Annotated in this window: 57 protein-coding genes (2 of these 57 running past the window's edge); 28 read left to right on the forward strand and 29 right to left on the reverse strand. The window is 47.7% G+C overall.

The genetic code is table 11. The annotated features are described in order from the left end of the window. Positions 1-288, reverse strand: the beginning of a protein-coding gene (gene smrA / locus OS145_RS02820; RefSeq protein ID WP_006954555.1) for a DNA endonuclease SmrA. The gene continues 300 nt to the left of window position 1, outside the view; 288 of the gene's 588 nt are visible here — the first part of the coding sequence; the start codon lies at positions 286-288; its stop codon lies beyond the left edge, outside the window. Between the two features lie 154 nt (positions 289-442). Here smrA and rph point away from each other — a divergent pair, with 154 nt between their 5' ends. Continuing rightward, positions 443-1,156 carry a ribonuclease PH gene (gene rph / locus OS145_RS02825; RefSeq protein ID WP_006954556.1) on the forward strand — a complete coding sequence of 238 codons (714 nt, stop codon included), beginning with the start codon at positions 443-445 and terminating at the stop codon, positions 1,154-1,156. 9 nt (positions 1,157-1,165) lie between these two features. Next, positions 1,166-1,810, forward strand: a complete 645-nt coding sequence (gene pyrE / locus OS145_RS02830; protein ID WP_006954557.1) for an orotate phosphoribosyltransferase — start codon at positions 1,166-1,168, stop codon at positions 1,808-1,810. A gap of 82 nt (positions 1,811-1,892) precedes the next feature. On the opposite strand, the gene OS145_RS02835 is transcribed toward pyrE, so the two are convergent. Continuing rightward, positions 1,893-3,590: a cyanophycinase gene (locus OS145_RS02835; RefSeq protein ID WP_006954558.1), complete on the reverse strand. Its 1,698-nt coding sequence runs from the start codon at positions 3,588-3,590 to the stop codon at positions 1,893-1,895. A 229-nt stretch (positions 3,591-3,819) separates the two neighbouring features. On the opposite strand from OS145_RS02835, the gene OS145_RS02840 reads away from it, so the two are divergent. Next, complete coding sequence (locus tag OS145_RS02840; RefSeq protein WP_006954559.1) at positions 3,820-5,199, forward strand: substrate-binding periplasmic protein; 1,380 nt, start codon at positions 3,820-3,822, stop codon at positions 5,197-5,199. Here the strand turns inward: OS145_RS02840 and trmL are convergent. Next, a complete protein-coding gene (gene trmL, locus OS145_RS02845) occupies positions 5,183-5,647 on the reverse strand; it encodes a tRNA (uridine(34)/cytosine(34)/5-carboxymethylaminomethyluridine(34)-2'-O)-methyltransferase TrmL (protein ID WP_006954560.1) in 465 nt (154 codons plus the stop codon). The genes OS145_RS02840 and trmL overlap by 17 nt on opposite strands. 66 nt (positions 5,648-5,713) lie before the next feature. Here trmL and fieF point away from each other — a divergent pair, with 66 nt between their 5' ends. After that, positions 5,714-6,640, forward strand: coding sequence for a cation efflux pump FieF (gene fieF, locus OS145_RS02850; RefSeq protein ID WP_006954561.1), 927 nt, complete (start codon positions 5,714-5,716; stop codon positions 6,638-6,640). Here the strand turns inward: fieF and OS145_RS02855 are convergent. The 6 genes from OS145_RS02855 to glnA all read right to left on the reverse strand — a co-directional run bounded on the left by OS145_RS02855 (position 6,618) and on the right by glnA (position 13,704). Further along, on the reverse strand, positions 6,618-7,604 hold the full coding sequence (locus OS145_RS02855) for an alpha/beta fold hydrolase (protein WP_006954562.1): 987 nt from the start codon (positions 7,602-7,604) through the stop codon (positions 6,618-6,620). The genes fieF and OS145_RS02855 overlap by 23 nt on opposite strands. A 31-nt stretch (positions 7,605-7,635) precedes the next feature. Further along, positions 7,636-8,991, reverse strand: coding sequence for a sensor histidine kinase (locus tag OS145_RS02860; protein WP_006954563.1), 1,356 nt, complete (start codon positions 8,989-8,991; stop codon positions 7,636-7,638). Continuing rightward, a complete protein-coding gene (locus OS145_RS02865; protein ID WP_006954564.1) occupies positions 8,991-9,668 on the reverse strand; it encodes a response regulator transcription factor in 678 nt (225 codons plus the stop codon). The genes OS145_RS02860 and OS145_RS02865 overlap by 1 nt, the downstream gene beginning before the upstream one ends. Before the next feature lie 78 nt (positions 9,669-9,746). Then, positions 9,747-11,141 (reverse strand): nitrogen regulation protein NR(I), encoded by a 1,395-nt coding sequence (gene ntrC / locus OS145_RS02870; protein WP_006954565.1) that lies wholly within the window; start codon positions 11,139-11,141, stop codon positions 9,747-9,749. After that, positions 11,138-12,202: a nitrogen regulation protein NR(II) gene (glnL, locus tag OS145_RS02875; RefSeq protein ID WP_006954566.1), complete on the reverse strand. Its 1,065-nt coding sequence runs from the start codon at positions 12,200-12,202 to the stop codon at positions 11,138-11,140. The genes ntrC and glnL overlap by 4 nt, the downstream gene beginning before the upstream one ends. A gap of 92 nt (positions 12,203-12,294) precedes the next feature. After that, positions 12,295-13,704, reverse strand: a complete 1,410-nt coding sequence (gene glnA, locus OS145_RS02880; RefSeq protein ID WP_006954567.1) for a glutamate--ammonia ligase — start codon at positions 13,702-13,704, stop codon at positions 12,295-12,297. 402 nt (positions 13,705-14,106) lie between these two features. Between glnA and typA the strand changes: the two genes are divergently transcribed. Continuing rightward, positions 14,107-15,945, forward strand: coding sequence for a translational GTPase TypA (gene typA / locus OS145_RS02885; RefSeq protein ID WP_006954568.1), 1,839 nt, complete (start codon positions 14,107-14,109; stop codon positions 15,943-15,945). 65 nt (positions 15,946-16,010) lie between these two features. Here typA and trhA read toward each other — a convergent pair whose 3' ends face one another. Continuing rightward, complete coding sequence (trhA, locus tag OS145_RS02890; RefSeq protein ID WP_006954569.1) at positions 16,011-16,673, reverse strand: PAQR family membrane homeostasis protein TrhA; 663 nt, start codon at positions 16,671-16,673, stop codon at positions 16,011-16,013. After that, complete coding sequence (locus OS145_RS02895) at positions 16,670-16,951, reverse strand: DUF3081 domain-containing protein (protein WP_006954570.1); 282 nt, start codon at positions 16,949-16,951, stop codon at positions 16,670-16,672. The genes trhA and OS145_RS02895 overlap by 4 nt, the downstream gene beginning before the upstream one ends. A 213-nt stretch (positions 16,952-17,164) precedes the next feature. Between OS145_RS02895 and OS145_RS02900 the strand changes: the two genes are divergently transcribed. Further along, positions 17,165-17,779 (forward strand): TetR family transcriptional regulator, encoded by a 615-nt coding sequence (locus OS145_RS02900; protein WP_006954571.1) that lies wholly within the window; start codon positions 17,165-17,167, stop codon positions 17,777-17,779. On the opposite strand, the gene OS145_RS02905 is transcribed toward OS145_RS02900, so the two are convergent. The 5 genes from OS145_RS02905 to OS145_RS02925 form a co-directional block, all read right to left on the reverse strand. Continuing rightward, on the reverse strand, positions 17,776-18,282 hold the full coding sequence (locus OS145_RS02905; protein WP_006954572.1) for an MgtC/SapB family protein: 507 nt from the start codon (positions 18,280-18,282) through the stop codon (positions 17,776-17,778). The genes OS145_RS02900 and OS145_RS02905 overlap by 4 nt on opposite strands. Then, positions 18,282-18,794 carry an NADPH-dependent FMN reductase gene (locus tag OS145_RS02910; protein ID WP_006954573.1) on the reverse strand — a complete coding sequence of 171 codons (513 nt, stop codon included), beginning with the start codon at positions 18,792-18,794 and terminating at the stop codon, positions 18,282-18,284. The genes OS145_RS02905 and OS145_RS02910 overlap by 1 nt, the downstream gene beginning before the upstream one ends. A gap of 21 nt (positions 18,795-18,815) precedes the next feature. Next, a complete protein-coding gene (locus OS145_RS02915; RefSeq protein WP_006954574.1) occupies positions 18,816-19,460 on the reverse strand; it encodes a DUF2959 domain-containing protein in 645 nt (214 codons plus the stop codon). After that, positions 19,460-19,696 (reverse strand): YqaE/Pmp3 family membrane protein, encoded by a 237-nt coding sequence (locus tag OS145_RS02920; protein WP_006954575.1) that lies wholly within the window; start codon positions 19,694-19,696, stop codon positions 19,460-19,462. Before OS145_RS02920 ends, OS145_RS02915 begins: the two co-directional genes overlap by 1 nt. A gap of 78 nt (positions 19,697-19,774) precedes the next feature. Further along, positions 19,775-20,491, reverse strand: a complete 717-nt coding sequence (locus OS145_RS02925) for an SDR family NAD(P)-dependent oxidoreductase (protein ID WP_006954576.1) — start codon at positions 20,489-20,491, stop codon at positions 19,775-19,777. A gap of 65 nt (positions 20,492-20,556) precedes the next feature. Here OS145_RS02925 and OS145_RS02930 point away from each other — a divergent pair, with 65 nt between their 5' ends. The 3 genes from OS145_RS02930 to OS145_RS02940 are packed head-to-tail and all read left to right on the forward strand — an operon-like array spanning position 20,557 to position 22,804. Continuing rightward, a complete protein-coding gene (locus OS145_RS02930) occupies positions 20,557-21,405 on the forward strand; it encodes a virulence factor BrkB family protein (RefSeq protein WP_006954577.1) in 849 nt (282 codons plus the stop codon). A gap of 54 nt (positions 21,406-21,459) precedes the next feature. Next, positions 21,460-21,900 carry a D-aminoacyl-tRNA deacylase gene (gene dtd / locus OS145_RS02935; protein ID WP_006954578.1) on the forward strand — a complete coding sequence of 147 codons (441 nt, stop codon included), beginning with the start codon at positions 21,460-21,462 and terminating at the stop codon, positions 21,898-21,900. Position 21,901: 1 nt separating this feature from the next. Next, entirely contained in the window at positions 21,902-22,804 is a 903-nt protein-coding gene (locus OS145_RS02940) for a bifunctional GNAT family N-acetyltransferase/hotdog fold thioesterase (RefSeq protein WP_006954579.1), read from the forward strand. Here OS145_RS02940 and hutH read toward each other — a convergent pair. From hutH to hutC, 3 genes are read right to left on the reverse strand one after another with little or no spacing between them, the layout of a single operon-like run. Then, positions 22,801-24,327: a histidine ammonia-lyase gene (gene hutH / locus OS145_RS02945; protein ID WP_006954580.1), complete on the reverse strand. Its 1,527-nt coding sequence runs from the start codon at positions 24,325-24,327 to the stop codon at positions 22,801-22,803. The genes OS145_RS02940 and hutH overlap by 4 nt on opposite strands. Before the next feature lie 9 nt (positions 24,328-24,336). Continuing rightward, a complete protein-coding gene (gene hutU / locus OS145_RS02950; protein WP_006954581.1) occupies positions 24,337-26,010 on the reverse strand; it encodes a urocanate hydratase in 1,674 nt (557 codons plus the stop codon). Between the two features lie 14 nt (positions 26,011-26,024). Continuing rightward, entirely contained in the window at positions 26,025-26,738 is a 714-nt protein-coding gene (gene hutC / locus OS145_RS02955) for a histidine utilization transcriptional repressor HutC (protein ID WP_006954582.1), read from the reverse strand. A 127-nt stretch (positions 26,739-26,865) separates the two neighbouring features. Between hutC and hutI the strand changes: the two genes are divergently transcribed. Beyond that, positions 26,866-28,086 (forward strand): imidazolonepropionase, encoded by a 1,221-nt coding sequence (gene hutI / locus OS145_RS02960; RefSeq protein WP_006954583.1) that lies wholly within the window; start codon positions 26,866-26,868, stop codon positions 28,084-28,086. Here hutI and OS145_RS02965 read toward each other — a convergent pair. Together OS145_RS02965 and rraA are read right to left on the reverse strand one after the other, a co-directional pair. Continuing rightward, on the reverse strand, positions 28,037-29,092 hold the full coding sequence (locus OS145_RS02965; RefSeq protein ID WP_006954584.1) for a formimidoylglutamase: 1,056 nt from the start codon (positions 29,090-29,092) through the stop codon (positions 28,037-28,039). The two genes, hutI and OS145_RS02965, sit on opposite strands and share 50 nt — an antisense overlap. Further along, a complete protein-coding gene (gene rraA, locus OS145_RS02970; RefSeq protein ID WP_006954585.1) occupies positions 29,092-29,577 on the reverse strand; it encodes a ribonuclease E activity regulator RraA in 486 nt (161 codons plus the stop codon). The genes OS145_RS02965 and rraA overlap by 1 nt, the downstream gene beginning before the upstream one ends. Positions 29,578-29,748: 171 nt before the next feature. Here rraA and OS145_RS02975 point away from each other — a divergent pair, with 171 nt between their 5' ends. Further along, positions 29,749-31,815, forward strand: a complete 2,067-nt coding sequence (locus OS145_RS02975) for a putative bifunctional diguanylate cyclase/phosphodiesterase (RefSeq protein WP_006954586.1) — start codon at positions 29,749-29,751, stop codon at positions 31,813-31,815. A gap of 9 nt (positions 31,816-31,824) precedes the next feature. Here the strand turns inward: OS145_RS02975 and hslU are convergent, their stop codons facing one another. The 5 genes from hslU to priA all read right to left on the reverse strand — a co-directional run bounded on the left by hslU (position 31,825) and on the right by priA (position 38,437). Beyond that, complete coding sequence (gene hslU / locus OS145_RS02980) at positions 31,825-33,168, reverse strand: ATP-dependent protease ATPase subunit HslU (RefSeq protein ID WP_006954587.1); 1,344 nt, start codon at positions 33,166-33,168, stop codon at positions 31,825-31,827. Positions 33,169-33,178: 10 nt separating this feature from the next. Continuing rightward, the gene (gene hslV / locus OS145_RS02985; RefSeq protein WP_040487670.1) at positions 33,179-33,724 is read right to left on the reverse strand and encodes an ATP-dependent protease subunit HslV; all 546 of its coding nucleotides are present in this window, start codon (positions 33,722-33,724) and stop codon (positions 33,179-33,181) included. A 124-nt stretch (positions 33,725-33,848) separates the two neighbouring features. Beyond that, on the reverse strand, positions 33,849-34,412 hold the full coding sequence (locus OS145_RS02990) for an SPOR domain-containing protein (RefSeq protein WP_006954589.1): 564 nt from the start codon (positions 34,410-34,412) through the stop codon (positions 33,849-33,851). 3 nt (positions 34,413-34,415) lie between these two features. Further along, positions 34,416-36,158: an arginine--tRNA ligase gene (argS, locus tag OS145_RS02995; protein WP_006954590.1), complete on the reverse strand. Its 1,743-nt coding sequence runs from the start codon at positions 36,156-36,158 to the stop codon at positions 34,416-34,418. Positions 36,159-36,241: 83 nt separating this feature from the next. Beyond that, on the reverse strand, positions 36,242-38,437 hold the full coding sequence (gene priA / locus OS145_RS03000) for a primosomal protein N' (protein ID WP_006954591.1): 2,196 nt from the start codon (positions 38,435-38,437) through the stop codon (positions 36,242-36,244). A 171-nt stretch (positions 38,438-38,608) separates the two neighbouring features. Here priA and rpmE point away from each other — a divergent pair, with 171 nt between their 5' ends. Next, on the forward strand, positions 38,609-38,821 hold the full coding sequence (gene rpmE, locus OS145_RS03005) for a 50S ribosomal protein L31 (protein ID WP_006954592.1): 213 nt from the start codon (positions 38,609-38,611) through the stop codon (positions 38,819-38,821). A gap of 253 nt (positions 38,822-39,074) precedes the next feature. Continuing rightward, positions 39,075-40,319, forward strand: coding sequence for a malic enzyme-like NAD(P)-binding protein (locus OS145_RS03010; RefSeq protein ID WP_006954593.1), 1,245 nt, complete (start codon positions 39,075-39,077; stop codon positions 40,317-40,319). On the opposite strand, the gene metJ is transcribed toward OS145_RS03010, so the two are convergent. Continuing rightward, positions 40,316-40,642 carry a met regulon transcriptional regulator MetJ gene (metJ, locus tag OS145_RS03015; protein WP_006954594.1) on the reverse strand — a complete coding sequence of 109 codons (327 nt, stop codon included), beginning with the start codon at positions 40,640-40,642 and terminating at the stop codon, positions 40,316-40,318. The two genes, OS145_RS03010 and metJ, sit on opposite strands and share 4 nt — an antisense overlap. A 174-nt stretch (positions 40,643-40,816) precedes the next feature. On the opposite strand from metJ, the gene OS145_RS03020 reads away from it, so the two are divergent. Beyond that, entirely contained in the window at positions 40,817-43,255 is a 2,439-nt protein-coding gene (locus OS145_RS03020; RefSeq protein ID WP_006954595.1) for a bifunctional aspartate kinase/homoserine dehydrogenase II, read from the forward strand. Here OS145_RS03020 and OS145_RS03025 read toward each other — a convergent pair. Further along, entirely contained in the window at positions 43,252-45,711 is a 2,460-nt protein-coding gene (locus OS145_RS03025) for a penicillin-binding protein 1A (protein ID WP_040487609.1), read from the reverse strand. The genes OS145_RS03020 and OS145_RS03025 overlap by 4 nt on opposite strands. Before the next feature lie 141 nt (positions 45,712-45,852). Here OS145_RS03025 and OS145_RS03030 point away from each other — a divergent pair, with 141 nt between their 5' ends. From OS145_RS03030 to OS145_RS03095, 14 genes are all read left to right on the forward strand, one after another. After that, complete coding sequence (locus tag OS145_RS03030) at positions 45,853-46,554, forward strand: hypothetical protein (RefSeq protein WP_006954597.1); 702 nt, start codon at positions 45,853-45,855, stop codon at positions 46,552-46,554. Continuing rightward, positions 46,542-47,024 carry a hypothetical protein gene (locus OS145_RS03035; RefSeq protein WP_006954598.1) on the forward strand — a complete coding sequence of 161 codons (483 nt, stop codon included), beginning with the start codon at positions 46,542-46,544 and terminating at the stop codon, positions 47,022-47,024. Before OS145_RS03030 ends, OS145_RS03035 begins: the two co-directional genes overlap by 13 nt. Before the next feature lie 11 nt (positions 47,025-47,035). Beyond that, positions 47,036-47,800 carry a hypothetical protein gene (locus tag OS145_RS03040; RefSeq protein WP_006954599.1) on the forward strand — a complete coding sequence of 255 codons (765 nt, stop codon included), beginning with the start codon at positions 47,036-47,038 and terminating at the stop codon, positions 47,798-47,800. A 56-nt stretch (positions 47,801-47,856) separates the two neighbouring features. Further along, positions 47,857-49,041 (forward strand): type IV pilus secretin PilQ, encoded by a 1,185-nt coding sequence (gene pilQ, locus OS145_RS03045; protein WP_242603644.1) that lies wholly within the window; start codon positions 47,857-47,859, stop codon positions 49,039-49,041. 118 nt (positions 49,042-49,159) lie between these two features. Continuing rightward, complete coding sequence (gene aroK, locus OS145_RS03050) at positions 49,160-49,684, forward strand: shikimate kinase AroK (protein ID WP_006954601.1); 525 nt, start codon at positions 49,160-49,162, stop codon at positions 49,682-49,684. Positions 49,685-49,704: 20 nt separating this feature from the next. After that, positions 49,705-50,775 carry a 3-dehydroquinate synthase gene (aroB, locus tag OS145_RS03055; protein ID WP_006954602.1) on the forward strand — a complete coding sequence of 357 codons (1,071 nt, stop codon included), beginning with the start codon at positions 49,705-49,707 and terminating at the stop codon, positions 50,773-50,775. 24 nt (positions 50,776-50,799) lie between these two features. Then, positions 50,800-52,287, forward strand: a complete 1,488-nt coding sequence (locus OS145_RS03060; RefSeq protein ID WP_006954603.1) for an AAA family ATPase — start codon at positions 50,800-50,802, stop codon at positions 52,285-52,287. A 57-nt stretch (positions 52,288-52,344) separates the two neighbouring features. Beyond that, positions 52,345-53,214: a Dam family site-specific DNA-(adenine-N6)-methyltransferase gene (locus OS145_RS03065; protein WP_006954604.1), complete on the forward strand. Its 870-nt coding sequence runs from the start codon at positions 52,345-52,347 to the stop codon at positions 53,212-53,214. Further along, on the forward strand, positions 53,211-53,666 hold the full coding sequence (locus OS145_RS03070; protein WP_006954605.1) for a GNAT family N-acetyltransferase: 456 nt from the start codon (positions 53,211-53,213) through the stop codon (positions 53,664-53,666). The genes OS145_RS03065 and OS145_RS03070 overlap by 4 nt, the downstream gene beginning before the upstream one ends. Next, entirely contained in the window at positions 53,663-54,340 is a 678-nt protein-coding gene (locus OS145_RS03075; RefSeq protein WP_006954606.1) for a class I SAM-dependent methyltransferase, read from the forward strand. The genes OS145_RS03070 and OS145_RS03075 overlap by 4 nt, the downstream gene beginning before the upstream one ends. Beyond that, positions 54,337-54,825, forward strand: coding sequence for a peroxiredoxin (locus tag OS145_RS03080; RefSeq protein WP_006954607.1), 489 nt, complete (start codon positions 54,337-54,339; stop codon positions 54,823-54,825). The genes OS145_RS03075 and OS145_RS03080 overlap by 4 nt, the downstream gene beginning before the upstream one ends. Next, on the forward strand, positions 54,825-56,021 hold the full coding sequence (locus tag OS145_RS03085; protein ID WP_006954608.1) for a BaiN/RdsA family NAD(P)/FAD-dependent oxidoreductase: 1,197 nt from the start codon (positions 54,825-54,827) through the stop codon (positions 56,019-56,021). Before OS145_RS03080 ends, OS145_RS03085 begins: the two co-directional genes overlap by 1 nt. A 72-nt stretch (positions 56,022-56,093) precedes the next feature. Continuing rightward, on the forward strand, positions 56,094-56,558 hold the full coding sequence (locus tag OS145_RS03090; RefSeq protein WP_006954609.1) for a hypothetical protein: 465 nt from the start codon (positions 56,094-56,096) through the stop codon (positions 56,556-56,558). A gap of 102 nt (positions 56,559-56,660) precedes the next feature. After that, positions 56,661-57,125, forward strand: a complete 465-nt coding sequence (locus tag OS145_RS03095; protein ID WP_050749969.1) for a hypothetical protein — start codon at positions 56,661-56,663, stop codon at positions 57,123-57,125. A gap of 39 nt (positions 57,126-57,164) precedes the next feature. Here OS145_RS03095 and OS145_RS03100 read toward each other — a convergent pair whose 3' ends face one another. Further along, positions 57,165-57,671: the 3' portion of an SDR family oxidoreductase gene (locus OS145_RS03100; RefSeq protein WP_006954611.1), read on the reverse strand. The gene runs 138 nt beyond the window's last position; 507 of the gene's 645 nt are visible here — the last part of the coding sequence; its start codon lies beyond the right edge, outside the window; its stop codon occupies positions 57,165-57,167.

Genomic DNA, 57,671 nt, shown 5'->3' on the forward strand with positions numbered 1-57,671 from the left:
CGCTTCCATGGTGTAACGGCCTTGTTTAAGCCGTTTGTACACGCCTTCTTGCACGCCATCGCGCCGAAATTCGATGCATTCCTCTGGCTCCACCAACTCAACATACTCGGTCGATAAAAAGTTAACGTTTTCTTGTTCTTCGGCTTCAGCCGCACGGCGCCGCTCCTTTTGTGCCAATGTTGGCTCAAAAGCAGTGCGAATGTCTGCAACTTCCTCACCCACCAAGGGTGTTACGTCGTTCATTTCTTGGCGGAACAATTCAAATTCTTCGTCTTTTGAACGCGACATACGGCCTCCCGTTCAGTGATTACCACGTGTTTTCAGCTTGCGTTAGTTTAATACGTTACAGAACGATTCGCGATCCATTCAACGGTCAAATTTGCTACACTAACGGCTAATTCGTTTTACTTATCCCCGTTTACTATCAAATAAAGGAGATGCCATGCGTCCAAGTGGTCGTACTGCCCAACAAATTCGCCCGGTCACCATCACGCGTAACTTCACCAAACATGCCGAGGGTTCAGTTCTGATTGAATTCGGCGATACTAAGGTGTTGTGTAATGCCACGGTTGAAGCCGGTGTGCCACGCTTTTTAAAAGGTCAGGGACAAGGTTGGGTGACCGCTGAATACAGCATGCTCCCACGCTCTACCCACACTCGCTCGCAGCGCGAAGCTGCGCGTGGCAAGCAAGGTGGTCGCACGATGGAAATCCAGCGGTTAATCGCGCGTTCTTTGCGTGCTTGCATCGACCTTAAGGCGCTCGGCGAAAACACCATTACGCTCGACTGCGACGTATTGCAGGCTGACGGTGGTACACGTACCGCCTCAATTACCGGTGCTTGCGTGGCGTTGGTTGATGCGCTGAACTACATGCGCGCTAGCAAAATGGTTAAGGTCAATCCGTTAAAAGAAATGGTTGCGGCGATTTCTGTCGGCATTGTTGATGGCGATGCCGTGAGCGACTTAGAGTACATTGAAGATTCTCAAGCCGAGACTGACATGAACGTTGTGATGACGGAAGCCGGTAAGTTCATTGAAATCCAAGGCACCGCTGAGGGTGAGGCATTTAGTTACGACGAGATGCAAAGCCTAGTCGACATTGCGCGTGTCAGCATTAAAGAATTGATCGATATCCAAAAAGCAGCATTGGCATAAGGGATCAGCATGAAAACCTATCAAAAAGAGTTTATCGAGTTTGCGATTGAGCGCGGTGTACTAAAATTTGGTGAGTTTACGCTGAAATCCGGTCGCACCAGTCCTTACTTTTTTAATGCAGGCTTGTTTAACAAAGGTTCTGACTTGGCGAAGTTAGGGCGCTTTTACGCAGCGGCGTTAAAAGACTCAGGCATCGACTTTGATGTGTTGTTTGGTCCAGCCTACAAGGGTATTCCTATCGCCAGCGCGACGGCCGTAGCCTTGTTTGATCATTTTCAGACCGATACCCCTTACTGCTTTAATCGTAAAGAGAAAAAGGACCACGGCGAAGGGGGTAACTTAGTCGGTTCACCCCTTGAGGGTCGCGTGATGTTGGTCGATGATGTGATCACCGCGGGCACGGCAATTCGTGAATCCATGGATATTGTTGAGCAAAACGGTGCGCAGCTCGCGGGTGTGTTGATTGCCTTAGATCGTCAAGAAAAAGGCAAAGGCGAGCTATCCGCGATTCAGGAAGTTGAACGTGACTTTAATGCGCAAGTGATTGCGATTGTCTCACTGAACGATGTGATTGAGTATCTTAAGGACGACGAGCAGTTTAAAGCGCACTTACCTGCGGTTGAAGCGTATCGCGCTCAATACGGTGTAGCATAACGCGCTACGCCACTAAAAGGCAGCGCATAAAAAAGCTCGCCTCCGTGCCAACGGGGCGAGCTTTTTAGTAACTAGGTGCTACTTACAGTTTTTCTTCAGGCTGATAAGCAATACCGATTTTACCGTTAATCACTTGGCATTCACCACCGGCTTCAGCGGTACGGCTTGCGTCGTTGATACGCGCGATCAAGCGATAGTCTTTATTCAGAAGCGTTACTTCGTTGCGTTCTTCACCACACAACACGCGAATCGAATCAACTAAACCGCGATCGGTTAAGAAATTGGTGGTTGGGTTCTCTTTTACAATACCTGACTGGTCCGAGAATTCCGCAGTTTGTAAGCCATACGGATTCATCATACCGGACGCACCAGCGACTAAATAATGGAAGGTGCTTGCGACCGCCGTAGGCACCGATTGTGCGTTTTCTACAAAGAACACGCCTCGCTCGCCGACAATATCAAATAGACCTTTCTCAAGGTTCACTTTCATGGCGGTATTCTCATCAATCCCTAGCGAGAGCGGTGTACCACTATCGCCCGCGAGACGGATCAAGCGACCATAACGACCTTTATCAGAGAAGTCGCTATCCAAAATACCAAAGTGAAACAGCCCTAAACCGCCCAATGGATGAAACGTCAGCGTGTCTGGGTTGGTATTGGTTGGACAGGTTGCATCCAAATCACAACCGAACGGTGGTGGCTCAGAAGCAAAGGCGCCGTCTTTTATCGCTGATTCGGTGGTGCCGTTAGAAATCATCGGTTTAGATGTCAGCGCAACAGCACCCGCGCCGTTACCACCTACCACTAGACGCTTCGATTGCACGAAGCTAACGATGTCGCGTAACAAATCAGACGGCTGGTTATCTTCATTAATAAAGGTTGAGCGGGTAAGGTTCGCATCACCATCATTGATAAAAATCGCATTGGCTTGGCGCACCATCTTTAAGGCTTCTTTGGGCGCTTTACAAAACTCAACCTGTTGCTGATAGCGGTCGCGATACACACGGTCTCGCGCATATGCACCGAGCACTTCCTCTTGCACGTCAGCCAATTCGTCACAACGACCCTCTTGTTGCGCTTTAATTAAAGCCGCATCAACCGGGAACCAATGCGGCTCAGCTCCCAACTGACTGAACAAGTCCATGTAGTAATCGACTTCGTTGTAAGGATCGCGCGATGACGACGTCGTGAAGAAGACCACGGGCTTCTTGCTGTCATCAAAGCGAGTGGTCTTCGCCATATCAACGAACTGACGATAGATATCGATCGCAGGTTTATTCTGCGACTCATTTAAATTAATCTTTTCATCGAGCTCAGCAGGGACTGGCATTTCGAGTAAGTCGACCAGCTTGTTCCACTCAGCTTCAGATAATGAATTGTACGTTTTTAATGTGGCACGACGAGTAAATTCACGCATGAACACGCGTTCTGTGATGATTTCCTCGTTCATACGGTCATAAATGAGCTTTAACGCTTCGTCGACCTTCTTTCGAGCCTCTTCACGAAAGCCGGTCCAGTATTCATCTGAAACAGCCGTCTTGATTGACTTCTCCGACAAGTCGATATACCGATTAGTACGCATTGTCTTGCTATCAATCCAGTCGGTTTCGTTACAGCTATCGGACGCCATGCTCGTGCAGAGCGTTAAACCGCCCCCGGCCAACATTAAGTGGCGGTAACCATCATCTTTGATGGTTGGCTGTTCTTGTGCGGATACCGCACTGGTCATCAGTCCTGCAAGCACGATGCTGAGGCTTGATGCGATCCATCCTTTATTCATGAGACACCCTTCTGATTACTGCAAAGTTGCGGGTTAATGAATCCTAGTATAACGGGTCAATGGATAAAAATCGCTCTCAGTTTTATCAACATCGACCCCATCTGCTCTGACCTCAATAAGAAGAATAAATTCAATCACCCTGCGGGTGTTGGATTTTTGTAAATGCTGTGCATAATACCCTGCAATTGATATACTTCTGAGGTCAAATTGACCAAGGTTCTGTGTTCTGGTGATTAACTTATTTCGCGCTATCGTTTTTTCTACGCTTTTTTTTGTAAGTGGGCAGCCTCATGCGCAGCAATCATCAAGCAACCTATCGACTGACTTAAAATTAGACGATGAGCAAACAACCCAAACGCTCGTCTTTCGAGCGCCGCAAGACGGTCCATTGCCGGAGCTCGTTCAGTCGATATTAGAAGAAGCCTATGCTGAACTTAATATTAAACTACGCTATGAGTCTTTGCCGCGCCTACGCGGCGAACAGCTGGCTTCCGAGGGGATCATTGCTGGTGAGTTAGGGCGCATTCCTGGCCTATCTGAGCAACTCACCAATCTCATTCGTGTCGATTTTCCGATCTATGAGTTTTCCTTGCTTCTTATCGCCGACCCTTCACAGTGTGGTGTCTGTACGCCCGATAAGTTAAGTAATTTGGCTTACTTAAGTGGTTTACGCGCCGGTGATGAAGTGGTTGATTCTTACCAACTGGATATTCCGATTGCAAAGCCCATCAAATTAGAGCAGGTAATCAAGCTAATGGATGCGGGCCGCGTTGAAGCAGCGCTGATGGCTGACTTTCAGTATCGTGGTTCCGCGCTACATGACCGCGATGATTTGATTGTTTACGAAATTAAGCGCTATCAAGGCTATCACTATTTACATAAGAAGCACGCAGATCTCATTCCTGATTTATTAAGCACTCTAAAACTAATGCAAGCGACCGGTAGGATCACGGCATTGCGAGAAACGTATCAATCAAAAATCGCGCGTCCCATCACGCCCGTTCGTATTCCAAATCCATTAATTGGTGCCAGTGCGTTAATGCCCCGGCAAACCGAGATGGACGGTGAAGGAAGCTTGTGGCAACGGTTCATTGAACTAACTGCCGATTGGGCTGAACAGGTTGAAACCGAAACTTCGAACTGGCCGCGTGCTAAACAACTCGTTGACTCCGGGAAAGCACAAGTTCTCGTTGGAATCCGAGAAGAACAGATTGATCAACGCTTTATCAAAACAGAACATGCCTTCGCTCGCAGTGCGCCTGTATATCTATTTAGCAAAACTCAAGCAGCGATAGACGATACGCTTGACCACAAGAATGTAAGTTTGTGCGTTGCGGGTGGCGACTATCAACACTCATTGCTACCCTCAAATGCCAATATTTACACCGCGAATACGTCATTAGACTGCTTTGCACTATTGGATATGGGTCGAGTTGCAGGTGTTGTCGATTACGCGGCCAACTTACCAGACTGGATGGAGACGCCGTATGAACGTTACGCGTTGAGTGACGAAGTGCCACTCTATTTAGCATTCAAAGACAACGCACAAGGTCAGCTACTGCGCAGTCTGTTTGATAAAGCAATTAAAAACGCTATACCGCGCCCTTAAAACCCAACTGACGCCAGGCTTCATACGTAAAAATCGCGACTGAATTTGATAAGTTTAAGCTCCGGCTATCTGGCACCATTGGTAGACGTAACCAATTTTCCTGCGGAAATGTCTGTAAAACGTCCATCGGCAACCCGCGCGTTTCGGGACCAAACAACAGTACATCATTTTCCTCGTACGCGACCTCGGTGTAACGTGTTGAGCCTTTCGTCGTGCACGCAAAAATGCGGTTATAATCCACGTTTTCTAGAAAGTCCGACCAATTTTTATGGATTTTCACTTGGGTAAGGGCGTGGTAGTCCAAGCCAGCACGGCGCACCTTCTTCTCATCTAAGTCGAAACCCAGAGGTTCGATAAGATGCAATTGCATGCCCGTATTCGCCGCCAAGCGAATAACATTACCCGTGTTCGGTGGTATTTCCGGTTCAAATAAGACCAAATGCAACATAGTGATTTTATCAGCTACTTAAAAAACGCTAGAATACCATTATCTTAATACGAGGTGTGTATCGAATTGAATTCTCCAACGAGTTATAAGCATCAATACGCTTTTTGGGTAAAGCTCGCCAGTGCTTCATCGGTCACTACGGCCGCTTTGCTGATAGCCATGAAACTCTACGCTTGGTTTGATACTGAGTCGGCGAGTATGCTCGCCTCGTTAACTGATTCGTTGCTCGATAGTGGTGCCTCGATTTTTAGTTTTTTCGCCATCCGTTACTCTTTGCAACCCGCAGATGATGAGCACCGATTCGGCCACGGTAAAGCCGAATCCCTTGCCGCGTTAGCGCAAAGTGCTTTTGTCGCTGGCTCAGGCATGCTACTTATTTTTCACAGTGCGCAACAATGGATGGACGATTCACAACTACCTAACTTAGAAACGGGTATTTGGGTCAGTGTGGCAGCCATCGTCATCACCATGGTATTACTGGTGATTCAACGGATAGCCATCCGCGTCACCGACTCGCAAGCAGTTAAAGCCGATCATTTGCATTATCAGTCTGATATCTTACTCAACGCGGCGGTTTTAGTTGCGCTGGTACTGAGCCAGTTTGGCATGCACTGGGCGGATGGCGTGTTTGCCATTTTAATTGCGTTGTATCTAATCTGGGGGGCGATTCGCATCGGCACTGAGGCATTTAACTCGTTGATGGATCGCGAACTACCCGAACACTTACAAAAGAAAGTGGTGGATACGGCGCTAGCCATTGACGGTGTTTTAGGGATCCACGGCCTGCGTACTCGTGAGGCAGGCTCCACACGCTTTATTCAGTTACACATCGAACTCGACAATCATTTGTCTCTGCTCAAAGCCCACGCGATTTCTGATGAAGTCGAAAGTGCATTGATGAAGGTGTTCCCAAGCGCCGATATCATTGTCCACATGGATCCCGAAATAATCGCCTATGTTGAGGGTTCAATTACTGAGCGTCACTCGACTTGAGCCTGGCATAGATCGAGTCCATGATGGGCTGTCGATAAACGTCGCTCTCCATCATTAATTCGTGTTTCGCTCCTTTGATCGAGCGAAACTCAACGTTGGCACCCGCATTGTTAGCAAAACGCTGTTGCGCTTTTTTACTCACCACCACATCGGCTCCCGCATTGAACAATGTCGCCGTTACTTTGAGTTGGCTCCCCATGCCCTGCAATTGTTTACAAGTCGTCAGTGCTTCATGTAACCAAGCAAACGTCGGTCCGCCGAGTTTAACCCGGGGCTCGCTTTCATAGGCTTCGCGAAATACTTGGTAACGTTGCTCACTGTGGGTCAACACATTCTCAGCAAAAGGAATCGCAATATAGTCCTTCATACCTAAGAAGTACCACGGGTTATCCGGTGCAACAGTCTCGTTTAACCAGCGTCCTGCGCCAGCAATCGCACGCGCAATCGCTGCTGGAATACCGGCTGTTCTGATGCCGAACATCGGTGCCGTCAAAAACAAATGCTTAAATTTGAAATCCTGCTCGCAACACGCCCAGGATAAAATCGCTCCGCCCATCGAGTGCCCAAGTGCATAACGAGACGCTTTAGGAAAGCGCTCGTCGATGTGATTCATGAATACACTAAAGTCATCAATAAAATCGCGGAAGTTTGCGACATGGCCCTGATGGCTATTCTTCGTCATGCGCTCTGATAAACCTTGCCCGCGATGATCGATGACAGCACAGGAAATACCTTGTTGCGCCAGTTCCCAAATCACTTCTTGGTATTTAATCGCCGCCTCAATACGACCCGTTGAAATCACCAGTAGTGGCGCTGTATCGCTGACTTTATGATAGGCATAAAAAAGGCGCAGGCCATCCGCTGCGTCTAAATAAATGTGCTCAACTGAATCCGCCCAGAAAGGGGCGATATGTTGGTGATAAAATTCGAGCCATTGGGGCTCATTATCCGCCGGTCGGATCATCCGCTTTGATTCCAGTCGCTATGATTAAGCCCTAGTCTAACGGTAAATCCAAGATAACTTCTAGTCCTCCTTGTGGATGATTGCGTGCACGCAGTTGACCGCCTAGAACCAACGCTGAGCGCTGACTTAACGCTAAACCTAAACCGACACCTGCCTGATGCTTACGCGACGGGTCGCCGCGGTAAAACGGCTCAAATAGCTTCTCAATGGTTTCTTCATCAACGCCAGGCCCATGGTCACGCACATAAAGCTGCAACCACTTGCCATGCTTTTCGCAACCAAACTCGACCGCTTTGTCGGTGTAGTGCAGGGCATTACGCATAATATTTTCTAACACTAACCGGATCAGCTCATCATCGCTCTCAAGTTCGCGCCAATCGCCCTCGCGAATAACGAGCCGATCTTTATATTCAGGATGACTGTACAAGGTGTCGTCGACAAGCCGTTGCACCAACTTGCGCAGATCAACGGTATGCGTATTTAAGCTGATTAAGCCGTTCTCAAGTTTCGAGAGTGACAAGATACGTTCAATGATTTGATTCAAGCGCTCACTATCGCGACGCAACTGTTGCCAATGTGCATCCTCTTGATGCTCATCTTCGCTGAGATCGAGGGCGACTTGCATCCGTGCCATCGGCGAACGCAATTCGTGTGACACATCACTTAATAAGCGCCGTTGCGCATCACGAGAAATAGCAAGATCGCGCGCTGTCTGCGCTAGGGCTCGCGCCAGCTCGCCCACTTCATCTTTACGTCGAGGCAACTGGCCTAACTCAGGCTCAGCACTACCTTGAGCAACCTCACGGGTAGCTCGGATCATGCGCTTTATCGGTCGAATCAGCCAGATACCCAACAAAATCGCAATCGCTAAACTACCGCCCACCAACGTCCAACTGCGCGCCCGCATCAACTCTTGCTCTGCTTCTTCACGATCAGTCCACTCCGACGCTTTTAGTGGACGAGTGATTAGAAGCTTATTGCCTTTAAACTCGAAAGGACCTATCAACAAACGATCTTCGAGTGGCATTTGCATCGGCTCATCGTAGTTTAAAAAGCGCAACATGGTTTGCCGATAACGTTGCGATAAGAACTCATCCATCATCAACTTTTGCTGACCTTGCGCGAGTACTCGGGCTGCAACGCGATAATCACCTGTCAATAAACGTCCAGGCTGCAAAGAAAGATAGGTCAGCTCATTTTCGAGCAACGGCGCTAAGGTACGCCGAATGGGTTCCGCGATAGGTTTAACTTCGGGTGTGACTTTATTCCAGACCGCAAGCAAGTAACCGCTGCTGGCGGTTAAAAACAGTAACGCCCAAAACAGCAGGAGCAACCGCAGCGTAAGCGATTGGTACCAGCGGATCGGGCGTTTACGGTGCGGCTTCATTATTCGTTGACGAGACGATATCCCCGACCACGAACGGTTTGAATGCGCTCAGGATTAGCCGGTAATTTTTTACGAATATTGCTGATATGTACGTCGAGACTACGATCAAACGGCCCCATCTTACGGCCCAGCGCAGCCACCGAGAGTTGGTCTTTACTCACCATTTGTCCCGCTTGCTGCATCAAACAACGCAGAATATCGAACTCTGTCGGTGTCATAACCAACGGCTGGCGGTCGCAGGTGACTTCTGCCTTACTCGGATCGAGTGTAAAGCCACTCACCGTTAATACCTCGTTTTGCATCATGGTATTAGCCGTTCGGCGTAGTAGCGCTCGTACGCGTGCTATTAACTCACGCGGATTAAATGGTTTGGGTAAATAGTCGTCTGCGCCGAGCTCGAGCCCCATTACACGGTCATCATCATCTCCGCGCGCGGTTAACATCAGTACTGCGGTATCACGATGTTGCTGACGTAAGCGTTGTAATAACTGCATACCATCAATACCGGGCAGCATGACGTCTAACAAGATCAGCTCGAAGTCCCCGTTTAAAGCGGCATCCAGTCCTTTAACGCCATCATCAACTACGGTCAGCTCGACCGCCTCTCGTTTAAAGAGCTCGGTCAGCATCGCTGACATTTCATGGTCGTCATCAATGAGTAGAACAGAATGTGTCATGGTCAATTGAGTCCCGTTTAAAGTGTAAAGACCATCTTCTAAAATAGCACAGCGTAACGCGACTCTCTTTACAAAGATTTACTTGCTCAATAACTTGAGCTTGCGCGTTAGCGTATTGCGCCCCCAGCCAAGCCAATGTGCGGCTTTTTGCTTGTGTCCGTCGCACTTCTCCAGTGCAATGCGCAAGGCGATGCGCTCAACATCCTGTATAATAGGTGTCATATTATCATAGTTATGGGTTTGTGTGCGCAACTCGTGTGCCAGTAGCTCGCGCCAATTCCCTGTCGATTGACCGTTTTCCAGCTGTTCGCTCTGTTCTAGAAGCTCATGGGGCAGTTCATCGGGGCTGACTTGTTGTGCGGGCGCCATCACCGTAAGCCAACGACACACATTTTCGAGCTGCCTTACATTACCCGGCCACCCGTATGCTTCAAGTTGCGCCAACGCTGCGTCTGATAACTGTTTCTCGCTCACTTCGAGCTCAATAGCTGACTGCTTTAAAAAGTACCTTGCCAGCAAAGGTATATCCTGCTTGCGTTCACGCAAGGCAGGCAACCGCAACTGAATAACATTGAGTCGATGATATAAGTCCTCACGGAATTCGTTGTTTGCAACAGCCTCTTTTAAATCTCGGTGGGTAGCGGCGATGACCCGCACATTAACCTGTACCGGCTGATGCGCACCGACTGGATAAAACTGGCCTTCGGCTAACACACGCAATAAGCGGGTTTGCACCGAAAGTGGCATATCGCCAATTTCATCTAAAAATAGCGTCCCACCATCGGCTTGTAAAAACCGTCCATCGCGCTTTTTATCAGCCCCAGTAAATGCGCCTCGCTCGTGACCGAACAGCTCGGATTCAACCAAGTCGGCTGGAATGGCTGCCATATTCAATGCAATAAACGGCTTATCTGATCGTGGACTATGTTTGTGCAATGCACGCGCAACGCGCTCTTTACCCGTGCCCGTCTCACCCGTAATCAATACGCTTACGCTCGAAGCCGACAGCCGACCAATGGCACGAAATACATCTTGCATGGGGGCTGACTCGCCAATAATATCATTATTCGCTTGCTGCGCACTGACCCTCACCTCAGGCTTACTGCGATGCGCCATTGCTTTCGCAACCACGTTGCGAGCTTCCTCAATATCAAAGGGCTTAGCCAAATACTCGAAGGCACCGCCTTTGAAAGCACTCACCGCGGTATCCAGATCCGAATGAGCGGTCATAATCACGATGGGTAAATCAGGGTCTCGCTGTTTTATTTGCTTTAGCAAGGCTAAGCCATCGGTGCCCGGCATACGAATATCACTAATGATGGTATCGGGAACTTTCGAATCAAGCGCTCGCGTGAGTTCATCGGCACGCTCAAAGACTTGCACTTGATAACCCGAGCGTTCAAATGCTTTATGAAGTACCCATCGAATAGAGGGGTCATCGTCTAGAATCCATAGGTGTTGCGCTTGGCTCATAGATTCGCCTCCTCAGTAACTTGTCGTTGATACGGGAGGTATATCCTAAACACCGTGTTTCCCGGCTCGGAGTCGACCTCGATTTTGCCTTGGTGTTGATGAACTAAACTATGCGCCATGGATAACCCCAAACCCGTGCCTTCGGCTCGACCGCTCACCATTGGATAAAATAAACTCGCCTTAATTGCATCATCGATACCCGGGCCATCATCGATAATACTGATCACTGCACATTGACGATAACGACGCCCCAATAACGTCAATTGATGCTCAATGCGCGATTTAAAAGTAATTTGTCCCTCACCATTCAGTGCTTGAGCCGCATTTTGCGCGATATTTAAGAAAACTTGTTCACAGGATTCAGCCATTGCCCACAGTTCAGGCAATGAAGGATCATAGTCACGTTTTATGCTAAGACGTTCGCCGTATTCGTAACGCACGGTTTTGGCCACGCGTTCGAGTAGCTCATGCAGGTTAGTTTCACGTTTTTGCTCGGCTTGTACCGGGCCCATCATGCGATCAATCAAAGTACGTAACCTATCGGCTTGCGTCACAATAAGGTCGGTATACTCTTTTAATTCCTCATCTGGCAATTCGAGTGCCAGCAATTGCGCAGCGCCCCGCAGGCCCCCTAATGGGTTTTTAATTTCATGCGCCATCCCACGTAACAATGACTGTGTAGCAAATAGCTGCTGTTGTTGCTGTGTTTCACGTGAAATCTGGCGTTGTAAGTCGACTTGTTTGAGCTCGATAAGCCAGTGCTTTTTTGCATCATCATGCAATGACTGAATACTGACTTCAGTAGTCACCCTTTGCCCCGAATGAAGAAAGAAGCTGGCTTCGGAGTTCACCACGGTTTGGTCTTCGGACAAACAATTCTGCAGTGTACTTAATGGTAGGTCGCTCTCGTAGTATGCCTCAGCAAAAGGCTCACCAATAAGACGCTTGGCGCTATGGTCAAAAATCGATTCAGCTGCAGCGTTGACGTAACGCACGATCCATTGATCGTCGACAATAACCACACCGGTCAGTAGCTGATTCAATATGGACGCCAGATTCACTCAAATACACTCCACAATAGCCTGCACTAATTTGGTGCATATACACGGCTTAAAAAGGGAGGCTTTGCCTCCCTTCTTGCAACCGTCTTAATTTAAACGCTGTAGTACATATCGAATTCAACAGGGTGTGTTGTTTTCTTCAATGTTTCTACTTCGTTGTACTTGAGGCCGATGTATGCGTCGATCATGTCGTCATCCATCACACCGCCTTGCTTGAGGAAGTCACGGTCTTTATCCAGTGCATCCAGTGCCATTTCAAGTGAATGACATACTGTTGGGATGTCTTTCGCTTCTTCCGGTGGCAGGTTGTACAAGTCTTTGTCCATCGCATCGCCAGGGTGGATCTTGTTACGGATACCGTCCAAGCCCGCCATTAATAGTGCGGTGAAGCACAAGTATGGGTTCGCGCTTGGGTCAGGGAAGCGCACTTCGATACGACGCGCTTTAGCACTCGATACCAATGGAATACGAATCGATGCAGAACGGTTACGCGCTGAGTAAGCCAACATAACAGGCGCCTCAAACCCAGGTACCAAACGTTTGTACGAGTTAGTCGATGGGTTAGTAAACGCGTTGATAGCGCGTGCGTGCTTAATGATACCGCCAATGTAATATAACGCGGTTTCGCTCAAGCCTGCGTACTGGTCGCCGGCAAACAGGTTTTGACCATCTTTCGCCAGTGACATATGAACGTGCATACCCGAGCCGTTATCACCGACCAATGGCTTAGGCATAAAGGTCGCGGTCATACCATAGGAGTGCGCTACGTTGTGCACAACATATTTGTAGATTTGAATTTCGTCGGCTTTCTTAGTCAGGCTGTTGAACTGAGTTGCCACTTCGTTCTGACCCGCTGTCGCCACTTCGTGGTGGTGAGCTTCAACAACCAAGCCCATGTCTTCCATCACCAAGCTCATGGTGCCACGAATATCATGCGCAGAGTCAACCGGAGGCACTGGGAAGTAACCGCCTTTTACGCCCGGACGGTGCGCCAAGTTACCTTCTGAGTATTCACGACCCGAGTTCCACTTTGCTTCCTCGGCATCGATCTTGTAGAACGAACCGCTCATGTCGGTGTGGAAACGCACATCATTAAATAAGAAGAACTCTGGTTCAGGACCAAAGAATGCACTGTCAGCCACGCCTGATGCTTGCAAGAACTCTTCTGCGCGTTTCGCGATAGAACGAGGATCGCGGCTGTAGCCTTGCATGGTATCAGGTTCTAAAATGTCACACCGTACGTTCAGTGTCATTTCGTCGGTAAACGGGTCGAGTACCAACGACTCTGCGTCTGGCATCAACACCATGTCTGACTCGTTAATACCTTTCCAGCCAGCGATTGAAGAACCGTCGAACATTTTACCTTCTTCGAAGAAATCGTCGTCGATTTGCGACACCGGGATTGTGACGTGCTGTTCTTTACCTTTGGTATCGGTAAAGCGTAAGTCGACGAATTTGACGTCATGCTCTTTAATGGCGTCGAAAATCTTACTTGCTGACATGTTTTCCTCCAGCGGAATCTTGAATATCAAAAGTCAAAATAAACATATATCAATAACTGATTAAATCCAGTTTTATACAGCTATTGTTGTGTACCTCTTAGGATGCATATTGGATTGCAATCCACGTGCCAAATATATAACTCATTGTTTTTAAAGTTTTTTAATAAATTAGAGTTCCGTTGAAACGTTGAAAACAACTAAAATTTGCACCAATTTGGTTCATTGTAGACCATTTTGGTGCAAATAAGCATTAATTCCTATTGATTCATGTCATTCTGATGAAAAATTCAACAGCCCCTTTTTATATCGTTAGCAAACAGGTAGAATACGCCGCTATTTTCATCAACCCCTTGTCGGTTTAGACAACGTTGTTCACTTTCCGACATCAATAGGCTGTTCTTAATGACAACTCAGGCATTTGATATTAATAAACTTCGCAACATTGCGATTATTGCGCACGTTGACCATGGTAAAACGACATTGGTCGACAAGCTGCTTCAACAATCTGGCACGTTAGAGAGCCGTGGTGAGCTTGAAGAGCGCATCATGGACTCAAACGATCTAGAAAAAGAGCGCGGTATTACCATCCTCGCTAAAAACACAGCGATCAACTGGCAAGACTACCGCATCAACATTCTAGATACCCCTGGGCACGCCGATTTCGGTGGTGAGGTTGAGCGTGTCATGTCAATGGCTGACTCAGTTTTGCTACTCGTTGACGCTGTTGATGGTCCAATGCCGCAAACACGCTTTGTAACGCAAAAAGCGTTTGCTCACGGGCTTAATCCAATCGTCGTTATTAATAAAATTGACCGTCCGGGCGCGCGTCCTGACTGGGTCATGGATCAAGTGTTTGATTTGTTCGACAACCTTGGCGCGACCGATGAGCAGTTGGACTTCCCTGTTATCTATGCATCAGCATTAAATGGCTGGGCAAGTCTGGATGCGGAACAATCAGGCGGCGACATGACGCCATTGTTCGAAACTATCGTTGACCAAGTCAGTCATCCCGACGCGGATCCTGAAGGCGACCTGCAAATGCAGATTTCTCAGTTGGACTATTCAAGCTATTTAGGTGTCATCGGTATCGGCCGTGTCACTCAGGGTAGCGTTAAAGTGAACCAACAAGTGACTATCGTGGGTGCTGACGGCACAACCCGCAATGGTAAAGTCGGTCAAGTGTTTAATTACCTTGGCTTGGATCGCATCGATGCACAAGCTGCGCACGCTGGCGATATCTGTGCAATTACAGGTTTAGGTGAATTAAAAATCTCTGACACAGTGTGCGCTGTGGGTAAACCAAACCCGCTTAAGCCACTGACGGTTGACGAGCCAACGGTAACAATGACCTTCCAGGTCAACACCTCTCCGTTCGCAGGTAAAGAAGGTAAATTCGTTACTTCTCGTCAGATCCTTGAACGTTTGCAGCAAGAGTTGGTTCACAACGTTGCGCTGCGTGTTGAAGAGACTGATAACCCGGATAAATTCCGTGTATCGGGTCGTGGTGAATTACACTTGGGTGTTTTAATCGAGAACATGCGTCGTGAAGGCTTCGAGCTCGCAGTATCGCGTCCAGAAGTTATCATCAAGCATGAAGAAGGTCAGAAGATGGAACCGTACGAAACACTGACGGTTGATATCGAAGATCAACACCAAGGTGCTGTCATGGAAAAACTTGGCTTACGTAAAGCCGAGATGACTGACATGAATCCAGATGGTAAAGGTCGTGTACGTATCGACTTTGAAGTACCTAGCCGTGGCTTGATTGGCTTCCAAACCGAGTTCATGACCCTGACTTCAGGTACCGGTTTGATGTACCACACCTTTGATCACTACGGTCCGCATAAAGGCGGTACTATCGGTCAACGTGTGAACGGCGTGTTGATTTCAAACGCCCAGGGTAAAGCACTGACTTACGCACTGTTTAACCTGCAAGAACGTGGTAAGTTGTTCGCATCACACGGTGACGAAGTATACGAAGGTCAAATCATCGGTATTCATAACCGTTCAAATGACCTGACTGTTAACTGTTTGAAAGGTAAGCAGCTGACTAACGTACGTGCTTCAGGTACTGATGATGCACAAACCTTGAGCCCACCGATCCGTTATACACTTGAGCAAGCGCTTGAGTTCATTAACGATGACGAGCTGGTCGAGGTAACGCCGGTATCTATCCGTATTCGTAAACGCGCGCTCACAGAGAACGAGCGTAAGCGTGCGAGTCGCGAACCGAAAAGCTAAGTGTCTATGTGATGACACACAAAAAACCCGCCAACCGGCGGGTTTTTTTATGGGTGATATAAAAGTCATTGTGCTGCTATTAATTCGGGCTGCGGCAACACATAATAAAAAATCGAGAAGAAATGTAGGATGCTTCCGGCCAGCACAAATAAGTGCCAAATCGCATGGTGGTAAGGCATCTGCTTACGTACGTAAAATATCACGCCTAAGGTGTAGGCAAGCCCCCCTGCAAGTAGCAATAGTAAGCCGCCCGTATCAACGTTATCGAGCATCGGCTTAATGGCGACCAACGCCATCCAGCCGAGTCCAAGATACAACGTCAAAGACAACCACTTAGGTGGATTCTTCACAACCAACTCTAGAATCACGCCGAATAATGCGATTCCCCAAACCACACCGAGTAGTGACCAACCCCAAGGTCCACGCAGGTTAATTAGCGCAAAGGGTGTGTAGGTGCCCGCAATAAGTACAAATATAGCGGCGTGGTCTAACTGTTGGAATACAGCCTTAATACGCGGCCAAGGAAAGGCGTGATAAAGCGTTGAGGCGGTATAGAGCAAAATGAGGCTAGCCCCATAGATACTCGCTGCCACCACGTGCCAAGTATCGCCATAGGCGACAGACCACACCAGCATCACCACGAGCCCAACGATGCTCAGCACCGCCCCTATGCCATGCGTTAGCGCATGAGCGACTTCTTCTAAAACTGTATACGACTTATTACTCATCCACGCTCCAAACCTGGGGTTTCGTAGCCTTCACTGATATTTTTAAGCGCACGAATGAATTGGTCGAACTGCTTGCCATTGTCGTAATCTAACCGGTATTTGTTATGAAACTCTAGCGTCAGTTTTACGCCGTGGCCTTCCAAAAATACCGTGTAGCCATCATGGTCAGTATACGCAGTAATACCATCAAGGACGTGCTTGCCTTGCTTTGCCTCGCCATGCTCATGGATCTTCTCATAAGCATCTAAAATAAGACGAAAATCGATCTCGTTTTTCATGCACTGTCTCCTTGCTTGTCCATTAATGTATACACAGTAATTATACGTAACAACGCCACTACTAGACTTGTTCTGCTCCAAATGCCCTTTCAGAGTCTATCGAAATGACTCAGTTGTCAAATATGAACATGTACACAAAATATACATACAATAATGCATGATAAGCAGAAAATCGCTATAATCAGACTGTATTCTAATTTGATGAGGTGTAATTTGGTTAGGCGTACAAAAGAAGATGCGCTCGCGACTCGCTCACAGCTGCTTGATGCGGCCGAGCGTGTATTTAGTGAGCGAGGTGTCACCCATACGTCAATGGCACAGGTCGCCGAAGCTGCAGGTGTCACTCGAGGCGCTATTTACCACCATTTTAGTAATAAGATGGCGTTGATTGAGTCGTTAATGGAGCGTGTGCGTTTGCCCATTGATGAGATGCGCGAGCAAATTGCACAACAACCTGAGTTCGATGCGCTCGTCGAAATACAGGAACGCACCAATGAGTTTTTAAACCGTGTTGCCACCGATCCGCGCGTGCAAGCACTCGCAAATATTTTAATGCATAAATGTGAATACATTGATGAGGTCAATCCGATCAAGTTACGCCATTTGAGTGGCCGCAATGACTGTATCTGTGATGTCGAAGCGTTATTCGAGAAAGCGGTTAACGAGGGTCAGTTGCCACCCCAAGTGAGCCCACGCATTGCGGTTATCGGATTATTTGGCTTAGTCGATGGGCTGATTTACAACTGGTTAATGGATGATGGCTACTTCCCTCTTGTCGAGTATGGTGAAGCAGCCATAAATACGTATATGAACGGACTAAAAGCCTAAGGCTCGTTGCTATCTGCGCGGCGCTTGCGCCAGCCATCGTACTTTTGATGAACGCCGCGCGTAAGCGACTGAAAACTCTCTTCTAACAAGTCAACGCCCACTAATACCACCACAACGATCAGTGCTAAAGCGAAAGCTGTAGGATATAACCCTAAACCGGCAACAACGCCGATTGCTGCGAGCATCCAAATGGTGGCCGCCGATGTAACGCCGACTACCACTCCGTCTTTGGCAAGCATCACGCCCGCACCAAGAAAGCCAATACCCGTGATCACTTGCCCGATGATGCGCGAAGCGTCGGTGTGATCATTCATAACTAGTTTGGCACTCACTAAGAAGACGTAGGTGCCGAGTGTGATCAGTGCTGAAGTTCGAATACCGACAGGTTTGCCACGAATTTGCCGCTCAAGCCCTACAATGGCACCGCTGGCAATCGCGGTGGCAATGCCCTTCCAAGTGAAGGGCGCCATGTGCTCAAACACCAAAATATCCGAGAGGCTCATTAGTCACCCTGACTAAGGAAAGTCGATAGGAAATCTTCGTCCATTGCCGCGATGGTCTCATCATTAGCATTAGGACAGCAGGCAAAAAGAGGAGCTGTCCATGCCTGTACGTTACCCAAGATGTCACGCAAATGGCTGAGACCACGGATACCACCCAGCCCACCGGGTGAGGCAGCTGCCAGTAACACTTTTTTGCCTTTCCAGACCTGACCGTCAACGCGCGACGTCCAATCAATCGCATTTTTAATCAGTGGCGAAACAGAGGCGTTATATTCTGGGCTGACAAGCACAACTTTATCAGCCGCCGCAACAGCCTTTGCCAACTGTTGCATTGCCTTAGGAACACCTTCTGCCTGCTCGTGGTCGCCGTGATAGATCGGCGCGTCTAATGCGTCAGCATCGAGTAACTCAAAATCAAACGTGTGCTTTTCGGCAACCTGCACCAAGCGATGCTTTAATTTTGCATTAATTGACTCTTTACGACGACTGCCGCCGATAAACAAAATACTCATGAAAACTCCTGTAAAAGTGGGTTAAGCACCGCTGTTCATGCTTTCAATAAAGCGATTAGACTCATCAATGGCAGACTCCATCTCATCAATTAGGTCTGAGATATCGGTCTGTAAACGACTAAATTCACCGCGAATTGCGTCGATAGCACGCGCGTTCAGGTTGTGTTTGAGATACAACACGTTGTCTTGCATCTTTTGTAACACAGGGTCCATTTTTCCAGCCGCTCGTTCCATCACGCGAATGAGTTCACCATAATGACGTTCTGTCTCACGCAGACGTCGCTCACTCTCGCGGCGCATGGCATCATTACTGTAGAGCTCTAGCTCTTCGCTCCATTCATCAAACAAATCTTGAGCCACGTCGTCGACTTCTTCGATACGTTCGTTGACACGCTCAGCCGCAGACTTACTTGCCTCATAATCGTCACGCAGTGCGTTGTAGCGTTCTTCGAGTTCACCACCGTCAAATTGCAGCAGCGCATCCAAGCGCTCAAGAGCCGATTTGAACTCTTCTTGAGCATCGCTTTGTGCCTCTTTGGCGTCGTCAACACGATCGACCAAAATATCGCGCTTCTCGATGCCCAATTTCTCCATCGCTCCATAGTAGGCGCTTTGACAACCCACTAAGAACAACAACGTAAAAATACTTAACGCCAGCTTTTTCATTAGTCTCCCCTTACAGCGCGAACCAGTCGTTCATCTCGTTTATCTTGGTTGTAACTACGTACGACCAAAATCGCGTGAATGATCGCAAGGATATAAACTAAACCTAGAGCACCAAATGAAAAAACAAATAGCACAATGCCTAAAGCTGTGAGTATCACGTTAAATAGGAATTGAAAGATCCGTCCTGTCGTCAACACCGCGAGCGGTGGAATCAAAACAGCTAAAATGTAACGCATAAAACCCCCTGTCGAGATAAATGAAATCCCCCCGTACGACCTCATATTAATGCATTGGTTGCACAATGAATACAAGTCTTAATAGGGCAGTCGTTTGCCATCCCAATGAAATAAGCCACCGGAATCTTCAGCGGTGAGCCCCTGAATCACCTTAACAATGCGATCCGCCGAAAGTTCAGGCGAATAAAGTTTGTCTTCGGGCACACGCTTTTGAAATGGTTTCGAGAGATCGGTATCTGTCGTGCCTGGGTGGATTGCGGCAACCACAAAGGATTTATGTGAGCGTTTAAGTTCAATTGATGCAGTTTTGAGTAACATGTTTAAAGCCGCTTTACTGGCCCGGTAGCTGTACCAACCGCCCAAATAATTATCCTCGATGCTACCAACTTTCGCTGACAGTTGAATGAAAAAACGACTCTTCTTCTTGTCCAACAGCGGTTTGCACGCTTTAAGAATCATTAACGGCATGACAGCATTAACGCTAAAGAGCTTACTCAAGTTTGCTTCATTTAAATCGTCGAGCTGCTTTTCTGGGAACGTATCATCGTCATGCAGCATGCCTACCGTCGAAACAACGCCCTCAAGCACTTCACCGCGCTGATTAAATTCAGTGACCCACTGCTCTAAGGGTTCAGCGGTGTAATCCTCTATCGTCGTGTAATGTACACCGGCGACGCGTTGGTTAATTGGCTGACGCGATACTGCGATAATGGTGCTATCGTTGAACTTTTGCTTCAAAGCTTTCGTTAATGAAAGCCCGAGACCACCTGCGGCACCAAAGACTACAATTGCCATCTTGTGCGTTCTCCATCAATATAAGACTCATTCATCGTACGCAGAGATATGTAATTTTGACCAATATGAACTGGAAACTTTGGCTTAAACACGGTTTTAAATTTTCTCGGCATGTCGCACTTCGCAGTCAGTCCGACTCAATTAACGTGACCGCCGGCCATCTCACCTATGTCAGTTTATTGTCCCTAGTGCCATTGCTAGTGGTCACATTCACTGTATTTTCCGCCTTTCCAGTCTTCGATGATCTCAAAAACAACATAGAGAGTGCGCTGTTTGCTAACCTGCTGCCCACTTCGGGTGAGCAGCTAAAAGAATATATCGATGAGTTTGTTGGTAATGCATCACAGATGACCGCCGTCGGTATCGCATTTTTATTTTTTGTGGCTGTCGCCCTTATTTCGGCGATAGATTCTGCGTTAAATAATATCTGGCGCGATACCAGCAGCCGACGTTGGACAGTATCTTTTGCCATTTATTGGATGATTTTGACACTCGGCCCTGTTCTTATTGGTACGGGATTGGCGGCAACGTCTTACTTAGTCTCGCTGTCTCAGTTTGCAGAAACTTATGTTTCGGGGATTCGTAGCTTTTTGCTGTCCGCAGTACCGGTCGTGACTAGCTTCATCGCCTTTGTATTGCTCTACCAACTCGTGCCTAATCGCCCCGTTAAATTCCGCTATGCGGCTTTTGGTGCCGCCTTTTCAGCCATTCTATTCGAGGTCAGTAAACAATTATTCTCGCTGTACATCACCCACTTCCCAACCTATCAGGCGATTTATGGTGCGCTTGCCACGGTGCCTATACTCATCGTTTGGATCTATTTGTCATGGTTGATTGTCTTAGCAGGTGCAGAGATGACAGTGAGTCTGGAGGAATACCGTTTAATCCATAAAAAGCGTACGCAGTCAGATTGATCTGTGCGATAGAATCGACAACCATATACTTTTTCACAAGCAAGAGTAGATAGCATGATAGGTTTAATTCAGCGCGTAAGCCGTGCTCAGGTAGATGTCAATAACAACAAGGTTGGCGGAATCGACGCTGGGTTATTGATATTACTGGGTGTTGAGCAGGGTGATAACGAGCAAAAAGCCAAACGTCTTGCCGAGCGTATTATCCACTACCGCGTGTTTACCGATGCTGAAGGCAAAATGAATCAAAGCCTCGTCGACAAGGGCTATCCGACTCTAGTTGTGTCGCAATTTACGCTCGCTGCCGATACTCGTAAAGGGCGCCGTCCCAGTTTTTCGAGCGCAGCTCACCCATCCGAAGCACAGACGTTGTACCATGTATTTTGCGACCATATCCAAGCACAGGGTGTGCATGTAGAAACCGGTCAATTTGGTGCCGATATGCAAGTCAGTTTGGTAAATGACGGACCTGTCACCTTTGAACTACGAGTAGATTAATATGTATAAAGTGATAACCCCGACTACCGACACCGACTTTGAAAAATACTTTCATCTCCGATGGCGCGTATTGCGTGAACCCTTTCAGCGCCCGCTAGGTTCTGAGCAAGATGAGTACGATCAGGTCGGTTTGCACCGCATGGTCGTCAACGAAGCAGGTGAGCCGGTTGCGGTCGGACGTTTACATTTTAATAGCCCAGAGGAAGCGCAAATTCGCTTCATGGCCACCGCGCCTGAATATCGAGGCGAAGGTCATGGTGTTGCGATTATTTTTGCACTCGAAAGCGCAGCTCGCGCCGAAGGTGCCACTCACGTCATTATTAATTCACGTGATACGACCATTGGTTTTTATAAAAGATGTGGTTACCAGGTGGTGGAGGAAGCGGATACCGTCAAAAATCCGATGGCAGAACACCAACTGAAGAAGTCGTTCAGTGAACAAAACCGTATTATCTATCGCCCTGAATGGTGTGAAGAACTACAAAATACATGGACAAAAGAGATTCCTATATCTGACGCGATGGGGATCAAAATTCATCAATACACCGGACGCATGTTCGAAACGCGTGCTCAACTGTCACGTAACATCAACGTACACGGTACGATGTTTGCTGGTAGCATCTACTCGCTCGGCACATTAACGTGTTGGGGGCTGTTGCATCTGCAACTTTTAGAGAGAGAACTCGAAGGATCGGTTGTACTAGGAGATGGTAATATTCACTATCATAAACCGGTCACACGAGAGCCTCGAGCGGTCGCTTATTTGAGTGACGTAACAGGCGATTTTTCAGCCCTAAAAGAGGGTAAGAACGCGCGTATGATGATGAAAGCCCAGATCATGGATGATGAACGGCCTGTGGCTGAGTTTACAGGCCGTTTTGTGGTACTCGCTAAACGTGATTAGGCGGGCGTTATGTCCGCTAGCGTCTCACCTAGGCGGCCCGACTTAATCAAATCACTCGCTGCTTTGATATCCGGTGCAAAATAGCGATCTTCCGCGTAGTAGTCGACCTGTTCGCGTAAAATAGCGAACACTTCTTCTAATTTTGCACTGGCTTTTAGCGGACGTCTAAAGTTTAACCCTTGCGCAGCCTCTAACCACTCAATCGCAACAATGTCAGCAATGTTATCAGCAATATCGGTGATTTTACGCGCTGCAAAGGTTGCCATCGAAACGTGATCTTCTTGATTCGCTGAGGTTGGCAAACTGTCAATCGACGCTGGATGAGCTAAGGTTTTGTTTTCTGAGGCAAGCGCTGCCGCAGTCACTTGCACCATCATAAAGCCCGAGTTCACACCACCTTCCTCGACTAGGAACGCAGGCAAGTTGCTCAGATGTTTGTCAATCAATAGCGCGCCGCGGCGTTCTGACATTGCACCGATCTCACTCGCCGCGATAGAGATAATATCTGCCGCCATAGCAACAGGCTCAGCATGGAAGTTACCACCCGAGATAATATCTTCTTGTTCACTAAACACGAGCGGATTATCGGTTACACCGTTCGCTTCACGTTCTAGAATTGTCGCCGCGTGCTTCAATTGATCATAAACCGCACCCATCACCTGAGGTTGGCAACGCAAAGAGTAAGGGTCTTGAACCTTCTCACAATTTTCATGATCTTTGGCAATCTCAGAGCTATCAGTCAGGATATCACGGAATGCAGCCGCCACTTGTTGCTGTCCGACTTGTCCGCGGACTTGGTGAATACGCGCGTCAAACGGTGCGCGTGACCCCATCGCCGCTTCCACTGACAATGCGCCTACAAGAATAGAGCTATGGAACACACGCTCCACTTTAAATAAGCCCGCTAATGCCAATGCGGTGGATGCCTGCGTGCCGTTCAACAACGCGAGGCCTTCTTTTGGTGCCAGCTCGAACGGTTCTAAACCAGCTTTTGCCAAGCCTTCTGTGGCGGGCATACGTTCACCATTAACGCGCACCTCACCCTCACCTAATAACGGCAGCACCATGTGTGCTAAAGGCGCGAGATCACCGGATGCCCCAACCGAACCTTTGCTCGGAATACACGGATAGACCTGATGGTTCAGTAGCGCAGTAAGCGCATTGATAACTTTTAGGCGAATACCCGAGAAGCCGCGCGCCAGCGAGTTTATTTTTAGCAATAGCATTAGACGGACGACTTCATCGTCCATAAGCTCACCCGTACCGACCGAATGTGACAGCACAATACGGCGCTGTAAGTCGGTTAACTTTTCGGGTGGAATGCGTGTATTGGCGAGTAAGCCGAAGCCGGTATTAATACCGTAAACAACGCGCCCCTTATCCAATACTTTTTGTACAGTCGCTGCCGATCGCTCAATATCTTCGATAGCGGATTCCGCGAGCTCAAGCTGCTGTGGTTCGAAGTACCACGCACGGAGGTCAGCCAATGTAAGCTGACCAGGATTTAATGGAAATTGGCTCATTGTTACTCCTTATTTCTCGAGCATGGGCAAATCAAGCCCCTGTTCTTGCGCACAGTTCTTCGCGATATCGTAGCCAGCATCAGCATGGCGCATCACCCCGGTGCCCGGGTCATTCCACAACACACGGCCCAAACGTTGCTCAGCTTCGTCGGTGCCATCGGCAACGATAACCACACCCGCGTGCTGGGAATAACCCATTCCCACGCCGCCGCCGTGGTGTAAGCTGACCCAAGTCGCGCCGCCTGCGGTGTTCAAGAGTGCGTTCAGTAGCGGCCAATCAGATACAGCATCGGAGCCGTCCGCCATACTTTCAGTTTCACGGTTAGGGCTCGCAACCGAGCCGCTGTCGAGATGGTCACGACCAATGACGATAGGCGCTTTTAATTCACCGTTACGCACCATTTCGTTAAACGCTTTCGCAATACGCGCACGGTCCTTCAGACCAATCCAGCAAATACGTGAAGGCAAGCCTTGGAAACTAATGCGTTCTTTCGCCATATCCAGCCAGTTATGCAGATGTGGGTTATCAGGAATCAGCTCTTTGACCTTAGCGTCGGTTTTGTAAATGTCTTCTGGATCGCCTGAAAGCGCAACCCAACGGAACGGACCAATACCCTCGCAGAATAACGGACGAATATAGGCTGGTACGAAGCCTGGGAAATCAAAGGCGTTAGCAACACCCTCATCTTGAGCCATCTGACGAATATTGTTGCCGTAATCCAATACCGCAGCGCCTTGTTGCTGGAAGTGCAGCATCGCTTTGACTTGCACCGCCATTGAGCGTTTGGCTGCAAGCACAGTCGCCTGTGGATCGTTATCTTGCTCAGCCTGATATTTTTCGAGTGTCCATCCCTGCGGCAGATAACCATGCAACGGATCATGCGCTGAGGTTTGGTCGGTCACCACATCGGGCGTTACGTTACGTTGCTTTAGTTCTTCGTACACGTCAGCTGCGTTACCGAGTAATCCAACAGAAATGGCCTTACCTTCCGCCATAGCGTTGTTCATTAATTCCAGCGCTTCATCCAAACTGGTCGCTTTGTGGTCCACGTAACGTGTGCGAAGTCTAAAGTCGATGCGGCTTTCATCACACTCAACCGCGAGCATACAAAAGCCCGCCATCGTTGCGGCCAGTGGTTGAGCACCACCCATGCCGCCGAGGCCACCGGTTAGAATCCATTTCCCGGTTGCATCACCCTCAAAGTGTTTGCGCGCTACCGCACCAAAGGTTTCATAGGTGCCTTGAACAATGCCTTGTGAACCTATATAGATCCAAGAACCAGCGGTCATCTGACCGTACATCATCAGACCTTTTTTATCGAGTTCGTTAAAGTGCTCCCAATTCGCCCATTCGGGTACCAAATTAGAGTTAGCAATCAGCACACGCGGCGCGTTCTCATGAGTCGGAAATACACCGACTGGTTTGCCAGATTGGACTAATAGTGACTCGTTCGGTTTTAAACGTTCTAGCGTTTCAACGATTTTGTCAAAACACTCCCAGCTGCGTGCTGCACGACCAATACCTCCGTATACGACGAGCGCTTGCGGGTGCTCTGCCACCTCTTCATCGAGGTTATTCATTAACATGCGCTTGGCAGCTTCAATTTGCCAATTTGCGCAGGTTAATTCTGCGCCGCGATCAGCGCGGATAACGCGCGACTTATCTAAACGGGTAAATGACATTATTAACTCCTTTTTTAATCTGGTTTTGGCGCATCAAAGTTCATATGTCCGCCCAATTTGAATCGCGAGCCTGGGTGAGTCAGGATGGCGTAGCTCACGACGCCGCCGGAACTCCATGTCCGACGTATAATTCTTAAACACGGTTCGTCACGACTCACTTGCAGCAACTGACATACTGACGAAATCGGATGAATCGCTTCAATCTGGTGACTCGCTTCAGTCAGCGGCGTAACCACGCATAAATATTCGTGGGGCGTCACTTTGGTGTAATCCTGCTTTAAGTAGTCGGGCACCAGTTTGGGATTTACATAGCGCTCCTCTAACTGCACCGGTAAGTCGTTTTCCAAGTGCGTAATAGTGGAGTGCAAGACTTCGCTGCCCGGTTCAATTTGTAACGCCTCGGCGACTTGGCTCGACGCATCCTGAATTCGTAAATGATGGACCTTAGCGCGGTATTCGTGACCTCGGTCGCGCACTTCATCAGCAATGTTTTTAATCGCCATGAACGATGTTTGCGATTTAATCGGTGCCACAAACGTGCCAGCGCCTTGCGTTCGAATCACAAGTCCCTCATCTGCTAATTCCTGCAAGGCGCGACGAGCGGTCATGCGGCTGACAGAAAACTGTTCGGCAAGAACGTTTTCAGAACTAACGGGGTGATTCTCCGGCCACTCGCCGGTCTCGATTTTGTCGTAAATGAATTGCTTTATATTGGAAAACTTGGCCATAGGACACCCAGCGGCATAAGCGTTGAACATAACAAAAAGTTTAGATCAGATCATTTGTCTATACAACCTGTATTTGCTAATCTAACGAGTATCATCTAGCTAAACAGAATCCTAAGAGCCTTACATCATGCAACGAATCGAGAATATTCAACTAGTTACTTTAGATGCTGAACTGTCCGACTATGGACTGATTGAAGATGCCATCGTGATTGTTAACGGCACCCACATCGAGTGGGCAGGACCGGCGTTTGATGCCCCGTCCACACCCACCGCGGAAGTGATTGACGGTCAAGGTGGTTTAATGACGCCGGGGTTAGTTGATTGCCATACTCACTTGATCTGGGCTGGCTCGCGCGCTAACGAGTTTGCTCAGCGGCTGCATGGCGCTACTTACGCTGAGATAGCAAAAGCCGGTGGAGGTATAGCCGCGACCGTGCGAGCAACCCGAGAGGCAAGCTATGATGAGCTATTACAACTGGCACTAAAGCGCGCTAAAGCACTTATCGCACAGGGTGTAACAACTCTTGAGATTAAATCGGGCTATGGCCTTGACCTCGAGACCGAGCGTAAGCAATTACAAGTGGCGCGCGCAGTCGGCGAACAATTACCCGTACGAGTGAAAACCACGTTGCTAGCGGCTCACGCGATTCCACCCGAATTCAAAAATAACGCCGACGGCTATATCGACGAAATAGTAGAACGTATTCTCCCAACCCTTGCTGATGAGGGACTGGTGGATGCCGTTGATGCGTTCTGTGAATCAATTGGTTTCTCACCCGCGCAAACACAACGCGTATTTGAAGCGGCTCAATCCTTAGGTTTGCCCGTCAAATTACACGCCGAGCAAATCACGAATCAACAGGGTGCTCAGCTCGCAGCACAGTTTGAAGCGCTTTCGGCCGATCATTTAGAGCAACTCGACGAAGAAGGTGTTCAAGCCATGGCAGCGTCCGGTACCGTCGCAGTGCTGCTGCCTGGAGCGTTTTACTTTCTCCGAGATGACCAAGTGCCGCCGATTGAACTGCTGCGTAAGCACCGAGTGCCGATGGCGATTGCTACCGATGCTAATCCTGGATCGTCGCCGATTCACAACTTGCAACTGATGCTACAAATGGCGGCGACTTTCTTTAAGTTAACACCAGAAGAGTGTTTGCGGGGCGTCACGGTTAATGCAGCCAAAGCCCTCGGTATGTATGGGCAGGTCGGTGAAATCAAAGCAGGTATGAAAGCTGATCTAGCTTTATGGGACATTCAGGATGCCGCCGAACTGACTTATCAGTTCGGCGTCAATCCACTGATTAAGCGTTGGTACGACGGCGTCGTTCACGTCCCAGCATATAAGCAATAACGAGCTCAGTTAACACTTGCCCCGTTTGCTTTTGACCCTCGTCAAAACCGGTGGGGCATAATGAAGGTGCTGCTTCAGCAAGGTGCAGGTAGGCAGCATCTTCGAGCTCGGCCAAACGTTTCACGAAACTAAATCCTTGCGCAAGGCTCAAGCCACTATAATTAACTGCGCTGGCGGGAACGCCTGTTAAACAATCAACATCGACCTCGATACCCAGTGGACGTTGCCAGCTGACTGACTTAGCTGCGACTTCATCCATGACCTCCGCAAAAGGACGCCCGATAATACTGTGGATCGCATGATAGCGCATACCGGCATCAGCCATTTGTCGCAGGCTTGAGGCTGAATTTTTGGCTTGGTGTAAGCCCACAACATGATAGTGCGATAAAGCCCCATCGACATAGGCGTAACTGAAACCATTACCACTGTGCCGACCCTCACGAGCTCTAAAGTCCGCATGGGGATCGAGGTTAATAGCCCCACAAGGCTGCTGCTTAGCAGTCGAGAGACTTTTAAGTAACGGGTACGCGTTATTGTGTCCACCACCGACTAAAACAACTTCAAATCCGCGTACGAATAACGGCTCAACCACTTCGCGAACGCGCGCATCAACACGTTCAACAAGCTGTCGAATCGTTTGTAAGTCATGTTCATTATTGGCGTCTAAGGGTTCTGCCTGACTCATAAGATCGCTGCAGTCGACGGATCCGACAAGTAGCAATTCGTGCGTGGAAAGTAAGCCCGTATGTTGCAGGTTCGCAAAACTACCTAGGAAAGCCTGCCAGCCACCCTCTGCACCGGGGCGACCGAGGTTTCCTTTAACACCGATACTCTCAGGAACACCAACAAGGGCAACGCGTTGTCCTAATTCCCACGCTTTGTCTAACGCCTCAGAGTAAGACCCCGAAGGCAGACCATTCATGGCCTGCCCGACTTTTGTTTCATGTGGCCGAAGTTTAACGTAGCGGCTTAAATCGTCGGTAATTAAAAACTCAGGCTTTTGCATTATTCGATATCAAGTGGCTCAGGAGATAAAATAACGCCGGTGCTATCCACGTAAATATGATCTTCTGGTAGAAACGTTACTCCGCCAAAATTGACTGGAATATCTATTTCACCAATTCCTTCGCTTGAGGCACCTACAGGAATCGAGGCAACACCCAAAATTCCCATATCCAGTTCTTCAAGTGAGTCAACATCACGCACTGAGCCATAACAAATGATACCTTCCCAGTCATTATCCAACGCTTGCTCTGCAATGGCGAGGTCGATCAAAGCGCGGCGCACAGATCCACCGCCATCAATCAATAACACTTTGCCCCCACCATCTTGGTTCAGGGTCTCTTCAATCAGCCCTTTGTCTTCATGGCATTTAACGATGACGAGTTGTCCGCCAAATGAAGAGCGCCCGCCATAGGATTCAAACATCGGTTCAACGACATCGACCATATCGGGGTATAAATCACAAAGTTCTGAGGTATTGTATTCCATGACTGTATCCTGCGTTAGACAGTGCGAATTCAGGTAAGTATAACGGTAATTGGTGGTTTTAAAAATGCTCAATAGCCGCTTTGTTAAAATCTTTGAACGGTTATACTTGAATTACCCCACCAATGGCGCGTAATCTAATATAAATATAACAATAATTATTACTGTTTTCTGATGCCTGATCTCGATTTGGTCACCTCTTTGGCGATCGAAACATTAACTCATGTCATTCAAACCCTGATGTTGCTGGGATTCGCTGGCTTACTGCGGTTTTATCTTAAATCGTATCAGCAAGCATACCTCGGGGATTGGTCGGTCGCATGCTTGAGCTATGGTGCAAGCGAGCTTATTCGCGCTGTTCTAACATCGAGCGCACTCATCGGGACAAACTATCCTGAGTGGATTACACAGAGTCTTTATACAGGCTCAATTTTTCTTCACTACTTGGCACTCACCTATATTGCTCTCGGCGCCTACAACGCCATTAAGGAACGTCACCTAAGCCAAACAACTCGGCATTTACTCCTCCTTATAACTACGTTAGCTGCCTCAGCCACAATTGCCTGGATGTTCTCAAATCAAACCGGTGAGTTGTCATTATTTGAATCTGAATTGCCACGCTTTATCGTGCCGGCCCTATTGTTCTTAGGTATTGCGCTCTTCATGTTTTTGCGCATCCCACCTGGCTTAGGTCCCAAAATTGTCGCCTCCGCATTTACATTTTTAGCAATCAAGAATCTTATTTTGTCGGCGGTGTTGTTATTCACTAATACCATTTATTTAGATTGGGTTATCAGCACTCAGGGCTTATTTACCATTGTATTCCTGACTATCATAATGGTCGGTATCGTAATCTGGCTGTTGGAATCGGAGCGTTCGACCTCGTTTTATGCTGTGCAGCGCGCCGAATATTTACACACACACGACGCCTTAACCGGTGTCGCTAACCGTCATCAATTAGTCAGTAAAATCCCCGTTTTAGTCGACTACTGCCGTTCAAATAACCGTCACCTATCCGTGATGTTACTTGGCGTTTCACGGTTTAAGTCCGTCAACGAACGGTTGGGTATTCGGGGGGGCGATCAAGTATTAAAAGAAATTGCCCGACGCTTACAACAATTTAAGCGTAAACCCGTTACCGTAGCTCGAATTAGTGGCGACGTATTTGCAGTCATCTTCGATCACTTAAAAAGTCGTCGTCATATCATTGAACTTGCCACAGAGCTCCAGCACGAGTTGTCTCGTCCTATCGAGGTGAATCAGCGACAGATCACGCTGTCGGTTGGCGTGGGAATTTCACGCTACCCTCAACACGGTGTAAATGCTGAAATTTTGCTGAACAAAGCAACGCTAGCCCTAACCGATGCGAAGCGCCAAAACGCCTCCAATATTACTTTTTATGAACGCGGGATGGATGACGCGTTCTCTCAACTTATTGATATGGAGCCGATTCTAAGAAAGGCGTTTAAAAATAACGAATTTGTGATTTATCTTCAGCCTCAGTTTGATTTCGACTACCAGCAATTATGTGGCTTTGAGGCACTAATCCGTTGGCAGCACCCCGAACGAGGCTTGCTCTCGCCAGCTGAGTTTATTCCGCACATCGAACAGTTAGGCCTAACCGAGTTGCTTGATAATTGGGTACTTGAACGCGCTGCCGAAATACTCGCAGATTGGAACAAACGTTTTAGTCACGTGTGGCCTATCGCGGTGAACTTATCGGCACAACAATTCCAACAGTCTAAACTCGTCGAACACCTCACTCGATTAGTCGACAATTACCAATTAGATGCCAGTTATCTCGAGTTAGAAATTACCGAGACTGTCGCAATGTCCGATTTAAGTAATGGCATGGATGTCATTCGTCGACTTAGAGACCTCGGCTTTAAAGTCGCTATAGATGACTTCGGCACAGGTCATAGCTCACTTGCCTACTTGCGCTCTTTACCCATTAATAAGATTAAAATTGATCGAAGTTTTGTCAGCGAGCTGCAGGTTAATCGCACCGATGCGACAATATTAAAAGCAATGATTCGCTTGGCTCATGGTCTTGGTAAACGTGTCATAGCAGAAGGTATCGAAACACAAGACCAACAAGATATTCTGCAACAGCTTGGGTGCGACATGATGCAGGGCTATTTCTACTCACCGCCCATTAAGCTTGAGTTGGCAGAGCAGCTCATCGAGAACGAGCTCAAACTAGGAAGAGAGCCGTTGCCAGCATCTTTGGCAACGGCATAAAGGCACCACTTATAGAATAAAGCGGCTTAGGTCTTCGTCTTGCGATAACTCACCAATGTGTTTATCGACATACGAAGCGTCAACGCTAATGCTTTCACCGCTATGATCAGTAGCATTAAAGGAGATTTCCTCCATCAGACGCTCTAGCACTGTGTGTAATCGACGCGCGCCGATGTTTTCGGTGGTCTCATTCACATGGAAGGCGATTTCTGCGATCCGTTGAATGCCATCGTCTGTAAAGCCAATTTCAACACCCTCGGTATTCAACAAGGCCTTATACTGAGTCGTTAGTGAAGCATTCGGCTCTGTCAAAATGCGTACAAAGTCACCACTGGTCAGTGCATCCAACTCAACACGAATTGGTAGACGACCTTGTAGCTCTGGAATTAGATCCGATGGCTTGCTCATCTGGAAGGCGCCTGATGCAATGAATAGGATATGATCAGTACGGATCATGCCATGCTTGGTATTGACCGTCGTACCTTCCACCAACGGCAACAGGTCGCGTTGTACGCCTTCTCTCGAAACATCAGGGCCACTACTGTCACCACGCTTACAGATCTTGTCGATCTCATCGAGGAAGACAATACCGTTCTGCTCGACAGATTCAATTGCCGCTTCCTTGACCTCGTCCGGATTAAGCAACTTGGCTGCTTCTTCATCGATTAATTGCTTAAACGCATCTTTGATCTTTATTTTGCGCTTCTTGGTCTTGTCATTGCCCATGTTCTGGAACATGTTTTGTAGCTGTGACGTCATTTCTTCCATGCCTGGCGGCGCCATGATCTCAACGCCCATTTGCGGCATCGCCAAATCAATTTCGATCTCTTTATCGTCTAAGCTACCTTCGCGCAACTTTTTACGGAACACTTGCCGTGAGTGACGTTGCTCATCATTGCCTTTATCTTCTTCTGCACCCCAGCCTCCTGAGGTACGCGCAGGCGGTAGTAGCACATCTAAAATGCGGTCTTCGGCAGCTTCCTCTGCGCGATAACGCACTTTTTGCATCATTTCTTCGCGCTTTTGCTTCACTGCTACATCGGTCAAATCCTTGATAATGGATTCAATTTCTTTACCAACGTAGCCCACCTCAGTAAATTTGGTTGCTTCTACTTTAATAAAAGGTGCACGTGCGAGCTTAGCCAAGCGACGTGCAATCTCAGTTTTACCCACGCCCGTTGGGCCAATCATTAGAATATTTTTAGGCGTTACTTCATTACGCAAATCATCATCTAACTGCATCCGGCGCCAGCGATTTCTAAGCGCTACGGCTACCGCTCGTTTAGCTTTATCTTGACCGATGATGTGACGATTGAGTTCGTCTACAATTTCTCTTGGGGTCATATCTGACATCTTTTATCCCCTACTTATTTTTTGAGGCAGCGATTGACTGCTGTTCTTCGATGGTCTGGTAGCCATTCGTGTAAACACAAATGTCGCCTGCAATGGTGAGTGCCTTTTCTACGATATCGCGCGCCGATAACTCGGTCGTCTCCAACATGGCCGTTGCCGCTGCTTGAGCATACGGCCCACCGGAACCGATAGCAATCAGGTCGTTTTCGGGCTGAACTACGTCACCATTACCGGTAATGATGAGCGACGTTTCTTTATCGGCAACCGCGAGCAATGCCTCTAAGCGTCGTAGTGCGCGGTCTGTTCGCCAATCTTTCGCGAGTTCTACAGCAGCTCGCATCAAGTTACCCTGATGTTGCTCTAGCTTTGATTCAAAGCGCTCAAATAGTGTAAATGCATCTGCGGTTCCGCCAGCAAAACCGGCTAATACTTGATCGTGGTAAAGGCGGCGTACTTTTTTAGCGTTACCTTTCATGACGGTGTTACCAAGCGAGACTTGGCCATCACCACCAATAGCGACTTTGTCGCCGCGTCTTACGGATACTATCGTGGTCAAAACAAAACCCTCTCTAGCTAATACGGTGAACTGCAAGCGATGTTGCAATGCGATTATTAGCTATTTGAGGGTGTATTGATAAGATTTCAAGGCATCCAACGATGCCTTTGCAGTTTTAACGAGTTTAGTCGAGGTTCCAGTTCCAAATCGCGCAACCGTAAATCTTAGCTCGTTGCAATTTATGCCGCTCTCTTTCAGCCGCGCGCTTGGTCTCGTAAGGCCCAAGAATCACGCGATACCAAAGACCGTTTTTACCCTCAGAGCTTCGTACTTGACTCTCTAAGCCGGCCATTGCAATTTCAGCCCTAAGACGTTCGGCGTCAGATTGCTTTCTAAATGACCCACACTGCATCAGTTTAGGAGGTCCGAGTTCGCGCTCAGGCACATCGACTTCAACCTGTTTACTTTCTAGTTCCTGAATATACTGCCACTTTTCCTTTGGCTTTGGGGGTAACTCATCAGTCGCCTGTTGGTCTGTCGGTTTCGCTGGCAACTTATCACCATCACCATTAATACTCAGCAAACCGTAAATAAATGCGGCCATTAGAGCCAAGACAAGCACAATTGCAACCCACGGAACTTGTTTGGGTTGCTTAGCGGCAGCACCGCGAGCCGACGGTTTACCCCGTTGACCGGACGATTTGCCAGACTTCTTTTTAGGTTTGGGTTTACGATTAGCGTAATCCATGACTTACATCTTTTCTAACGTCGGTATACCCAATAATGCTAAGCCTTTTTCAAGCGTATTAGCCGTTAAACGGGCTAGTTTAAGACGACTATTACGCACCGCCTCATCCTCTTGGTTCAGGATAGGGCAGGCTTCATAGAAGCTCGAGAAGTAACCTGCGAGTTCAAACAAGTAACCACATAAGAAGTGCGGCATGGCTTTATCGAATACACGGTTCACCACTTCCTCAAACCGAATCAGTTGATTTGCGAGCGCAAGCTCACGCTCATCTTCGAGCAGCCAGTCAGCGTCCATATCAAACGAACGCTCACCTAACTTATCGAAAATACTATTCACGCGAGTAAATGCATAAAGTAGATAAGGCGCTGTATTGCCCTCAAACGTGAGCATTAAATCCCAATCGAAAATATAATCCGATGTTCTGTTTTTTGACAAGTCGGCATACTTAACCGAGCTAATACCGACCACTTTCGCGACCGCCTCTTGTTGCTCAGCAGTCAGGTCAGAGTTCTTCTGCTGTAACAGTTCGAGTGCTCTGCGCTCAGCTTCATCCAATAAATCAGCAAGTTTTGTCACACCACCGTCGCGACTCTTATAAGGGCGCCCGTCCTTACCCATAACAGTGCCGAATCCATAATGCTGAGTTTTAATATCACCCTCAATGAATTTGGCTTTACGCGCTAAGGTAAAGATCTGTTCGAAGTGCAAAGATTGACGCGCATCGACAAAATACATCAGATAGTCGCCACCGAGTTCTTTTTGACGATACTGGATTGCAGCGAGGTCAGTGGTCGCATACAAATAACCACCGCCCTTTTTCTGCACAATAATTGGAAGGGGTTCACCCTCTTTACCTTTAAACTCGTCTAAAAATACGCACTGCGCACCTTGGTCTTCTACTAACAGCCCTTGCTGTTTAAGATGTTCGATAACACCGGGCAGACGGTCGTTATAAGCACTTTCGGCCATCACATCATCACGGGTTAACTTCACACCCAAACGGTCATACACTTCCTGACAGTGAGCCAGCGATACATCAATAAACTGATTCCACAGCTTCAAACAGTAGTCATCGCCTGACTGGAGCTTGACGACTAATTCACGTGCCCGCTCAGCAAAATCTTCGCTCTCGTCGAAGCGCTTTTTGGCAGCTTTATAAAAAGTTTCTAAATTACTAAGCTCATAGTTAGCCGCTTCGCTATCCAGCTCTTCCATGTGCGCCAGCAACATCCCGAACTGAGTGCCCCAATCACCTACGTGGTTTTGGCGAATCACCTTATGGCCCAACATTTCGGCTGTACGCGATACCGCATCGCCAATAATCGCTGAGCGCAAATGACCTACGTGCATTTCTTTCGCTAAGTTAGGTGATGAATAATCAATGACAATGGTCATTGGCTTTTCAGCAGGCTGAATACCGAGATCAGCGCTACTCAGCATAGTAGTTAACTGACTCTTTAACTGGTCCTGTGCGATCGTAAAGTTAATAAAACCAGGTCCAGCGATATCGGTTTTGGCAATCAGCGTATTCGCCGGAATCGCTTCAATAACCTTTTCCGCTAATTGACGCGGATTCATTTTTGCAGGCTTTGCCAGCATCAACGCCAGATTGGACGCAAAGTCGCCGTGTGACTTATCTCGTGGTCGGTCCAACTGAATCTTCACGGTTAGATCCGTAGGAAGAATACCGTCAGCTTTTAATTGGCCCACAGCATCAGTAATTAACTGTTCAAGTTGCTCTTTCATCGACACGACTACCTGTATTAACGTTAAAAAGGAAAGAAAAAGTGATTCACAATAAGAGGGGTAGTTTACCTGTTTTTGCGCGTTTATGTGAAGTCTTGTGGATCAATGTCCAACGACCATCGTATACGGTTGAGAATACTGAGGTTTTCCCACTGGCTAAGTAAATATTTAACGACTTGATAGCGTTGTTTACGCGATGTCGTCTGCAGTATCCATTGATAACGATAACGACCTGCGCGTTTTTCCATTAACGCGGGAATCGGACCGACGCCCATGACGCCCGCAACCTCGGGTAAGCAAGCAGCCATATGATTCAATGCCTCGACAACTTGCGCTTTGTCGGTACTTTCGGCCCGCACCAGCGCCCAATGCTTGAACGGGGGAAGCGCTGTCGCCTGCCGTTCAGCCAGAGCCGTTAGCGCAAAGTGTTGGTATCCATTATTTAGCAAATCTTGCACTAAGTCGTGCTCGGGATGATGCGTTTGTAGCACGACTCGGCCGCGTTTGTGAGCTCGACCCGCACGACCCGATACTTGTGTAAACAGCTGAGCCAACCGCTCTGGCGCGCGAAAATCAGCGCTATACAAAGCGCCATCGACATCCAACAGCGCGACTAAAGTCACATTGGGGAAATGGTGCCCTTTAGCGAGCATCTGGGTACCCACCAAAATGTGATGTTTATGCTCGGAGGCCGATTTTAAGTGTGCGTCTAACTCGCCTTTGCGTCGTGTAGAGTCCCGGTCTATCCGCAAAACGCTGTGCTCAGGAAAGCGTTGATTAAGAAAATCTTCGAGTTGTTCGGTACCCACGCCATGCGATATTAAATGCGTTGAGCCACATTGCTCACACTGCTTTGGGACAGGCCGTTGGCTATCGCAATGGTGACAATGTAGGCGCCGTTGTGCTTGATGCAGGGTGTAATACGCATCGCAACGTTTACACTGCGCAATCCAGCCACACTCATGGCACATCAGCGCCGGCGCGAAGCCACGCCGATTTAAAAACAAGAGCACTTGGTTGTGCTTACTTAGCTCCTGTTCTATTTGTTGCAGCAAGGGTTCTGACAAGCCCGCCTGCATCGGTAGACCTTTCAAGTCTATAAGTTCATGCTCAACGCTTTCTGCAACACCGGCGCGTTGAGTTAGTTGCAACCAGTGAAAGCGCTGATTAACGGCATTATTAAGGGTCTCGAGCGCAGGCGTAGCACTGCCTAGAATGATCGGAATATCAAGTAATTGCGCACGTTTAATCGCAATATCGCGAGCGTGATAACGAAATCCATCCTGCTGCTTATAGGACAAGTCGTGCTCTTCATCGACGACGATCATGCCTAAATCAGCGAACGGAGTGAAAATGGCTGAGCGTGTGCCAATGACAATGCCTGCCCGATTCGATCGACTGTTGAGCCAAGCATGAAGACGTTCTGTATCATTAAGGTTAGAGTGTAAGACCTCGACTGGAACATCAAAACGTTGCCGAAAGCGCTTAATCGTTTGCATCGTCAAGCCAATTTCAGGTACTAAGACTAGCACTTGACGACCTGCTGCTAAGACATGCTCGATAGCTTGTAAATACACCTCGGTTTTGCCACTCCCGGTTACACCCTCGAGTAGAAAGCTTGCATGACCAGATATTTGCTTAATTGCGCTAAGCGCAACCGCTTGTTCTTGGTTAACCGCGAGTGGTTCTTCGCTGAGCGCCATCTGCCAATGTTGTTCTGCATTAAGCTCAGGCCTTTCTTCAATGCGTCTAACCCAGCCTTTATCGCAAGCAGCGCTACTGACTGTGGTACTAATCTGAGCCTGCTTAAGTTGCGCTGCGCTGACTCGACCTTGTCTTAATAGCCCGAGTAATTGCTTCTGCTTGGGCGCTCGGTCTAGCGCAGTATCACTCGCACTCGGTGCATCCTGCGCCAACTCATAATAAGTAACGGGCGCATAGCCGATGGGTTTCCCCTGTCTCAACAATATGGGTAAAGCATTAGCAAATACATCACCCAGACTATGCTGATAGTAATCTGACGCCCAATTTAAAAGTTGCCACAGCTCGGCTTTCCATACCGCGGTGGTATCTAGTTGTGCCAGCACTGACTTGGCTTCAAACGTGCTCGGCGCTGCAACATTAAGTTGCGTTATAATGCCGACCAATTGCCGTTGACCAAAAGGCACCCGTACACGCGCACCGAGCACTGCCGGTTCGGACAAATCATATTGGTAAGTGAAGCTGCGCCGCAACGGCAACGGTAACGCCACTTCAATGTAGTGAGGGCTGTCTATCATAGCGCTATTCTGAAACGCAATGAGCGATAAAACAAGCGTAATAAGCCTCTTGAATGATCAGTGAAGATCGCATAAAATGCCGCGCTCTTAAACATTGTTGTTTTTTTACACATGGTGTCCTGCGCAGACGAGGCGACTGGATAGCGATGTGGCCTAACTCGAGGTATTCCCATGAAACAAGGTATTCATCCTAAGTACGAAGCAATCAAAGTAACTTGCTCGTGCGGTAACGAATTTGAAACTCGCTCTACTCGCGTAGAAGATCTACACATCGACGTATGTTCAGAGTGCCACCCATTCTACACTGGTAAGCAACGTGTAATGGACACAGGTGGTCGTGTCGACAAATTCAAGAAACGTTTTGGTACTTTGGGCAAAAAATAATTGCCGGTACGCAAAACGTATAAAAATGAGCTTTTCAGCCCATTTTTACAAAAAAGGCGCCAAATGGCGCCTTTTTTCATATCTACTCTGCTCAGAGACACCATTGTTAAAGAAAAGTTGACTGGTGTGTTTTTAAACACATCAAAAGTTAGCATGATCTGAGTGACTCCACATAAGCAGGTAAGATTTGTTATTTTCCTAATTGCCTTTATCCTAATACATCATCCTTTATTCATTTTTTCAGGTTGCCTAAATGTCAGATTTCCGCCAAAAAGCGTTGGATTATCACCAATACCCCACACCAGGTAAGATTTCAGTTGAACTCACCAAGCCAGCTGACTCTGCGAAAGACTTAGCGCTTGCCTACAGTCCGGGTGTTGCGGAACCCGTAAGAGCCATAGCTGAAGATCCCGACAATGCCTATAAATATACGGCGAAAGGCAATATGGTCGCTGTTATTTCTAACGGTACCGCGATTCTTGGTTTAGGTAACTTGGGGCCGCTGGCATCAAAGCCCGTGATGGAAGGGAAAGCACTGTTATTTAAGCGGTTTGCAGGATTAGACTCCATCGATATTGAAGTCTCCCATCGCACTACTCAAGACTTCATTAATACAGTGGCGAATATAGCCGACACATTTGGTGGTATTAATCTTGAGGATATCAAGGCGCCTGAGTGTTTCGAAATCGAGCAAGCGCTTATTGAAAAATGTAACGTACCTGTGTTTCATGATGACCAACACGGCACGGCTATTGTGACCGCTGCAGGCATGTTGAATGCACTTGAAATCCAGGGTAAGTCCCTTAGAGATGCCCATATTGTTTGCATGGGTGCGGGGGCCGCCGCCATCGCCTGTATGGAGCTACTTATCAAATGTGGTGCGCAACGCGAACATATTTACATGTTGGATTCCAAAGGTGTCATCCATACTCGCCGCGAGGATCTCAACGAATATAAAGCGCTCTTCGCAAACAACACTGACAAACGGACGCTCGAAGAAGTCATTGAAGGGGCCGACCTGTTTCTCGGTGTTTCGGGACCTGACCTACTCTCGCCAGAAACGCTTAAACTTATGGCTGATAAGCCGATCGTGTTCGCTTGCTCTAACCCGGATCCAGAAATTAAACCCGAATTAGCTCAGCAAACTCGCGACGACATTATTATCGGCACAGGTCGTTCTGACTACCCTAACCAAGTCAACAATGTGTTGTGCTTTCCGTTCATGTTTCGCGGCGCTTTAGATGTGCGTGCAACCGCAATTAACGATGAGATGAAAATTGCAGCGGTTGAAGCCATCCGCCAACTCGCAAAAGAGGAAGTGCCTGATGAGGTCAAAAAAGCAGCCGGTATTGATGAACTCACTTTCGGCGCTGATTACATCATTCCTAAACCCATGGACCCTCGCTTGTGTCAGCGCGTAGCTAAGGCAGTGGCAGAGGCAGCGGTCGAGTCTGGTGTTGCCAAAATCCCGCTACCTGAAAATTATATGCAAGATTAAGGCGTATCGAGTTCATCATCTGCAGGAATTGGAAGCCCTCGTGCTTCTAATTCTTCGCGTACTGCCTTAGGTATTTTATTTGGATTGGTCTTTTCTAAATCGGTATCCGTCGGCAACGGTTGGCCCGTAAAAGCGTGTAAAAAGGCTTCGCAGAGTAGTTCGCTGTTCGTAGCATGACGTAAGTTCTTAACTTGACGGCGAGTTCGCTCATCGGTGAGCACTTTAAGCACGCGAGTCGGTATTGATACGGTTACCTTTTTTACCTGTTCGCTTTTACGCCCGTGCTCTGCATAGGGGTAGATATAATCACCATTCCACTTCATCGTGAGAGTCCTGCCTTAGTCAAAAACCATATAAGTTATATTGAATTTTACTCAATCCCAGATGAAGGTCAAATTTTATCCGTCTAGATGGCTAAAATTTGCTGACATTTGGCGTTTGATGTTTTAGCCTTAGTCATTACATCAGTTAATTCATTTATTTGAGAGGTATCGCCAATGACCGCAGAGCCGAGCTTAGATCAGATTCGGACGGTAGCCGATAACGTTCAAGTGCATAAGTTTGGCGGCAGTAGTTTGGCTGACGCTTTTTGTTATCGTCGCGTGGCACGCATTGTAACCGAATATGCAGGCGCAAGCGATGTTGTGGTGGTCTCGGCGGCGGGTGATACCACTAACCGTATTTTAGCAATTATTAAAGCTCAAAAGGAGTCTGGCGATACGGCTGATATTTTACTCGACCAACTGGAGCGGTTCCAACAAGGATTAATCCACGAACTTCTCGGTAGCGAGTTTGCGGCACCTATCCTTGAGCAGTCGACTGTGGATTTTCAACGCTTCCGCGACTTCGTTGCGGGTAAAGAAATTATCGAACACGAAGCAGAACTGCTGTCTTACGGTGAACTTTGGTCAGCTCGACTCCTTGCGGCATTATTAAGGAAACAAGGTACTAAAGCAGACCATATTGATGCACGTGATTTCCTAAAGGCTGAAGACGCCCCTGAACCCGTTATTCAGGAGTTAGAGTCGCGCCATAATTTATTAAATCGCGTAGCACCTTTTCCCGGCACACGATTTATTGTTACGGGCTTTATTGCACGCGGTTTAAACGGTGAGAGCCTCACACTAGGTCGTAACGGCAGTGACTATTCTGCGACTTTGGTTGGTAGCTTACTTAATTCAAAGCAAGTCACTATTTGGAAAGACGTCGCCGGTGTTTATTCAGCCGATCCGCGTAAGATAGAACGTGTCGTCAGTTTGTCGACCTTAGATTGGAGCGAAGCAGAAGAGCTGGCTCGATTAGGCAGCCCGGTGCTACACCCTCGCACATTCCAACCTGTTGACCGCGATCGTATGGTCATTTCGGTGCGCTCAAGCCTAAAAGTTGAAAATCAGCAGACCCGTATTGGCAATTTCGAACATACAGAACCTAAGGGTAAGGTATTCACATCTTTGTCCGAAGTTGTATTGTTTAAGGTCGAACTCAACGACCGCGAGCTCGTCAAACAACTTGAGGCGCTGGATTTAACGCCATTGGTAAGCTGGACCGAACCCGAAAAACATCAGCAATACTTGGTTTTCCACCAAAACCACTTGAACTACATCAGCCACTGGCTCGACCGCATCAATGCGGGTAATGCGGTCACGCAAATCCACGGCTATTCAATGGTGGCACTGGTTGGTAATCGCATTCAAGAGACGGATCAATACAATACCTTCAAACTACAGTTAGGCGAACAGAAGGTGCGTCGCTTTGCGGTCAGCGAAGATGGGTGCTCTGCGGTCGCAATATTAGAACAAAAACTCGATAACCGTTTACTCAATCGTCTTCATAGCCAGTTATTTAACTATCGCCGTAGCTTAGGCGTGTTAGTCATTGGTCGCGGGAACATTGGTACTGCTTGGTTGGACTTATTCCGCCAGCAACGCGACCGCATTAATCAGGTGATGGATGTACGTGTTATCGGTATCGCTAACTCTAAGAAGCTCTGGCTTGACTATAGCGGCGTCGAATTGAGTGAATGGCAAGCAGGGTTTGACCGTTTATCACGTCCTTACGTGCTAACCGAGTTACTACGCGAATTACCTAATGCCCCTTATGATGAACTGGTCATGATTGATTTAACCGACGCGAAGCCGGTCGCTCAACTGTACCCAAGCTTGTTTGCTAATGGTTTACATATTATCAGCGCAAATAAACGAGCAGGGTCGGCCGAGGAGGCACTGTATCGCGAAATTCGCACGATTCAACATGAGTATAAACGCGAGTGGCTATATAACACTACGGTCGGTGCTGGCCTGCCGCTTAATTATGCCATCAACGATCTGCGTGGTTCCGGTGACGAGATTCGCAGTATTTCAGGGATTTTTTCGGGCACCATGTCTTGGCTATTCGAGAACTTCACAGACGGTGTTAAATTCAGTGATTTAGTATTAGAAGCTAAAAAGCGCGGCTATTCAGAGCCCGACCCACGTGAGGATTTATCCTGTCAGGATCTGGTACGTAAGCTATTAATCTTAGCTCGCGAAATTGGTCTTAAACTTGATTGGGAAGATATCAGCGTGAGCAGTTTGGTGCCTGAAAGTCTTCGCGATATCTCTGCCAGTGAGTTTTTACAACGAGCTCACGAGTTAGACGAGCCAATGGATACCATGCTTAAGGAAGCAGCCAAAGACGGTAATGTGCCGCGCTTACTCGCTAGCTTCTCGGTCTCTGAAGAAGGGCGGGTCAGTGCGAAAATAGGTGTCGAATATATTCCAGCAGGCGATATGCTGGCCAACCTGATCCCTGGCGAGAATATCTTTGTGATATACACCGATTGGTATTCAGAAATGCCACTGGTTATTAGCGGCCCAGGCGCAGGTAAGCACGTCACAGCCGGCGGCGTACAATCTGATCTCAACCAATTACTGGCAAAACTAACGGTGACGGGTTAGAACAACCCGTCTTCGTTATTAAAGATATCTTTGTTATCGCGCTCATCTTGAGCATATTCAGTTGGCTCGGTGCCACTGATAAAATACTCGAAGCGGCTCGTGTAGTCGTTTCGATGCGATAACTTACCCGTTTCCATATCAATTCTCACACTCACCACGTTGGGTGGAATGGTAAAGTCATCGGCTGGAAATTTGCCGACCGCTTTTTCCATGAATAAGATCCACCCTGGCAATGCGGTTTTCGCACCCGCTTCACCTCCTGAGATTGGTTGTTCTTTACTACTCAGCAACGGGTTCATCGTAGTCCGACCCAACTCGCGTGATACATCGTCAAAGCCCACCCATGTGGTGGTCACTAACCCCGTCGTAAAGCCAGAGAACCAGGTGTCTTTAACATCATTGGTGGTACCGGTTTTACCTGTAATCGATCGTCCCGTGACATTAACGATAGGTTTAGAACGTTGGATGCGCCATGAAGTACCATTCCAGCCTGTTTTATGAGCCCAACTGCCTCCACCCCATACCGCTGAATTCATCGCTTGGGCAACCAAAAAAGCGTTCTGCTCAGAAATTATACGGGGCGCTGCATTCTCACAGTCTTCGCAAGCTAGCTTCGGCTGTGCTTCGTAGACCACCTCTCCTTCGCCGTCTTCTATTCGCTCGATAATGTAGGGGTTGATCAAGAAGCCGCCATTAGCGAAAGTCGCATAGGCACGCGCAACTTCCATCGGTGTCATAGATAACGAGCCCAGCGAGATGGATTCATTTTCTGGAATCGTATCGCGTGGAATACCAAACTTCGCGATATGATCGGCGGCGGTTTTAACGCCAAGTTCCCGTATTAGGCGAACAGAGACCACGTTTTTTGACTTAGCTAATGCCTTGCGAAGGCGAATAGGGCCTTCATAGACGTCCGGAGAGTTTTTAGGACGCCAGGCGATACCCGCGCCCGGATTCCACTGATTAATAGGTGCGTCATTCACCAAGGTAGCCAAGGTGAAACCTTGCTCGAAGGCTGCCGAGTAAATCAGGGGCTTGATATTTGAGCCTACTTGTCGCGCTGCTTGCAAGGCGCGATTATATTGGCTGAGATTAAAGCTATAGCCTCCAACTACTGCCTCTACGGCACCATCTTGCGGCTTTAAGGAAACAATCGCAGAACTTGGTTCCGGCACTTGTGCTAATCGGAGTTGATGCTCCTCACCCACCGAACGCACATAGATAACGTGTCCCGGCTGCATAATATCTGTAGCAGACTTAGGCGCCTCACCTTGGCGCTCTTCATTAAGATACGGACGCGCCCATTTCATCGCATCCCAGTTTAAGGTCGTTGCTTGTTCATCACCTTTGATTAGGATTTGCGCTGATTGTTCATCAACGCCCATAACTACTGCGGGAACGACAGCGCCAATGCGATCGACACGCGCTAAATAGTCAATAACCTCGGCCTGCGATAATGCCGGTTTACCCTCTTTTTCGTTCCAAAGTACGCTGACAGGTCCCCGATAGCCATGACGCTCATCATAACCATGTAGGTTATTCCAAATAGCCTGTTGAGCGGCTTGCTGGACATCGCTACGGACAGTGGTATAAACGTTGTAGCCGCCATTGTAGGCTTCCTCTTCACCAAACCGCTCGACCATATCTTGGCGCACAATTTCAGCAAGGTAAGGAGCGTTCACTGTTACTTCAGCACCATGACGACGCGCGGTTACAGGTGCGTTCACAGCATCATCAAATTGTGCTTGGGTGATTTTCTTCTCATCCAGCATCCGCAGTAATACTACACGACGGCGTGCTTTAGAAGCTTGTGGATTACTAATCGGGTTTAAATTCGATGGCGCTTTGGGCAATCCTGCGATAGTTGCGATCTGTGCTAAACTCAACTCATTTAAAGGTTTACCGTAATAAACTTGGGCAGCGGCACCCACGCCATAAGCGCGATGACCAAAGGCGATTTTATTTAGGTAAAGCTCTAGAATTTCGTCTTTTGTCAGTAGCTGCTCGATATGCAAAGCAATAAATGTTTCTTTTATCTTACGCATCCAAGCTCGGTCAAAACTTAGGAAAAAGTTTCGCGCCAACTGCATGGTGATGGTGCTGGCACCTTCTTTCACTTCACCCGTCGTAATAAGGACACCAAAAGCTCTCACGACACCGATAGGATCAACGCCAAAGTGTTGGTAGAAACGGCTATCCTCAGTTGCGAGAAAAGCATCAACCATGGTCTGTGGGACATCCTCAAGCTTAACTGGAATTCGGCGTTTTTCACCAAACTGCGAGATCATCTGCCCATCTTTGGTGAATACCTGCATTGGCGTTTGTAACTTGACATCCCTTAGCGTTTCAACACTCGGGAGCTCGGGCTTAACATAAAGATAGAGCCCTCCCACGGTCAAGATCCCCAATACGCCCAAAGCGGCGACTATCCACGCGAATCGCTTTAAAAACCTCAAAAACCTACCCCACTTCTGTGACGTTGTTGAATATCTGACACCTTTGTATAACTAACTATTATGGCTGATTTTCAAACTAAACACTACGCTTGCAACCCTCAACCCAAGACAAAATTTTATAACCCAAGATGGTGTAAATAAATGAAGCCTTATTTATCCGCTGCAATGATTGAAAACAATGACATAAGGCTATTGACGCTAGAAATAAAAAAGGGACAACTCGCGACCAAACATTACCTAACTGACGCAATTGATCAAATGAACTGGCGATACTATAAGTCCCGTTTAAGCCTCTTAATCCCGTGTCAGTTTGTATACTTGCAGACAGAAATCAGCTCACAGCCAAGCAACCTCTATCAAGACAGTCACATCGTCCCGATGCTCGGTAGCCAACAAATCAATGGTCATGAGGACGCTATCGAGCGACTGACCGAAAAGCTACCACTGAAACCCCGCGTATTGGAGCCTGCACCTCAGGCATGGGTACGCTGTACTAACTACTTCCTTCCGGGCCTGCCCGCCTACGCGAGACTCGCAAAACCGGCAACACAGTGGACCATCATTTTTCGCGAACAACATCTGTATATTGTGCTACGAGTGACACGAGGTGTTCTAGTGTCTTTACACTCAATTTCACTCCTTGAGGCCATCAACATCGAAGAGCTTGATTCAGTGGTGATGAGTTACCTAAGTACCGAAGAGGATGACATTTTAAAAGCACGATTATTTAATTTCTCGGGACTTTGGCAGAACCTGTGCTCAGCGACACAGTCATTTGCAGGCGAGGCGTCACCCGCTTTAATCGGTGCCGCTCTGAGAGGCTTTTTCCCATGGCGTGGTTAAACCTCAGTGACTGGCGCACGGCTAAAAGGCACAGAAATCAGCGACAACGTCTTATCGCCGTTGTTCTTTTAAGCCTATTTAGCCTACTTAATATCACCGCCGTGGTGGACCCCTTATACAGTCAGTTTACCCTTCACAACTTAGATGTAGTCCATTCACGCGTGACTCAATGGCAAACAGCCCAACAAAATCAGTTATCAGCGGCAACACGTTACCAGCAAGATTCATCCGCTATCCAACAACAAGTCAACCAAGTTAGCCAGATATTAACTTTAGAGTTGAGTAATTTGACGGGGTTAAACATCGACCGCGCTCATTGGACATCTTCCCAACTATCATTAAGTGGTACATACCATAGCCCCGCTGAGCTGACACAATTGAGTGAGCGTTTGCGGCACGATGGAACGCAGAGCGTACAACTGCAATTAAAAGCTCATAACCATGCACAACTCGATGTTTATAAACCATAGTAGAAGTGCCGATGAAAAGTACATTAGGTTTCTATTTAGCGCTATGTTTAACATTGGTACCTGCACCAGCAAGCTTTATCTTAGCTTCATGGTATTTCGAATCTAACCAACGGGAGACTCGCCATGAAACTCAGATACTTTGGCAACAGACAGAGAAAAGTAAACTCACCTTCACCGCTCATCAACAGTCAGTAGAGCGACGCCCAATAGCGCGTTGGCTGACCCTCGCCTTAGCGGCAGCTCAACGTTATTCGCTAACCCAGCAGATCCCCATAGCATCGGATGTAAAACTGCGGATTAAGTTACGCGGTCAGTCGAAAAAATTAATTGAGTGGTGGGCTGATGTATCTACCTCATGGCCAAGCCAAGATAAGCATCCATTTGTACTAGACAGTCTCATTATGACTCGGCACACAGATGATAAGAATGAGCTGATACTTAGCTTTGTTGAAAATGGCCTACCCATGCTTGCACTCTCTATCGCACCGCGAGGCCAAAAGCCATGTGACTTATCGCCTCCGGGCAAATTACTCGGTGACTGGCACGATTACCAACTTCTTGCCACCCTCGCCACTGAAGGCAACTTCTCAGCTTACTTTCAAGGTAGTGATAAGCAATGGCTAACGGCCAAGGTTGGCGACTACTTTAGCTCACCAACCACGATGATTACGGCGATTTCTCGCGAGTCCGTCACCTTCAAACAATTGGAGTCATTTCCGTGCGTTGTTACAACACTTCAAAACAAGGTCAAACACACAAATGCAATCGCTTTCTGACACCTGCGAGCGTGTTGTTTTTTTACATGTTATGGCAACTCAATGTGACCAGCGCTGTGGCAGATGAATTGCCTAAAATCACGTTGAGCCTAAAAAATGTCGATTTAGTGACCGCCTTCGAAATTATTGCTGATAAAGTCGACTTAAACCTGATCGCTGATAAGGCAATTGACGAGACGGTCAGCTTATCCGTCAGTCATGTTGATGCACTCAAATTAATGCGAGAGCTTGCCGACAGCTATGGTTTAACGCTACGGATGACGGATAACCTCATTCGGGTGACACGATCTCAATCTTCTCCAACTGACGAACAGGCAAATACATCTGTCACATTGCCACTTTTAATTCCGCTCAATCATGCCAAAGCCGAAGATATAGCGGCATTATTGTCACAAAGCGAGCAGCGCTTGCTCTCAGATCAGGGGGCGGTATCTATCGATGCTCGAACCAACACTCTTATTCTAAAAGAAACACCACACAACGTCAGCGGGATAAAGCAACTCATCACACAACTTGATATACCTGTTAAACAAGTAATGATCGAAGCGCGAATGGTGACCATGAAAAGTAACGCCATTGAACAGTTCGGAGTGCGCTGGGGCGATCTGACCCCACGCAACGACGATCAAGTCATTGCAGATGTAATAGACGGTATGCGAGTTGAGTTGCCGGCCGTGCCAGCCGCAGGACGCTTGAAAGCAAACGTCGGTAAACTCTCGGAAGGCCTACTATTGGATTTGGAGTTGTCCGCGATGGAGCAAGATAACGAGGCTGAAATTATCGCGCGCCCAAAAATATTTACCTCTAATCAACAGCCTGCTTATATAGAGCAAGGAACTGAGTTCCCCTACGTAGAGAGTGCCGCATCGGGGGCGACTGCGGTCAAATTTAAAAAGGCAGTCATGGGTTTACGCGTAACACCACAAATTACGTCTAACGACTATGTCATGCTAGATTTAACTATTACACAGAATACGCGTGGCGATACGGTATCAACACCGACAGGACCTGCTGTGGCCATTGATACTCAAGAAATGGCCACACGCGTTTTGGTAAAAAGTGGAGAAACTATAGTTTTAGGTGGAATTTTTCAGCAATATGAGTTGAAGGACGATACAGGCGTCCCCATATTGTCGTCGTTGCCGTTTGTCGGTAATCTTTTTAAAAATCAGCGTGAACAATCAGAAAAACGTGAACTGGTTATTTTCGTTACACCCACGCTGTTAAGTGAATCGGAATAAATTTGCTAAAATGCAATCTAATTGAGATAATCCCGCTTCTTTTCGTTGAGTTGGGGGACGTCTCCAGACACTCCGGATTCGTGATTTACAGCTAATTTAACAGTGATGTAAGCAGGATATGGCTGAGAAACGTAATATTTTTCTTGTCGGCCAATGGGCGCCGGCAAAGTACGATTGGTCGTCAATTGCAGAACTTCATTTAGATTTCTACGATTCAGATACAGAAATTGAACGACGCACCGGCGCTGACATCAGCTGGGTTTTTGAGCTGGAAGGTGAAGAAGGCTTTCGTGCGCGTGAAGAAAAAGTTATCGAAGAGTTGACTGAGCATATGGGGATCGTTTTGGCGACAGGTGGAGGCTCGGTAATGAGCAAAGAGAGCCGTAACCGTCTCTCCGCTCGTGGCGTTGTGGTTTACCTCGAAACGACTATCGATAAACAATTAGCGCGCACACAACGTGATAAGCGTCGTCCTCTCATTGCTGAGGCAGACGATCCACGGAAGGTGCTCGAGGATTTAGCAGAAGTACGCAATCCGCTATATGAAGAAATAGCGGACATTGTTGTACGCACTGACGAACAAAGCGCCAAAGTCGTGGTCAATGAAATCATTGATAAACTCGGGGTTAACGGTCTAGGTTAATCTCTCTAGGGAGCTGTGTTATGGCCAATATACATGTCGAATTGGGCGAACGCAGCTACCTTATTCATGTCGCCTCAAATAACTTACAATGCTTGACCAGCCTATTGCCTGATTTAAAGCAGAGTATACTTGTGGTCAGCAACCCTACCGTATCAGAACTCTATTTCTCACAACTAAGAGAGTCGCTTTCAGGTCACCGTGTTGTCCTGTTTAATATGGAAGATGGCGAACAGTACAAAAGTCTCAAATCATTCGAATCTGTTACGAATAGACTGATTGAAGAAGGGTTTAGTCGGGATTGTGCAATTATTGCTCTCGGCGGTGGTGTAGTCGGTGATCTAGCAGGTTTTGTCGCCGCAACCTATCATCGCGGAGTTGATTTCTATCAGATTCCAACGACTTTGCTTGCACAAGTTGACTCTTCAGTTGGCGGAAAAACCGCGATCAATCATCCACAAGGCAAAAACCTTATCGGCGCCTTCTATCAACCCAAAGCCGTCGTCATTGATCTCAACTGTTTAATGACGCTGAACGAACGTGACTATCGCAGTGGCTTAGCCGAGATTGTTAAATACGGCATCATTTATGACGCTGAATTTTTTTGCTGGCTAGAGAAACATACCGACAAACTGTCGCAACGAGACGAGCAAACGCTTCAGTATGCTATTCAAAAGAGCTGTCAAATAAAAGCCGAAATTGTTGCTCAAGATGAACGCGAATCAGGCATTCGTGCATGGTTAAATTTAGGTCACACATTCGGTCATGCGATTGAAGCAGCGACTGAATACGGCACATGGACTCATGGTGAGGCGGTGGCAGCTGGCACTATTATTGCATCAAAGCTTTCAGAGAAAACACAGCGGATGTCCTCGTCAGATTTCCGTCGCGTTCTGAATCTTTTGTCAGCATTGAAGTTGCCGATAAAAGCGCCACATATGCCTTTGGCAAACTGGTTGAGTTACATGCAACGCGATAAGAAAGTCAAAGACAATCGGATTAACTTCGTATTACCCGTCGGCATTGGCCGAGCGGAAGTAACGAACGCAACAACTGATGAGGAAATTGCCGCTGTGCTGACTGAATGTTGCTAACACGCATCACATAGGAAGCAAATTATGCCGGCTCACGCCTACTCAACACATATTGTCGCAGCACCTGTAAAATCAAAACCCTCTCAGCAGGCCGTTATTGATCGGTTGCATGAGCACTGTCAACACAGTGACACGCTGGTCTTACTTCACGGTCCACAGGGTAGCGGGAAATCGACCATTAGTGAGCTATTTATTGAGCAAGCCTCTAATTATGCAGAGTGTGCATGGGTGCAAGTCTCTGAGCGGTCATCGGTCGAGCGATTACGGGCACAAATTCTCAACCAATTATTTGGTACCATTAGTTTAAATGACGATACGTTAAGTCGCGAAATACAGCGTCAACGCCCCTTAAATCATGCCGTTATTGTTATCGACAATGGCGAACTGATGCCTGACAGTTTTTTGGCTGAATGCGTTAATACTGTCAATCAACTATGTGCATTAGGGCAACGTGTTAGCATTATCATTTCGGCAGAATCGCGTTGGGTGTTTCAACAAACCCCGCCACCACAATTACGTGTTAAACGTCCCGAGTTAGTGGAAGTACCGCCGCTCGGCAAAGAGGAGCAGATGCGCTTTGTTCAAGCACTTTTGCCCGAACGTCAGCGCCCGCTGTGGAGTCTCGATAAAGTCCAACAGTTTTTAGCCACCATCAATGGTTATCCAGGTGAAATTCAGCAACGCCTGCAGCTCAAACTCATGACGCAAGCTCAACGTTATGTGGAGCCAGAAACGCAAGAAGAAGAGACCTTCTCAGCCTCTTTAGAACACGCCGAAAGCAACCTTGAATCTTTAAAAGCGAAATCGAGCACGCCACTCTTTAAGATTCTATTAGCCAGTACCATACTCGCTTTATTGGGTCTTGCAGCACTAAAACATGAAGCTATTATGACTGCATTTGGGCCAACCAGTTCGGCAGAGTCATCAATTACTGAAGCTGAAGCTAAAACCAATGAACAAGCAACACCTGAGGCTTACACCGATATCAATGCAGCCAACGCGACGGTAGAATTTGAACCTATTGAGGTCAATCAGTTTGATTTTGTTCCGGCTGAGCTAGCTGCATCCTATCGTGCTGCACTGCATTCACTTAATCGTGTCGCGGCCGCGGACGCCGACCCACGTGAGGTCGAGATCGCATTATTTAACGATAAGCGCGTCCCTGTTGCAGTTGCGGACTCCGACACGGCCTCTGGCAGTGAACCCAGTCAATTAACCGATAGTCAGTGGATTCGTCAGCAGCCTGCAACAAATTACGCAGTACAAATAACTATCGCCAGCAATAAGCCCACACTGACCGAATTTATCAAGCGTCACGATCTTGAACAAACCGCACGCGTATATCAACGTCAAAAGGACAACAGCTATGTCGTCATCATTGGCAGCTATGACACTATCGCGGCGGCACGCGCTTATGCAGAATCACTCCCCGAGGCATTAAAAGCCGGCGGTCCTTGGCCTAAGTCATTTGCGGCAGTCCAACGAGAACAGGTTTCCGTTGGTGGAGAGTAATTTTCATATCTTTAGCTTTCGGGTACACTAGCCGTTCAATCCACTAAAGGCCGGCTAATGAAACGAAATCGGGCATTTTTAAAATGGGCAGGAGGCAAGTACGGCCTTGTCGAGCCCATAAAAGCTTGTTTGCCCGAGGGGCGTAAGTTAATTGAACCTTTTGTGGGTGCAGGATCAGTGTTCCTAAATACTGATTATGACCGCTATTTGCTGAACGATATCAACCCCGATCTCATCACCTTGTATCAATTTGTAAAGCGCCGTCCTAAGACGTTTATTGCCGATGCGCGTAGACTTTTTACCGCACGTAATAATCAATCAGACGCATACTACGCGCTCCGTAAGTCGTTTAACGAGAGCAATGATCCTTACTACCGTTCACTACTCTTTTTATATCTCAACCGGCATGGTTATAACGGTCTTTGTCGTTACAATAGTCGCGGTATTTTTAATGTCCCATTTGGCGATTATCGTAAGCCCTATTTTCCAGAGGCGGAAATCGAAGTTTTTGCAGAAAAGGCAAAGCGTGCTAAATTCGTCTGCAGCTCTTTTGAACAAGTGTTCAGGAGAGCCCGAAAAGGCGATGTGATCTACTGCGATCCTCCTTATGCACCGCTTGTACAAGCAAGCAATTTCACAAGTTATGCGACGGGTGGCTTTAGTTTAGATGAGCAAAGTGAACTCGCTCGGCATGCCATACGGGCCGCTTGCAAACGTCATATTCCTGTACTAATTAGTAATCATGATACGCCGCTTACACGCGCATTGTACGAGCGAGCAAAAATTAGTAGTCTTAAAGTAGCTCGCAATATTAGCCAAAAAGGTGATGCACGAAAACCCGTCGCCGAATTATTGGCATTGTTCTCCCATGAACATCAGCAAAATGTGATTCCGATGAAACGTGACATTAAAAAAGTAGGGACATGAACTGGTTTTTAAGAACTTTTGAAGAATTAAACACCCATCAGCTATATGAAATTCTGCGTATTCGCCAAGACGTTTTTGTTGTAGAACAAAACTGTCCATATTTAGATGCTGACGGAACTGACTTTGATGCCGAGCATCTTTTTGCTCGCAACAATCAAGGCAAAATGCTTGCTTACGCGCGCATTTTTAAAGCGTCTGACATAAATCCAATATCAAAAGTCGGTCGCGTTCTCACGACCGCAGACGCGCGACAGTTGGGCTTAGGACGAGAGCTCATGCAACGGGCAATTCAATATCTTGATTCGCGAGCACCGAACGCGCCTATTCAAGTCCAAGCTCAGACATACTTACGGGCGTTTTATCAGTCGTTTGGTTTTGAGGCCGTTAGCGAGGACTATCTTGAAGATAATATTCCACACGTCGATATGCAACGCTCTGCTAAAAATCAATGAGCTCTGAATTCGAACTACAACAAACCGCAGACGGCGTGCAATTAGTTTGGACAGCAGGGCCTAAAGGGATCAAACCGCTTCATCTTGACTTCCGGGCGGGAAAGTCAGGGTACCGCGCGGTGAACTCGAGCTTGAAATCAGAATCACTGATAAAGGCTCTCGGTATTACTGGCAAACGCAAACCATCCGTACTCGACGCAACGGCCGGTTTAGCGCGCGACGCACTCATGGTTGCTGCGTTCGGATCATCGGTTGATTTAATTGAGCGTCACCCGATGGTTCGTATTCTACTCCAGGATGCGCTTGAACGTGGTCGTAATGGCACCGATAAAATCGCGGACTGCTGCCGCCGTATGCAACTACTTGAGGTCGAGCACGTTAAACAGGTTTCTTCAGAACAATACGATGTGGTATACCTCGATCCCATGTATCCAAAGTCGGGTAAACAGCGCGCTCAAGTAAAAAAAGACATGCAGATGTTTCAGCAGTTGGTCGGCGGCGATGAAGATGCGAACGACCTAATTGCTCCAGCGCTAGATGCGGCTAAATTTCGTGTGGTCGTAAAACGACCCGATCATGCCGACTTTTTAGGGCAAAGAGAACCGAACACGCAAATCAAGAGTAAAAAGCATCGATTTGATGTTTATATAAAGCAAGGATTCGAACAGCTATGATTAAAGAAAACGATTTATTACCTGCTGGGTCACTCACTTCAAAAGGCGAACTCGGCATTCAACATTACGACCCGCAAGAGCTATTTGCAAAAGGCACACACATCCTGTTCGCTGTCCCGGGGGCTTTTACTCCGACCTGTTCGGAGAAACACTTGCCAGGCTATGTGTCACTCGCAAACGAGCTGGCTGAACAAGGGGTGCAGAGTATTAATTGCGTTTCAGTCAATGATGCATTTGTAATGAAAGCTTGGGGTGACCACCTAGGGATCGGAGATGAGGTTCGGTTATTGTCAGATGGTAACGGTGAATATAGCCAAACCCTAGGGCTCGCTAATGACACTGGCGCGTTTGGTGGCATTCGCTCAAAACGTTACGCCATGATTATCGTTGATGGCATCGTGGAACATCTATTCGTGGAAGATGAGAAGCAATTCGAAGTGAGTGCAGCAAAATACGTGCTTAATGTATTGAAATCTGAGCAGTAATGGCGTTATTTGATGTAGTGATTATTGGTGCGGGAGCTGCCGGTTTACACTGTGCAGCTCATGCCGCGCGAAACGGCCACAAGGTTATCGTGGTAGACCATGCCAAACAGGCTGGTAAAAAGATCCTCATTTCGGGGGGCGGTCGATGTAACTTCACTAACATGTATGCCAGTCCCGAAAACTACCTTTCCAGTAACCCTCACTTTTGTAAATCGGCGCTTAGTCGTTACACCCAGTGGGACTTTATTGGTTTAGTCTCAGAATACCAAATCCCGTATCATGAAAAGACCTTGGGACAGTTATTCTGTGATGAATCAGCGAAGGACATCGTTCGCATGCTACTCGACGAGTGCGCTCGCTACGGTGCCAAAGTACAACTGAGAACCGAAGTGCTGGATGTCGAATACGAGCATGACACTTATCGTATTAATACCTCGCAGGGTCAACTGAGCGGTCATCAACTAGTCGTCGCCTGTGGTGGACTCTCAATGCCCAAGCTAGGGGCGACACCGTTGGGCTACCAAATTGCAGAGCAATTCGGTCATTCGATCATACCGGTGCGTGCGGGCTTAGTGCCTTTCACTTTGCATCCAACCGAAAAGGACGCTTTTGCTGAGCTAGCGGGCGTTTCAATGAACGTAGCCGCCAGCGCCAATGATGGTCACTTTAGTGAGGCGATGTTGTTTACTCACCGCGGCTTATCGGGTCCGGCGATGCTGCAGGTGTCCTCTTATTGGCAACCTGGTGAGGCGATTACCGTTGACTGCCTGCCCAGTACCGATGCGTTTGAATGGCTACAAGAGAACCAAACTAAACAACCAAAGGCTCAGCTGAATACCGTATTACAGCAGCTGTTCGCGAAACGCGTCGTTACTCAACTCGGTGCGTATCATCAATGGCCGTTGACTCAACGCCTCGCCGATATCAGCAAAAAGACGTTTAAAGCAATCGCTGAGCAACTTAATCAATGGCAAATCAAGCCCAATGGCACCGAAGGCTATCGCACCGCCGAGGTCACCTTGGGTGGCGTTAATGTTGATGAAGTCAGCTCCCAAACCATGCAAAGTAAGCGACAGCCTGGACTATTTTTCATTGGCGAAGTACTTGATGTCACCGGTTGGCTTGGCGGCTACAACTTCCAGTGGGCATGGTCAAGCGCCTATGCGTGTGCGGAAGGGTTGGTTAAAATCAAGTGAGAATAAACTCATTTAAACGCCTTTTTACAGAGAAGTAGAAGACTCTTTAAGTTGTCTTAAAGGTAAAAAATTATGTCTAGTAATGAAAAAACGTTTTCGTTTAATGTAGCAAATATAATTTGGATTTTGTTTTTTGTTGGTGTCCTCGTACTTTTTACAAATACTTTTTCTTTCCACGATATAATTGTATTAGATAAAGATATTGAATACGGAAGTGTCTTATCTATATTAACTCTTCCGACGTATATATATTTTGTTTTTCACTCAATTAAAAAAATTAAAGAAAACAAGAACGATTACATTAAGATAGATGATAACCAACTAATTTACAGAACCTCTGAGGGTACAACGCGGGTGGCGATGAAAGAAATAACGAAGTCACATCTGATTCACAACCTCATGAATAAAGAAATATTTATTGAAACTAATGGCTCAAATTTTTTAATAGACGCTTTTGGATTTCCGAGAGAGGTACTCAAACTCCCTGAAATGATCGAACAAAACAAAAACTCGAAAGTGGGCATTGATAAATCCTGATGCTATAGAAGTCACAACTCTTTATCATTTTCATGTAAAGGACGCACTAAAAGCCGATAAATTACGTATACTCAATCAATAGGGACTTGTTTGGAGTGTATTATGCGTAACACTTTTTCTCGAATTTCGGCCTTGCTGACAACAACTGTTATTCTGTTAGGAATGGTGGCTTGTTCCTCGAAACCCTCTACCGTTATGGTTGGCGAGGCACGTCCTGCAATCAACGTCAACGCTGTCAAACTCTACCTAAAAGAACCCACGCAATATGAAACGGTCGCGCTCTTATCTGTTTCAAGTGACGGTAGTTGGAGCTTCGGTGATCAAGCCCAAATGGATGCTGTTGTCCAACGACTTAAGGAACAAGCGGCAAAGTTAGGCGCCAATGGTGTTCTGTTACAAGCGACGGGCGAAAAACGCGATAGCTCGGTCTATGTTGGCACCGGGTTGGGCAGCTATTCGGGTAATTTAGGCTTGAGTGTCCAACTTGGACGCATGTTTGGTTTAACCGATAAAACCGCCGAAGGTGTGGCGATATACGTGCCGGCGGAAGAATCCAAGAACCCATAGTAGCGTGCGCCTTAGCCGGACGCACGCCATGCAATTGGTCTAGATCGCCTTAACAGCAGCCTCTACACCTTGATCGCCTGTCAGCACATCGAAGTGCTTGCCAATCGTATTATCTGCATCAAGACAACGGATTAGAATACGTGCCACATCTTCTCTTGCAATAGTGCCACGCCCTAAGTTCTCGGCAAGCTCCACCTTCTCTGTACCTGACTCGTCTGTTAAGCCGCCAGGACGCACAATAGTCCAGTCAAGCTCGCTACGCATTAACTCTTTGTCGGCGTAATGTTTTGCGACATAGTAGGGCAGTAAATCTTCGTTCCAATGCTCGCGGTTATGTGCCTGCAACGCACTGACCAAGATAAAACGATCCGCAGCTACCGCATGCGCTGCTTCCATCGTTTTAACGGCTCCGTCTAGATCAACCATGAGCGTTTTATCATCACCTGTCGCGCCTCCAGAGCCGGCCGTAAAAATCACCGCATCGATGTCTTCAAACGCTTTCTCAATATCGCTTACAGGACCTTCAAGATCTAACAAACGCGCGTC

It is taken from the genome of Idiomarina baltica OS145 (genome assembly GCF_000152885.1).
GTDB lineage: Bacteria > Pseudomonadota > Gammaproteobacteria > Enterobacterales > Alteromonadaceae > Idiomarina > Idiomarina baltica.

Bases quoted from the DNA above. Each gene is read 5' to 3' on its own strand.
- rph (WP_006954556.1), top strand. From the start codon at position 443: ATGCGTCCAAGTGGTCGTACTGCCCAACAAATTCGCCCGGTCACCATC.
- pyrE (WP_006954557.1), top strand. From the start codon at position 1,166: ATGAAAACCTATCAAAAAGAGTTTATCGAGTTTGCGATTGAGCGCGGT.
- OS145_RS02835 (WP_006954558.1), bottom strand. From the start codon at position 3,590: ATGAATAAAGGATGGATCGCATCAAGCCTCAGCATCGTGCTTGCAGGA.
- trmL (WP_006954560.1), bottom strand. From the start codon at position 5,647: ATGTTGCATTTGGTCTTATTTGAACCGGAAATACCACCGAACACGGGT.
- OS145_RS02855 (WP_006954562.1), bottom strand. From the start codon at position 7,604: ATGATCCGACCGGCGGATAATGAGCCCCAATGGCTCGAATTTTATCAC.
- OS145_RS02860 (WP_006954563.1), bottom strand. From the start codon at position 8,991: ATGAAGCCGCACCGTAAACGCCCGATCCGCTGGTACCAATCGCTTACG.
- OS145_RS02865 (WP_006954564.1), bottom strand. From the start codon at position 9,668: ATGACACATTCTGTTCTACTCATTGATGACGACCATGAAATGTCAGCG.
- ntrC (WP_006954565.1), bottom strand. From the start codon at position 11,141: ATGAGCCAAGCGCAACACCTATGGATTCTAGACGATGACCCCTCTATT.
- glnA (WP_006954567.1), bottom strand. From the start codon at position 13,704: ATGTCAGCAAGTAAGATTTTCGACGCCATTAAAGAGCATGACGTCAAA.
- typA (WP_006954568.1), top strand. From the start codon at position 14,107: ATGACAACTCAGGCATTTGATATTAATAAACTTCGCAACATTGCGATT.
- trhA (WP_006954569.1), bottom strand. From the start codon at position 16,673: ATGAGTAATAAGTCGTATACAGTTTTAGAAGAAGTCGCTCATGCGCTA.
- OS145_RS02895 (WP_006954570.1), bottom strand. From the start codon at position 16,951: ATGAAAAACGAGATCGATTTTCGTCTTATTTTAGATGCTTATGAGAAG.
- OS145_RS02905 (WP_006954572.1), bottom strand. From the start codon at position 18,282: ATGAGCCTCTCGGATATTTTGGTGTTTGAGCACATGGCGCCCTTCACT.
- OS145_RS02910 (WP_006954573.1), bottom strand. From the start codon at position 18,794: ATGAGTATTTTGTTTATCGGCGGCAGTCGTCGTAAAGAGTCAATTAAT.
- OS145_RS02915 (WP_006954574.1), bottom strand. From the start codon at position 19,460: ATGAAAAAGCTGGCGTTAAGTATTTTTACGTTGTTGTTCTTAGTGGGT.
- OS145_RS02920 (WP_006954575.1), bottom strand. From the start codon at position 19,696: ATGCGTTACATTTTAGCTGTTTTGATTCCACCGCTCGCGGTGTTGACG.
- OS145_RS02925 (WP_006954576.1), bottom strand. From the start codon at position 20,491: ATGGCAATTGTAGTCTTTGGTGCCGCAGGTGGTCTCGGGCTTTCATTA.
- OS145_RS02930 (WP_006954577.1), top strand. From the start codon at position 20,557: ATGAACTGGAAACTTTGGCTTAAACACGGTTTTAAATTTTCTCGGCAT.
- dtd (WP_006954578.1), top strand. From the start codon at position 21,460: ATGATAGGTTTAATTCAGCGCGTAAGCCGTGCTCAGGTAGATGTCAAT.
- OS145_RS02940 (WP_006954579.1), top strand. From the start codon at position 21,902: ATGTATAAAGTGATAACCCCGACTACCGACACCGACTTTGAAAAATAC.
- hutH (WP_006954580.1), bottom strand. From the start codon at position 24,327: ATGAGCCAATTTCCATTAAATCCTGGTCAGCTTACATTGGCTGACCTC.
- hutU (WP_006954581.1), bottom strand. From the start codon at position 26,010: ATGTCATTTACCCGTTTAGATAAGTCGCGCGTTATCCGCGCTGATCGC.
- hutC (WP_006954582.1), bottom strand. From the start codon at position 26,738: ATGGCCAAGTTTTCCAATATAAAGCAATTCATTTACGACAAAATCGAG.
- hutI (WP_006954583.1), top strand. From the start codon at position 26,866: ATGCAACGAATCGAGAATATTCAACTAGTTACTTTAGATGCTGAACTG.
- OS145_RS02965 (WP_006954584.1), bottom strand. From the start codon at position 29,092: ATGCAAAAGCCTGAGTTTTTAATTACCGACGATTTAAGCCGCTACGTT.
- rraA (WP_006954585.1), bottom strand. From the start codon at position 29,577: ATGGAATACAATACCTCAGAACTTTGTGATTTATACCCCGATATGGTC.
- OS145_RS02975 (WP_006954586.1), top strand. From the start codon at position 29,749: ATGCCTGATCTCGATTTGGTCACCTCTTTGGCGATCGAAACATTAACT.
- hslU (WP_006954587.1), bottom strand. From the start codon at position 33,168: ATGTCAGATATGACCCCAAGAGAAATTGTAGACGAACTCAATCGTCAC.
- OS145_RS02990 (WP_006954589.1), bottom strand. From the start codon at position 34,412: ATGGATTACGCTAATCGTAAACCCAAACCTAAAAAGAAGTCTGGCAAA.
- argS (WP_006954590.1), bottom strand. From the start codon at position 36,158: ATGAAAGAGCAACTTGAACAGTTAATTACTGATGCTGTGGGCCAATTA.
- priA (WP_006954591.1), bottom strand. From the start codon at position 38,437: ATGATAGACAGCCCTCACTACATTGAAGTGGCGTTACCGTTGCCGTTG.
- rpmE (WP_006954592.1), top strand. From the start codon at position 38,609: ATGAAACAAGGTATTCATCCTAAGTACGAAGCAATCAAAGTAACTTGC.
- OS145_RS03010 (WP_006954593.1), top strand. From the start codon at position 39,075: ATGTCAGATTTCCGCCAAAAAGCGTTGGATTATCACCAATACCCCACA.
- metJ (WP_006954594.1), bottom strand. From the start codon at position 40,642: ATGAAGTGGAATGGTGATTATATCTACCCCTATGCAGAGCACGGGCGT.
- OS145_RS03020 (WP_006954595.1), top strand. From the start codon at position 40,817: ATGACCGCAGAGCCGAGCTTAGATCAGATTCGGACGGTAGCCGATAAC.
- OS145_RS03030 (WP_006954597.1), top strand. From the start codon at position 45,853: ATGAAGCCTTATTTATCCGCTGCAATGATTGAAAACAATGACATAAGG.
- OS145_RS03035 (WP_006954598.1), top strand. From the start codon at position 46,542: ATGGCGTGGTTAAACCTCAGTGACTGGCGCACGGCTAAAAGGCACAGA.
- OS145_RS03040 (WP_006954599.1), top strand. From the start codon at position 47,036: ATGAAAAGTACATTAGGTTTCTATTTAGCGCTATGTTTAACATTGGTA.
- aroK (WP_006954601.1), top strand. From the start codon at position 49,160: ATGGCTGAGAAACGTAATATTTTTCTTGTCGGCCAATGGGCGCCGGCA.
- aroB (WP_006954602.1), top strand. From the start codon at position 49,705: ATGGCCAATATACATGTCGAATTGGGCGAACGCAGCTACCTTATTCAT.
- OS145_RS03060 (WP_006954603.1), top strand. From the start codon at position 50,800: ATGCCGGCTCACGCCTACTCAACACATATTGTCGCAGCACCTGTAAAA.
- OS145_RS03065 (WP_006954604.1), top strand. From the start codon at position 52,345: ATGAAACGAAATCGGGCATTTTTAAAATGGGCAGGAGGCAAGTACGGC.
- OS145_RS03070 (WP_006954605.1), top strand. From the start codon at position 53,211: ATGAACTGGTTTTTAAGAACTTTTGAAGAATTAAACACCCATCAGCTA.
- OS145_RS03075 (WP_006954606.1), top strand. From the start codon at position 53,663: ATGAGCTCTGAATTCGAACTACAACAAACCGCAGACGGCGTGCAATTA.
- OS145_RS03080 (WP_006954607.1), top strand. From the start codon at position 54,337: ATGATTAAAGAAAACGATTTATTACCTGCTGGGTCACTCACTTCAAAA.
- OS145_RS03085 (WP_006954608.1), top strand. From the start codon at position 54,825: ATGGCGTTATTTGATGTAGTGATTATTGGTGCGGGAGCTGCCGGTTTA.
- OS145_RS03090 (WP_006954609.1), top strand. From the start codon at position 56,094: ATGTCTAGTAATGAAAAAACGTTTTCGTTTAATGTAGCAAATATAATT.
- OS145_RS03095 (WP_050749969.1), top strand. From the start codon at position 56,661: ATGCGTAACACTTTTTCTCGAATTTCGGCCTTGCTGACAACAACTGTT.